We start from the raw sequence: 57671 nt of genomic DNA on the forward strand, positions 1-57671 counted from the left end.
AAGGCAATGGACGGGTTAAAACCTGCTACACTAAACCACTGCCATACTTCCTGGTGGTAAAAGGCAGGCTTTTCAGATAAGAACTGCAAGCCCAGCAGTATGGTAATGAGTGCCGAGATACCTACACTGCCTACTCCAAGTATAGCCACAAGCCTGCGCGATAAGCGGGTGTCGAAATGAATGAGCAGGAGCGATCCCAGAAAAGGCAGGGCAGGTATGAGCCAGATGAAGTTTTCCATAGTCTTATCCTTTCATAAAGTTGGCAGCATCGCTGTCGAGGGTTTTAAGTTGATGATAGATCTGCAGGATCAGCGCCAGCCCCACCGATACTTCTGCAGCAGCCATGGTCAGTATAAAAATGAACATCACCTGCCCGTCGGGCTGCACCCATTTAGAGCCAGCCACGATAAAAGCAAGCCCTGCGGCGTTGAGCATGATCTCCACCGAAATCAGCATAAAGATGACATTGCGGCGAATGAGGACGCTGATCAGGCCCAACATAAAAAGAACACCTGCCAGCAACAGGGCAGCTTCCATGATTGATGTGTTCATGCGGCTGCGCTCCTTTCCTGTAAAAACCGGTGAATAACTTTTTTCTTCTGCCTGCCCAGGTGGTAAGCACCTACAATGCCTGCGGTAAGTAAAATGCCGCAGAGCTGCACGCCCAGTATATAGGGACCGAACAAGGACAAGCCCACCAGCCTGGCATCCACGTCGGCCACTGCCTGAGTTTGCGGAGGTGTACCGGCCGCTACAATGTAGATCAGCTCTGCCAACAGTACTGCCGATAGTATGGCCGGGCCAACCCAGATTGAAGGCTTGAGCCATTCTTTCTCGCGCTGCACATCTTCCTGCGTCAGGTTAAGCATCATGATCACGAAGATGATGAGCACCACAATGGCCCCGGCGTAAATAATCACTTCCAACGCCGCCATAAAGGGAGCACCCAAGGTGAAAAACACCACCGCCACCGCTAGGAAAGACACCACCAGGTAGAGCAAAGCGTGGATTATGTTGTAGCGAGTGATCACCATAATAGTGGAGAGTACGGCGACGGCTGCTGCTATATAAAATGTCAGTTCCATAGGCCTTAAGGGATTAAGCTTTTGATGTCTACAGGAGGCAACTCGTTTTCTGATTCGCCCTTGTCTTTTCCGCCGATGGCCATGCCCGCTACTTTGTAGTAGTTGTAGCCATGGTACTTGCCCTGGCCGTTGATGAGCAGGTCCTTTTTCTCATACACCAGGTTTTGCCGGTTATACTCGCCCATCTCAAAGTCTGGGATGAGCTGAATGGCGTAGGTCGGACAGGCTTCCTCGCAGTAGCCGCAGAAGATGCAGCGCGAAAAATTGATGCGGAAAAAATCGGGATAGCGGCGGCCGGCTTCGTCTTCGGAAGGCTGCAGAGCAATGCAGTCTACCGGGCAGGCGGCGGCACAGAGGTTGCAGGCTACGCAGCGCTCGCCGCCGTCCGGGTCGCGCGTGAGTACAATGCGGCCCCGCCAACGGGTCGGAAGTATAGGTTTCTGCTCCGGGTAAAGTATGGTCTCCCGCTTATGAAAAGCATGCAGAAACGTGAGCCACATACTGCGCAACAAACTAAACATAGCTGCTCCTTTCGTTTTATAGTTTACAGACACTCACAGGTCTGAAAGACACTGTGAGGTCGGGTATTTTATTTTGTGCTGGTGCGAGCTACAAGCTCGCACCAGCACTTCTTGCTTTAGTTTTGCACTTACTCATTCAGCCACAGCACCACACCAGCTGTTACCATCAGGTTCAGCAGCGTGAGAGGCAGCAGTACCTTCCAGCCATACTCCATTAGCTGATCGTACCTTGGCCTTGGCATGGAGGCGCGGAGGAGGATGAAGATCATCAGGAAGAAGAGTGTCTTTAGGATAAACCATACAATGGGCGGCAGGAAATCAGGGCCAAGCCAGCCGCCAAAGTATAGTGTCACGATCATGCAAGAGATAAGCGTGATGCCCATATACTCGCCGATAAAGAACATGCCGAACTTCATACCAGAATACTCCGAGTGAAAGCCGGCAATCAACTCACTTTCTGCCTCCGGAATATCAAAAGGGAGGCGGTGCGTTTCGGCGATGCCAGCGATGAAGAAGATCACAAAGCCGACGATCTGTGGGATGAAAAACCACAGTCCCCGCTGCGCCTCCACAATCTCCACCAGGCTGAAAGAGCCTGTCAGCAGTACCACGCCCATGAGCGAAAGTCCCATGAACACCTCGTAAGAAATCATCTGCGCCGCTCCGCGCATGGCACCCAGCAAGCTATACTTGTTATTCGATGCCCAGCCACCCAGTATAATACTATAGGCTCCCATAGACGACATAGCCAGGAAGAACAATAAGCCGATGTTCAGGTCAGCCACAATTACTCCCGGTGCGAACGGTATTACCACAAAGCTCATCAACACCGTGACTACTACAATGGCTGGGGCCAGCACAAACACAGGCTTATCAGCAAACGGCGGAATCCAGTCCTGTTTGAAGAACAGCTTTATCGAGTCTGCGGCTACGATCAGAAGGCCGAAGGGGCCGGCACGGTTAGGGCCGTACCGGTCCTGGAACAGGGCCAGCAGGCGTCGCTCCACCCAGATAAGTGCAGCCGCCACGTTCAGCATGACGAACAGCACGCCGCCGATGATCAGAAAGTAGTTTGGGGTTGCTGTTTCCATTTGATGTCTCGGTTAAGTATGGCCCAGGCAGGTAATTCGGCAAAAGGTACCCCAGGTAAGCCGTTCGGCATTCCGGCTGTGCCGCTCGGTATGGTTTGGCTTAATCTCACTGGTAACTGGTATATCTGCCCTTCGATAGAGAAGCTCAGCAATTGCCCCTCGTCTAATTTCAGGCGTATGGCATCTGCTGCGTTTATGGCAACATAGGGCTCCGGAATCCGCTGCATAATGGAAGGCGAATGGTTGCTCATCTCTTCGGATCCGAAAGTATGGTGCAGTGGCAGCATGTACAGGTGTCCCTCTAACGGGAAAAACTTTTGTGGCACGGCCGTAGAAAACAGCAGGTTACCAGTGGGCTCTATCAAGCGCACGCCCGGGTCTCCACCCTTTAGTTGCCCACCTACTTCTTCTTGATACTTATTAGTTGCCTGGTTCGAGTTCCAACCCGGTGCCCAGAAAAATGGAATCATAGAAGAAGGCGGTTGGCCGCGATAGCCCTCCATGGTGTAGGAGAGGGGTGAGTCAGGATCTTCGGCTGGTTTAGGCTCATGTACGGTTACCCTGGCCAGCATAGAGGTGCGACCGCTGAAGCGGTGCGGAGCACGTGGTATGCGTTGGCCGGCAATACGGAAATCGGTGGGTGGAGCAGTTCTCTGGATTCCCTCCAACTCAGGATACTCTTTAGCTATTGCTTTGATAATGTCATCATAGCCGTGCCAGCTGCTAATCTCTTCATCACCCATAACAGTGCCGACCTCAGCTAGCCAGTGCCAGCTTTCCTGTATTTCCTCTGGCACCGGGTGCACCTGGAAAAAGCGCTGTGCCCTCCCTTCGTTGTTTATGAGTATGCCGTCTGCCTCTGAAAAAGGAGCGGCGGGTAGTACAATGTTTGCCTTTTCGGTTGTAAGGTTGTGCAGGTAGTCCAGCGCAATCACCTGTTTGCAGTTTTTCAGAAACTGATCTATCGTGGCGGTGCTGGCTCTTCGGTAAAGGTCGTTCTCTAGTATAATCACCGTATCTGCATAGCCGTTCAAAACAGCCTCAAAAGCCGACTCTAACTTATGGCCGCCAAGCATGGCTAAGCCCATACTGTTGCATTCCGGCACTACCAGGCTTATACCCACTGGCTTCTCCTTTGCTTTCAAGGCATGTGCGATGTTGGCGGCGGCTTTCAATACGCGCTCACTTCCGGAGGAGGTGCCGGATATGATGAGTGGGTTTTGAGCTCTCATCAAAGCCTCGGCAATCTGTTGTGCCAGTGCCTGATCATCCTCGCTTATGCCTCGTACCTCCGGAGATTCCTCATTTATCACATTAGCCACAGCAAAGCCGAGGCGGGCAATGGCATCTGGTGAGTCGAAGAAAGTATAGGTAGCCAGTTCGTCTAGTTTGGTAGGCGTGTAGTGGGCCACAACGAGCGGACCTTTATCTGTTTGCACCAGTCCGCGTACGGCCGCATCCTGCCACAAAGGTATGTTGGCTTTGGATACGTGCTCGAGCATTGGCTGCTGCCTTACCGACTGTCTTACCGCCAGCGCCAGCATAGGGGCCGTGTTAGTCAGGTCTTCACCCAGTATAAACACAGCGTCTGCCTTTTCTACTTCTCTTAAAGAAGGAGTTCTTACCGAGCCGTCCCGGAGTATATGCAGGGCCAGGTCCACCAGGTCATGGTCCACATCTGAAACCCCATGGTAGAAATTATCCTCGCCCACCAGTTTCTTCAGTACATAGTTTGATTCCAGGGAGGCACGAGGAGACCCGATGCCGATGACGCGTCCGGTTCTGATGGCTGATGTAGCTGCCTCCAGGGCTGGATATTTTTCTGTAGCCTCAGGTAATTTACTTCGCACCAAAGGCTTTCTGATGCGGCCGGCACTGTTAACAAATTCATAGCCAAAGCGACCACGGTCGCAGAGGAAGTAGCCATTTATCTCGCCGTTATAGCGGTTGGTAATGTTGCGCAAGGTGCCGTAGCGTTCGCCAGCGATGGTGTTACAGCCGATGCTGCAGTGGTGGCAAACGGAGGGGGCAGAGGTTAGGTCCCATTTACGGGTATAGTGTTGTTTCAGCGTTTTATCAGTGAACACGCCTGTTGGACATACTTCTGCCAGGTTGCCGCTGAACTCACTTTCCAGCACGCCGTCTTCGGCACGGCCAAAGTATAAATGGTTGTGGGCGGCAAACACATCCAGGTCTTTGCCACCGGCATAATCTTTATAGTAGCGCACACAGCGGTAGCACTGTATGCAGCGGTTCATTTCGTGGTTGAGGAAAGGACCAAGGTATTGGTTGCGGTAAGTTCTCTTTTGAAAGCTGTATTGCCTGTAGTTGTGGCCCGTCATCACGGTCATGTCCTGCAGGTGGCAGGCGCCGCCCTCGTCGCACACAGCGCAATCGTGAGGGTGGTTGGTCATGAGCCAGCCAATGATGTGCGCCCGGAACTCCTTGGCCTCCATGTCCGCAATAGAGATGCGCATACCGTCCCGGACTTGCTCCATACACGACATAAAGAGCTTGCCCTTCGTATCATTCTCATCTTTGTACACTTTCACGGCGCACTGACGGCAGGCACCAATGGAGCCCATAGCCGGGTGCCAGCAAAAGTAGGGCAGGTCCTTGCCAAGGGTGAGGCAGGTTTCGAGCAGGTTATTGCCTGCCTGCACGTCGTAGGGTTTGTTATCTATATAGATGGTTGCCATGCTTTGCTTTTGCTCCAGGGACAGTGGTGTTCGTGAATGTGCCGTTCAAAATCTTCTCTGAAGTATTTCAGAGCGCTCTGTAGGGGTTCCATGGCACCGGGTGCCAGTGCGCAAAACGTGTTGCCGGGGCCAAGGTATTTGGTATGAAAGTCGAGTGTGAGCAGGTGTTCGGGTTTGCCTTCGCCTTTGTCTATGGCCATTAGTATTTTCTCAACCCAAGGCAGCCCTTCACGGCAGGGCGTGCAGAAACCGCAGGACTCCTGTGCAAAGAAGTGCTGCAGGTTCAGCGTGAAGCCGACAGGGCAGGTCTGGTCGTCCATGATGATCATAGTGCCGGTACCCAAACGACTGCCAGCCGCCTGTATCGAGCCATAGTCCATGGGCAGGTCGAGGTGCTCTTCCACCAGGAAATCTGTGGAGGCCCCACCGGGCAAAAGCCCACGGAACAGGTAACCATCCTGCATACCACCGGCATATTCTTCCAGTAGCTCTCGTATGGTTATACCCATCGGGAGTTCCCAACAGCCCGGTGTTTTCACGCGTCCGCTCACGCCGTAGAGTTTGGTACCGGCATCCTCTGTTAAGCCAAGCTTCTTGAACCACTCCGCGCCGTTGTTCACTATATGGGGCAGGTTACAAAGCGTCTCGACATTATTCACAATGGTAGGCTTGCCAAACAGTCCGCTAACCTGTGGGAAAGGTGGTTTGGCTCTGGGGTTGGCGCGTTTGCCTTCCAAAGCATTGAGTAAGGCTGTCTCTTCGCCGCACATGTAGCGGCCCACGCCTGTGTGCAGGTGCATCTCCAGGTTAAAACCGGAGCCAAGTATATTATTGCCAAGGTAGCCTGCCTCGTAAGCCTCATGTATAGCTTGAGTGATTTCTTTAGCTGCCAGCTTGTAAGCCCAGCGCAGAAAAACGTAGCTTATACTTGCCTGTATGGCATAGGAGGCCACAATCATTCCCTCGATGAGCTGGTGCGGATTTCCTTCCAGAAGCACTCTGTCTTTGAAGGTACCCGGCTCCATTTCATCGGCGTTGGCCACCAGGTACTTTGGCGAAGGCGCATCAGGCCCCATCGGCACAAAGCTCCACTTCATACCTGTCGGGAAGCCGGCGCCGCCACGCCCGCGCAGATTAGCGTCTTTCACCAGTGCCTGCACCTCCTGAGGCGACATCTCTTTCAGAATTTTTCGCACAGACTGGTAGCCACCCACTTTCTCATACTCTTTTAGGTTGAGTGGTTTGCGGCCTGGTACAATGTGTTGAGTCAGGGGCTTCTCCATAGGCGCCCGCTTTGGTTTTAGGTATACTTGCTCAGGATCTCATCTAGTTGTTCCACCGTTAAGTTACGGTACAGGTCGTGGTCTATCATAAGGGCAGGGGCACAATCGCAGGTGCCTAGGCAGCAGTTGGGAAGTATGGTAAAGCGGCCATCTGCTGTGGTCTGGCCATACTGTATGTTCAGTTTTTCAAAAAGCTGATTGCGGATGACTTCGTAGCCCATCACATAACAGCTGATGCTGTCGCAAACAAGTATCACATGCCGACCCACAGGCCTGCGGAAGATCAGGTTGTAAAACGTAGCCACACTATCCAGCTCCGCAGTAGACATGCCTACATACTCCGCCACGTCCTTCAGGCTCTCGTCCGATACCCAGCCATGGCTTTGCTGCACGATCTTCAGGGCCTCAATGCAGGCATTCTTAGGCGAAGGCACCAAGCTTATTTCGTGGTCAATCTGATGTTTTTCTTCTGTAGTCAGCATTTGTTAGATACAAGTATCAGGACGTTAGACATACAATTTTATATTTTGTGCTCCTGCTGGTTTGAGCCTGAGGCGCCCAAACCAGTGGAAATGTTTTCAATTCCTTTTGCCTCGCTCAGCGATCAATATCTGCCAGCACATAATCCATTGCGCCAAGTATGGACAGCAGGTCCGCTACCGTGTAGCCTTTGGTAATGTAAGGCAGCATCTGCATGTGCGGGAACGACGGAGTGCGAATGCGCAGGCGGTAGGGTGAGGTGTTGCCGTCGCTGGTAACGTAATAGCCGTTGGCACCTTTCGTGGCCTCGATACAACTCATGGCTTCCCCCACAGGCATCACGGGTCCCCAGCTCACACCTAAGAAGTGCGTGATGAGGGTTTCTATGTCGTGCATCGTGTGCTTTTTAATCGGCGGCGTAGTGAGCGGGTGATCAGACTTGTAAGGTCCTTCCGGCATGTTTTTCACGCACTGCTCAATAATGTGCAGACTTTGGCGCATCTCGGCCACTCGTACCACTGCTCGGTCGTAGCAATCGCCGTTTGCTGCGGTAGGCACATCAAAGTTAAACATTTCGTAGCCGGAGTAAGGCTGCTTCTTACGGAAATCCCATTCAAAGCCGCAGGCGCGCAGATTAGGCCCTGTCACGCCCCATTCTATGGCCTCGTCTAAGGTAAATATGCCGATGCCTTTGGTGCGCGCCTTGAACAGGCTATTCCTCATCACCATGGCATCGTACTCTTTCAGGCGTTTCGGGAAATAGTTGAGGAAGTTCTGTACCAGCGTTTCCCATCCTTTAGGCAGGTCCTGTGCTACACCGCCTATACGGAACCAGTTCGGGTGCATGCGACCACCGGTAACAGCTTCTACTATATCAAATATCTTTTCGCGGTCGGTGAACATGTAGAAAACTGGTGAGAGCTGCCCCACGTCCTGGGCGAAGGTACCGTACCACACTAGGTGGCTGGCAATGCGGAAAAGTTCGCATAACATGATGCGGATCACCTTTACGCGGTCCGGCACCTGGATGCCTGCCAGTTTTTCCACGGCCATCAGGTAAGCCAGGTTGTTCATGGTGCCGCCCAGATAGTCTACTCGGTCTGTATAGGGAAGGTAGGTATGCCACGACTGACGCTCGGCCATTTTCTCCTGGCCACGGTGGTGGAAACCAATATCAGGTATGGCGTCTACAATATCCTCGCCGTCCAGTTGCAATACGATGCGCAGAACGCCGTGTGTACCGGGGTGCTGCGGACCGATGTTGAGGAACATGAAGTCGCTGTCGTCGCTTTGGCGCTGTAGCCCCCATTCTTCTGGTTTAAATTGCAGTGCCGCCTGCTCCAGGTCTACCTTATCGTCATAAAGCTGGAAAGGCCCCATCTCAGTGGCACGGGCCGGGTGTTCTTTGCGCAGCGGGTGGCCTACCCAAGTGCGTGGCATTAGGATGCGGTACAGGTGCGGGTGCCCCGTAAAGCGGATGCCGAACATATCATACACTTCGCGCTCGTACCAGTTTGCATTGGCCCAGAGGCTACTTATACTTGGTACGGTCGGGAATTCATCACGGTAGCCCACCTTAAGTCGGACAAAGCTGTTACGCTCGAAGGAGAGGAGGTGGTAAATGATAGTGAAGGCGTAGGGTATGTGGCCATTATTCGGTTTACGGGTACGTTCATCAATAGCAGTTAGGTCGTAGAGCATGCGAAAAGGCTGTGGAATATCCTTTTTCAGGAAGGTTAGTACCTCCACAATCTTATCATGCGGCATCCAGAGGGTGAGAATCTCATCCTTCGTTGCCTGCGGGGTAAACGTGTCTGCCCCAAACCGCGCCTGCAGTTGCTCTAATGTGCTGTTCCCGTTTTCCATGGGTGAATCTGAAAAATTGCCCGTGATGCTACGCTACTTCATGCTATACTTTCTGTAGTTGATTAACTATGATAAATAATTTTTTTTTACTGTTAGTTGATAAAAGGTATCGCCATTTTATTTTTCACCCCGAAAGGTTCTGTTTGCTAGGGTCATAAGCTAACTTTATTTCCACCAGGTTTCTCCCAGAATGACCCTAGATATTAATTTCTATACCCCTCTTCGAACTCTCTAACTTCCTATACCTCATCAGGTGAGCGGAACTCCGTCATTTTTGATCGAGTCTCCTGCCGTCTTTCCTTCACATCAATCTTATCCGGCTTGATTATGCCCTGTTCACCAATTGTCCAGCTGAGTGGTCGCCTTTCTTTGCCAACTGACTCTGCCAATAGCATCAGGCCTTCCATAAAAGCATCGGGTCGGGGAGGGCAACCGGGTACGTATACATCCACTGGCAAGAATTTATCAACTCCCTGCACCACACTATAGATATCAAACATGCCGCCTGAGTTGGCGCAGCTACCCATTGAGATCACCCAACGTGGCTCCATCATTTGCTCATGCAGGCGTTTGATAATAGGGGCCATTTTGATGAAAACCGTACCGGCGATGATCATCACGTCGGCCTCGCGCGGCGTACCACGGATTACCTCGGCTCCGAAGCGGGCAACGTCATATTTGGGTGTCATACTAGTGGCCATCTCTACAAAACAGCAGCTCAGCCCGAAATGGAAGGGCCACATAGAATTTTTCCGGCCCCAGGCGATAAGGTCCTGCAATGTGGTGAGCATAACGCTTTGCTGCACCGTTTCCTCGTAAGAACTGGTGCCTCTCGTCGCCTTTACTGGATCATCCGGTTTGCTTAGCCACCATTTCATAGGCGGTTTGGTTATAGGTTATAAATGCTTATTCCCCGTACAGGGAGTCTTCTCTGTCAGTAATTCAGGCAGCAGGTTTCTGCATTTTTTTGTAGGCCGCTAAGATTTTGTTGCCATCCGGGCCAAAATCCAAAGCGCCGTTGCGCCACTCGTATATCAGTACCACCACCAGCATCAGCACAAACACAGCCACCCCGGCGTAGCCGTACCAGCCCAACTCTCTAAAAGCTATAGCCCACGCAAGTATAAACACAACCTCCACATCGAAGATGACGAACAACATGGCCACCAGGTAAAACTGTGAAGAGAAACGAATACGGGCCCCGCCTGCACTTACAATGCCGCCTTCATAGGGCTCACCAGTGGCACGCTCCTTATGCCGCTGGCCCAGCACGTAGGAGAGGCCTAATATAAGCCCCACTAAACTTAGCACAATGGCGCCGTAGACCACTAAGGGCCAAAGCAATGTTGTACTTTCACTTGAAGCATCCACGGCTATTCGCCTCCTCGCGAATGTTGTTTTATGTTGATCAAGAACAGTTTAAATCATATGTCACAAGTGCTGCGGTGTCTGTTAATGTCCTGTTATGTAATGTTCAAGATTATCAATGATGAACTTTTGCTCTTCTATTATATATTTCACAATGTCACCGATAGAAACTAGACCAACAATTTTACCATCCTGCACTACAGGCAGGTGCCTAATGTACTTATGTGTCATAAGTTTCATGCAATCTTCTACCGTGTCGTCTGGTGTTACGGTGACAGGATGCTCGCTCATGATCTCACGCACTAAGGTCTCTTTTGAGGCTTTCCCCTTTAGTATAACTTTTCGAGCGTAATCTCGCTCAGTGAAAATTCCAGCAAAACGTTCATTTTCATCAAGCACTAAAAGAGCTCCGACGTTTTTCTCCACCATTAGCTCCAGGGCGTAATAAACCGTGGTTGTGGGAGTGATGGAAAGAACTGCATGTCCTTTCTTTTGCAGGATGTGTCGGACTGTTCCCATAAATGCCTCCTTTCAAGGTTTTAGACGTGGATAGCCAAAAAGATTAACTCTATATACGATTATTTCAAATTTAGGTAGGATAAATAATAAAAATTTGCTCTTTTTATTTAAGGTTAAAGCATAGATTTTATGCGAAAGAGACGTTTACCCTGTATTATCTGTTAATCGCCCACGTATATCTTATGTTTACACAACAACATGTTGTTATAATTACGTATATTGAAGTATGGAAACATTGATAATAGGTTTGGTACTGGCATCATACGGAGTAGCTTACTTCGTCTACCACTGCTATGGCAAAGAGAAGCCAAAGCGTAAGCGCTCTGATCATTATTGATAGGTTGTGGGGGTATTTTTACTTTAGGTAAGTACTGTTAGAAGGTATTTTCTTACAGTTAGCTACTTTTGTGCCTGATTGATAAATAGGTGGTTAGATTTTTTGATGTCTTTACAGAAGCTGTTATTAGACAATATTTTATCGAAGCTACTGTTTACAGTTCCGCAGTAGTCCTATCAGTAGCTAGTGTTTCTAAGCCAGTATGTGATCTATCTTGGTAAAGATTAAGAAAAGGGAAGGGATGAGATGTTTAACAAGGTGCAGCAGGCTTTTTTAATAGACATTATCACGATTTCTCAGACCTTGCCAGAATGTAAGAAAGATTATTTTAAGGTCAAGAAGAATTGACCAATTTTCCAGATACCACAGGTCTGCCTGAATTCGGTTGAGCATAGAAACAGTTTCTTTCGTCTCTCCCCTGAAACCATTCACTTGTGCCCAACCCGTAATACCAGGTGTCAGAAAATGTCGAACCATATAATTATTAATTACTTGGGAATAATCTTGAGTATGTTTGAGCATATGTGGTCGAGGACCAACCACTGACATATCTCCTAAAAAGACATTAATAAACTGCGGTAGTTCATCAATGCTTGTTTTTCTTATATATCTGCCAACTCGAGTTATTCTTGCATCATACCTGCTTGCCTGTAAAGTGTCGCTATCAGTGTTTACTGTCATGCTCCTAAATTTAAGACAGTAGAAAGGTTTGTTGTTTTTTCCTGACCGGAGCTGCTTGAAAAAAACAGGTCCTTCGGAGTCAAGTTTTATAATTACCGCAAGCACCGGAATAAGCCAACTTAAGAGGAGCATGATAACCAATAATGAAAAAAAGATATCGAATACTCTTTTCAGTATTTCATTTGCCTTATTCTCTAGCGGCTCCTGTCGTGGCTTTAGAACGGGTACAGCTCCAAACAGCTCCACCATAAAATTATGGTGGATTGTACCCCTAACGTCTGGTACCAACCTAAAGCGTATCATGTGCCTGTCAGCCTCCTGCATCAGAATCTCTATTTTCTCGCTTTCTCCGCTAGGCAAGGCACAATAAATCTCACTAATGTTGTTTGCACATGCATAGTTTATACATTCTTCAACTTTGCCAAGGTATCTGATGTGTGAAGGAATTTTAGAATTGCTTTCTTCAAAGACTCCCGCTACTATAATGTTTAGCTGTGGGTTTGAAATTATGTAATTGTAGAGATCTTTTCCTACAGTTCCTGCTCCTACTATGATAATCTTATTGGTATCAAGCCAAAAAATTCTTCTATGCCTCCTTAGTAGAAGGAAAGAAAATCTCCAAGTTAGTACAAGGGCTGGGAAAGCTGCAAAGTAATAAATAAAGGGAGTTGGTGGAACATAAATATGAGGTAATATAAATTTTATAACAATGGATAAACTAATGAACAAGCATAGAGAAGCAACATTTGCAGACATGATGGGAACAGCTTCTCGTCGTAATAAGTTATTATAAATTTGAAAAACATTAGCGCTATAAAACCAGCAGAAGTTTAACAATACGATTGTTAGTCTATAGTCGTACACATCTACCCAGGCAAAGTTTACATTTGCAAGTAAAAAGGATACATAGAGGGTACTATTTAAGAGAGTGTAGTCAACAACGACATTTATCCACTTAAATATTGTAGAATACTTATGTGTCATGGTTTGAATATTCTTGTTATAAGTATAATTTAACTTATATTATGTCGTTTAAGAATGGCTAATCCTACTTATAAATTTATATCTTTGAAATAGTTTGAGGGTGATGATGTAGGGGTGTCGTTATAGACAAATATACGGAAGAGTATTTAGTATAATTCGTATTTATTTTTATATTTAGTGAATATTTGTAAAATAAGTGTGGGTGGATTAATAAGCTGTTCCAACGCCATTAAAATCTTACACAGTGATAAGATTAGGTTATAATTGATTACGAGTTGATTTTTTACAGCCTAATCTTACCAATGCAAATCTTGAATTTTTAGATTTATATCTTATTGTTAAGGAAATCAAGAAGCTACTTACACAACTAAACCTCCTTTTTTGCATGTAATTGTAAAGCTGGTATGATAAGCATTATAGGTACAGGAGAGAGGGTCATTGACATTATTCGATAAGCTACTACTCTGAAGGTTTCAAAGTGTAGTTCTTTACCTACCTCATTTATGAGTAATGAGGCAATAAACATAGATATATAGAGGCCTAATGTTAATTTCGTAATACTTATGTTCATGAAGTACATATGTATAACAAGTAAACTTGTTCCACAATATGCTATGCCATAACTTAATGTAATAAGCCTACTCCCAACTTTTGTAAGATTAGCATATGCATGTTCAGTTGAACTATATAGAACAGCAGGTAAGTCGAACAATTTAATAACAAAATAGATAGATGACGCTATGGCTTGTTTTATGGCGTGCTCTTTCAATCCAACCAAAAGCCAGAAAGCAACTAACACTGTAAGAAGAAACCATTTGATAATTTTACTCTCCTTATTGTTTAGCTGAGGAAGTGTTGCTGACATAATTATCTATTGAAGAAAACCATTTTACCCAAATCATCCACATAATAAAGATAAAGGAGTAGACAACAATAGTATAAGTATATCTATGATTAAACTCCAGAGTATGTGAACTATAGAGAGAATTAAGAGCCAAGGTTGTAACACGGATAATATTCAGTAAATTAACAAATAATATACCAAATATAATGTATACGAGCTTTTTTGATGGTGGACCTGGAAATGCGACAATAAATCCTGCAAATAGAGCCATCAAGACCATGCCATTGCATGAATCACCAATATAAACCAGTTCTGTGCCGTCAATCAATACTACTGAATTCTTTGTTTCAGCTGCATAGCCAATCAAGCCCAAAAGCAAAGCACTTCCATCAGCAACTTTCAAAGACAGCCAATTATCGAATTGGCTCAGCCAAATGTCGTACAGACAAAACCAACCTAGCCATAGGCCCACTGCAGACAAAAGAAACCTGACAACTTTTTTATTTTCTTTCATATGGTATGTTTTATTAGAACAGCTTAGAGTTATTAATCTAATCCGTAAAACTTTAATCCATAGGTTCAGACATATTCTTCCTCTTACGGTAAACTATTAATTTCTTAAGGCCATAAGCAGCACCAGAAGCAAGTAAAACACTGGCTCCACCATCGATGGGTACAGAAGTTTTAGGCTTGGGGCCCAGGCCATTTTTTCCATCATCATTAAAAGGTGGGTTACCATTGGGATTTTTTGTTGGGCCTTTTCCAGCTAATGTGGTAAAGATGTTGAGCAGCAATATAGCTCCAACTATAAATATTGATTTGTTAAGTGAATTTTTCATGGTTGATCGAATTAAAATTTGAAGTGAAACAGATTACAATAGTAGCTTCTGGCTCTTTTAATAAATTAGCTTGAAGTCAGAGTAGAAGCTTGTTGTTTTTTAATTCTGAGCTTCAACTGTTTTCCGCCAGGAGTGTAAATATGTATTAACAACAAAAACAGAAACACCAAAACAGTTTATTTATATTCTACGTTTAAATATAAATAAAGTATTCATTGTTTAAATAAATATAAATAAAGTAAAATTCGTAGTGTATGTATTTTGCCGTTGTTGTAACAATTATTTATGTCTGTTCAATTATTTGTTTAAATCTATTTTGGTAGGTATTGTTAATTATTGAATCTTTTCAAATTTTTTCAAGGCTATATTATAAACAACTAATATCATTAAAGCAGTTTATATAAGATAATCTTGAGTTTTTATTTTCTTTAAAATTACATATTTCTAAATCAAATGTTGAAGAGGAGGGCACTTGTAAAATCTGCTACACCAATGATTCGTACTAATTAATAATTGGAAAATTTAAATATTATTTCATCCCCTATTCTTTAAAGTATGATATTAAGAACAGTTGCTATTTTTTCTTTGATAATGTTGGGAGCTTGTTCTCAAAGAAACTTGGTATATCTGAGTGATTTAAAGGAACAAAATAATTCTCTTGATAGCCTAATTGATAGAAAAGATCCAGTTATTCAAGTGGATGATCGTTTAGGTATAACAGTTAACAGTTTGAGTCCTGAACATAACGCGGTTTTTAGTAATGGTTTAGTACAGACAGGAGGACAAACTATCAATGCTACTGCATCTACTATGAGTGAGGGGTATGTAGTTGATAAAAACGGGGCTGTAAACTTTCTTGTATTAGGAAAAATTCAACTTGCAGGATTAACTAAAGAAGAAGCTACAAATAAATTAACAGGTATTCTGAAAGACTATATAAAAGAACCTGTTGTTAGCATCAGGTATCTAAATTTCAAAGTAACAGTATTAGGGGAAGTCAATAACCCTTCAACATTTGCTGTTCCTACAGAAAAAGTGAATATCATGGAAGCATTAGGGTATGCGGGTGACATGACAATTTTTGGGAAAAGAGAGAACGTGTTAGTAATTAGGGAGGTAGATGGCGTTAGGAGTGTGGGTAGAATGAATCTCAACAGTAAAGATATTTTTGACTCTCCTTACTATTATCTACAGCAAAATGATATTGTTTATGTGGAGCCAGTCAAAGCAAAAGCTGCACAGTCAAACATGACCAGAACAAATGTCTCATTTATACTTTCTGTAGTTTCTGTTTTGGCTCTTGTAGGTTCAAGAATACTATAACACAAAAATGCATTATGGATAAAGAACTGTTTCCATTAAGTTCTGAAAGGGCTGGTGAAAAAGATATAAGAAGAATTCTGCTTAATTATCTTCGATACTGGTATTTATTCCTGATTGGAGCTGCGCTAGGCTTGTGTGGTGCTTTTTTGTATTTAAGGTACTATACAATACCAAAATATTCTGTGTATAGTACTGTGCTTATCAAAGATGATAAAAGTGACTCTCATCTATCAAATGAAAGTGCTTTTAGTGATTTAGAGATTTTTCAAGCTACCAAAAACATAAATAATGAGATTGAGGTGCTCCAATCTGAAAGTTTGATGAAAAGAGTGGCAAGTGAGTTGTCTCTATTTATCGGTTATTATATAGAGGGACGGGTAAATGATATAGAAATTTATGGTTCAGAAGTTCCCATTAAAGTTTTGGTAAATGATTTAGCCCCCCCAGCTTATCGTAAATCTTTTGTTATACATATTAAATCTGATAGTACATACAATTTAGATGATAATGAGGGCAAAATGTATACTTATAAGTTTGGGCAGCAGATCCAAAAGCCGTACGGTGTCTTTACTGTGGTGCCAGATTCTGGTCTGACAGCTTCTAGTAAATCGATAGGAAGTAAACTAACAGTTAAGTTTAAAAATGTTCAGCAACTAGCAGAACATTATAGCCAGGCAATACAAATTGGTCCAGTAAACAAAAGTGCTAGTGTTCTATGGGTAGGATTAACTGATCCTATTCCGGAAAAAGCAAAGGATATTGTAAACAAATTGATTGAGGTCTATAATAAGGAAGCGATAGAAGATAAAAATTTAATAGCTTCTTATACAATAGACTTCATAGATGAGAGATTAAGATATCTTACTTCTGAATTATCTGGTGTAGAGAAAGATGTGGAACAGTATAAACGCCAGCATGAATTAACAGATGTTAATATACAAGCCTCTAACTACTTAAACATTGCAAGTGGATATAATAAGCAGTTATCAGACTGGGCTATACAGATTGAAATTTTAGAATCAATTGAAAGCTACCTGAATAAAGATGAAAACCAGTACAAAATGGTTCCAAGTACTCTTAGTATCCAAGATGTAACTTTGATGGGCTTGATTGCGAGGTTTAATGAATTACAACTGGACAGGGAACGTATGCTACGTACCGCACAGCCTAAAAGTCCCATCATTAAAAACTTAAATGAACAACTTGCTAATATCAGAAGTAGTATTCTGGAAAATTTACGAAACATCAAGAAGGGCTTACTCATAACAAGTAATAATTTGAGGGCGAACTCTGATGAGTTTGAGTCTAAAATCAAAAAGGTTCCTTCTATGGAGCGAGAGTTGCTGGAAATAAGCCGACAACAGGCTATCAAACAGAACCTTTATCTTTACCTTTTGCAAAAGCGGGAGGAAACAGCTTTATCATTAGCTGCTACGGTGTCTAGCCTACGTGTTATAGATCCTGCTAAGGGTGGTAATGTGCCTGTTTCTCCTAATAAATCTACTATTTATTTAATGTCTCTGCTGTTAGGGATTTGTTTGCCTTTTGCAGGTATCTTCATCAAAGATTTGTTGGATGACAAAGTACAAACTCAACAGGATGTACAGCATTTAACCATTGCGCCTGTTCTAGGAGAGTTGCCTCATAATAATTATGATACAGTTGTTGTAACAAAAGGTAACCGTACGCCAATTGTAGAAATGTTTCGGCATATTAGGGCAAAGCTCCACTTCGCTGCTGTAGACAAAGAAAATAAAGTTATCCTAATTACTTCGAGTATGAGTGGGGAAGGTAAAACCTTTTTTGCAATAAATTTAGCGGCAAGTTTGGTGCTAACAGGTAAAAAGGTCTTGCTCATAGATTTAGATCTCAGAAAGTCAACCTTATCAGATGAATTAGGTTTATCAGAAGAAGGGATAGGTGTTAGTGATTATCTTGTCTCAAACAATGTTCCTATACATGAAATAATCAGGTCTTCAGCAAAAGTTACTGATTTGTTCGTTATAAGTTCTGGCCCTACACCACCTGACCCTACGGAGCTCATGATGTCAACAAAGCTTGCTGATCTGATATTAGAGTTAAAGTCAAGCTTTGATTTCATTATCATAGATACGGCACCTGTTGGTCAGGTCGCTGATGCACTAAGTATAAGTTCTGTAATTGATTCTACTATTTATATAGTACGATATAACTATACAAAGAAAAGGCAGATAGAAATAGTAGATGAGATTTATAGAAATAAGACTTTATGTCATCCAATGATTGTGCTAAATGACTCTAAACATGTAAGCTCTTATGGTTACGGGTATGGATACTGTTATTCTAAAGAGGAAAAAAAAGATCTTTCTAAAAAACTTATATGACTTTAGTTATATAAGTTTTGGTATTCCATTTCCTTAAATCTTTAGTAGCTATGAAACAGCTACTTTGAAAGGTATATATTAAAATCCGCATTCTATGGTAGAGGCTAATTTTACTCTCATCAAGTACGAAATTTTTCTGAAGTAATTACTATCAATCATAAATACTGAAGTGACGCTATAATGGTATGTTTTAATGTAATAAGGATCCGCTGAATTACATGTTTAGGCACACCAGTCATGAAACACTTCCAACGTTAGTGTTAAAGTTTGTACTTTACTTCATTATGATTAAAATACAATTGTTATATGTAGTTGCATAGCTTTAATTGAACAAAAATGAGCTTAAGAAATAACATTAGCAAAATAAAAATGCCCTTGTCTTATACACAAATAAGGCACGTGAGTCGCAGTATTCAACAATGGATTTCTAAAATTCAAGTAGGAGTTGTAGGCGGCTATCATGGGGGGAATTTAGGCGATATGGCTTTGGGAGAAGCTGTTAAAAGTGTTCTTTCTTCACAGGGCATCGATTCTGGGCTTCAGACTATTTATAACCTTCAAAAGTGGCCCAAAGCACCTTTTGCTATTGTTGGTGGCGGAGCAGTAGGCTACGCAGATTCTTTAAGTCATGTAGCAGAACGGTATAAGGGCAAATATAATAAAGTAGGTTTACTTGGTGTTGATTTTAATGAGGAAAGCTACCCATCCAGTTGTGTTAATTTGGTTCGTAACGCGGCTTTTGTTAGCTGTAGAAGTAAAGAGCAAGCAGAAAGGCTTATAAAATTAACTGGAAGAAAACAAGTTCTTCATCACCCAGATATAGCATTTTCTTTATTAAGAGAGTTTTGTTTAGAACAACGTGAAAATATTGGAAGAACCAAAAGCAAAAAGCTGTTACTAATCAACGTGCTGCCACTGTATGGCCAAATTATAAATGGTCAAATTTTCCCCTCTGGAAAATTCAAAAATGAACGACCTGAACTACATGTAGGATTTCAAACAATGCAAAATTCCTATAAAGTTATAATTAGTTCCATAGTAAATAAAGCTCTTAAAGAGGGTTATGCTGTGGAAACAATTCCATTTACGCCACAAGACAAAGAGTTTGGGGAAATATTGTTAGAGGATCTGCCAGTAAAACATAATGAATACCATCCAGATCCTCTTAAAATGTTAAATAAAATAGCAACTGCTGATTGGGTTATAGCTACAAGGCTTCATGCTACCATTTTTGCCTTGAAGGCAGGGGTCCAGTTAACCCCCATAGCATATGCAACTAAAAATGAACTAATGCTTCAGGAGCTTGGGATAAAAAGGCAAATGTTTCTGTCAACTACTGATCTTGCAAACGGTTGTACACAAGTTCCAGAACCAATTAGAGTTGATTCAGAAGTTATTAGCGCTTGTGAAAGGAGTAGTCATACAGCTATAAATGAATGCATAGCGTCTCTCATGTTAAGTGGTGTAGAGGTGTCTCAAGTCAAGTAAACTTAAAGACTCCTCTGAGATTAAGCTATATATTTCTTTATCAAAAAATATGATTTTCATATTTTCATTTATATGATTTTCATATTTTCATTTTTTAAGCTTTTAAATGAGAGAATTAGCCAAAGCATTTTCTACCAATCCTAAATATGGAAAAGTACTCGAGTGGGGGAGACTTTTAACTGTTACAGGATCTGCACAGACAATCGTTCAGGTTACGGGTTTTATAAGTGGGTTACTTGTTATAAGACTCTTACCTACTTATGAATATGCTATGTATACCTTGGCTAATACTATGTTAGGGACTATGACCATATTAGCTGATGGTGGTATATCAACAGGAGTAATGGCGCAGGGTGGAAAAGTTTGGCAAGATCGTGAAAAGCTAGGTGTTGTGCTGTCCACTGGTTTATATCTTAGAAAAAAATTTGCTATCTGTAGTTTGCTGATTGCTATTCCTATCCTCTTTTTTCTGCTTCATCGGCACAATGCAAGTTTGCTAATGTCAGTATTACTCATTGTGTCTCTTATCCCTGCTTTTTTTTCAGCACTTTCTGGTACTTTGCTTCAAATAGTGCCTAAGCTGCAACAGGATGTTGTTTCATTACAAAAGAATCAGATTGGCGCCAACATTGGACGATTAGCTATGCTCCTGCTTACTTTATTCGCTTTTCCCTGGGCCTTTGTTGCTGTACTCTCATCTGGTCTTCCTCAGATATGGGCTAACATACGGTTGCGGGAAATATCTGCAAGATACGCCGATAGGAGCCAAAAGCCTGATGCTGATGTACAGAAAGAGATTCTTTCTAAAGTTAAGTTGATTCTTCCAGGAGCTATATATTATTGTGTTTCAGGCCAAATCACTATATGGCTTATTTCGATTTTTGGATCTACTGAAGCCATAGCACAAGTTGGTGCTCTGGGACGACTTACTATAGTTTTGAATATTGTAGGGACAGTGTTAGGGACTTTGCTCGTGCCTCGCTTTGCCCGTCTCTCGGAAAACTTAAGACTAATTTATACGCGGTTTTTCCAGATAATTTTGTTTCTCTTTATCATGAGCTTTTTCATACTAAGCATTGTTTGGCTGTTTCCTGAGCAAATTCTTTCTGTTTTAGGAAGTAACTATACTAATCTAACAGACGAGATTTTACTTATAGTAACAGGGAGTTGTTTAGCACTTATCAGCGGTACTATTCATAATTTAAATGCAGCAAGAGGAATAATTCCTTCTCCGTATATTTTTATTCCTACTATTATAGTGATACAAATTCTAGTACTCAATTCGATAGACTTAAGCCTTGTCACGCATGTATTATGGTTTTCAATTATAACTTTTTCATTTACATGTCTTTTTAGAACTGTTTATTTTGTTTTTTGGATTCGAAATAAGACTTTATAAAGAACATAAGATTATGAACAAAAGTGAAAGAAAGACATCTGTGATAATTCTTTTTCGTTTGCGTGATTGGATACATCGTATCAGATTATTTACCCGGATAGTATACTATCAGTCTTTAGGTGCGAAAATTGGGAAAGAAGTAAAACTTGGGCATGTGTTCATGCCAGTACCGGAACAGGTAATAATTGGGGACGGATGTGAAATTGAAGATCATGTTCGCTTAAGGGCAGGAGGAAACTGGAAGTCAGCTTCTATTGTAATTGATAAGGATTCTTTTATTGGACACTCTACTCAGATAAATGTAAGAGGTCCTTTCAAAATCGGCAGCAAGTGTTTAATTGCTCCTATGTGTGTCTTTAGCGATGCTCATCATACTTTTATAGATATAAATATTCCAATAAAAAATCAAAAATGTCTCTCCTCATCTATAGAAGTAGAAGATGATGTTTGGATTGGAACAGGATGTACAGTCTTAAGAGGAGTAACCATACATACTGGTGCAGTAATAGCAGCAGGAGCAGTTGTAACAGAAAGTGTTCCTCCTTATGAGATATGGGGGGGTATACCAGCAAGAAAACTTAAGTCACGCAAGTAATAAACCTTTTATACATGAAAATTCTTACAACTCTTGCTGAGAATGATTACTTCATGGGTGTTGCCGCGCTGGTAAACTCAGTAGTAAAGCATGGAACATATGTTGATCGTGTTATTATCGGCTACCGAGGACAATTACCAAATTGGCTTCCCAAACTCGTCAACTCGAAGCATGGAAAGTCCTGTACTCTTAAAAGCGGTTTAGAGTTAGAGTTAGTACTTCTTGACTCAGACCTTCATATGGTTCATGAAAAACCAAAGTGGTTTAAGCACTTGGCTCGGGTGATAGAGCCAGATGCAAATGAATATTTCTTTTTTGATTCTGATATCGTTGTCATTAATAGAATGTCTTTTTTTGGAGATTGGGTTAAAGAAGGAGTAGCCTTATGTGAGGATGTAAACTTTGATATGAGCTCAAATCACCCAGTAAGACAACAATGGATAAAACTTGCTGAAGAGGATGGTATCGAAATCAAGAGAATAATAGAACGCTATTATAACAGTGGGTTTCTTGGTTGGAGCAATAAAACAATAGATTTTATAGATGATTGGGAGCGTTGTTTTAGAACACTCTCAAGAAAAAGTGGTGACATGAAAAAGTTCAGAGTACATGATCGGACAAACACGGTGTTAAGTGCTAATCAGGATTCACTCAATTTAGCTGCAATGACAACGAGTGCTCCACTTTCGACAATAGGCCCTGATGCAATGGGGTTCAAAAATGGGATTCATTTAATGTCTCATCCTATAGGACCTAAACCTTGGAGGAGAAAGTTCTTTAAAGAATATGTTAGAGGTTCTCCTCCAAGAAATTCAGATGTATTATTTTGGGAATATGTTAATGGGACAGAATTTCAACCTATATCTAGTTCTATCACAAAACGAAAACAACTTTTGTGTAAAGTGCTTCGGGGCGGAGCAAGATTTTATAAAAGCAATTCACTTTCTTAAATGTAATCAAGAAATATAGTTATTAAGTAAGCTCGTTTTTTCTTAATATCTAGTAGAATTAATTCTTTATATATGATTGTTTATTCTCTGAAATATTATAAGTGATTTTGGTATTGACTTTAAACTGGTTTATTTTATCTGATACAGCGGTTGTTAAAAACTTTATTATTCAACCACATCAATTTTTTTATCACTCACTAAAATAATGATGTAACAAATATAAATTAATTGTTAATAATAGGATTTGTATTTATTTTAGTCAAATTAATTCTTTGTTTATAAATAAAAATATTATAGTCAGTTTTTCTGAGCTAATTGTTTTCTGTATTAAATGCTCTACTAACATGAAGTTCTTTTTTGTCAATAGTGATATGTCCCTTCTTGCTGATAAGAGTTCAACTATTCTCCAAAGAGTTAGAGAAGAGCTTTTAAATATTGAAACAGTTCAAGAGGTATCATCCCCTGATTTAGCTGATGCCATAGTTATACAAGAGAAAAGCTCCTATAAAGATTTTAGGTATATTTTTGAACTGCTGAAGGATCCTCTGATTTCGAAATATAGGAATAAAATATTTACCATCAACCGTGACGACTGTGCTACTGGATTGTTACGTGGTTTATACACAAGTATACCAAAATCAAGATTTAATGCTAGCTTTCATGTAGCTGTTCCGTTTATGGTCTTCCCCAATAATTCGGTTTTCTTAGAAAAGCATGAAAATATATTTCCAACATATCTTGCTAGTTGGAGAGGTAATATAAGATCTAATAAAATTAGAAGGCAAATTATTGATTTATTTCAGTATAAACAGGATTTCTGTATAGAAACAACAGAAAGCTGGATGAATCATAAGCAAGATGAAAAAGAGTATTACATACATTTGATTCTGAATGCTAAGTTTTCTCTCTGTCCAGCAGGTTGGGCCCCCGTAAGCTTTAGGATTTATGAAAGCATGGCTCTAAGTAGATGCCCTGTTATTTTGGCTGATGGTTTTATGCCACCTTCTGGGCCAAATTGGAATGAATTCGCTTTATTTTTTCCCCAAAAACAGGTAACTGAACTTCATTCTTATCTTCTTCGACACGAGCAATTACATGATCAACTAGGAAAACAAGCTTTTATAGCCTGGAAGAGCTTTTTTTGTCCTGAGGTCATCGGAAAATATTACGCCGAATCACTTATGACACTTATTAGAGACACACCAGCTACTTCTAATGAGAATGAAGTAAAAAGATGGAGGTCCTTTAGCCTTTATTGGAGCAATAATTGGACTATCCCTCAAAGGTTCTTACATAAAGCAAGAAAGCTAACAAAGTTTAGCTAATTCAGCTTTTTACTTTAGTCTTTATTTTGATAAAACAAGATTAAGTTACCATGAGATGACTTAGTAAAGCTCTTTCTTGGATCTAAATGAATAGTTAAATCTATTATTTCAATGAAATGAGAATTGTTTTTTTATGTGGTTCATTAGAAATAGGCAAAGATGGGGTAAGTGATTACATTAGATGCCTTTCAACAGAACTTATCAAGCAGGGAAACGCAGTTAGTGCTGTAGCATTGAATGATAGGTTTATAACAGAGAAAATTGTTGAAACTCAAAATAATGATTATATAAGTTTTTCTGTACTTCGAATTCCATCAAAAACATCTGCCAGCAGAAAATCATTATGGGCAAAAAAGTGGGTTGAGGAATTCGCTCCAAATTGGGTGAGTCTTCAGTTTGTGCCCTATGCTTATAATATTAAAGGGTTACCTTTTGGATTAGCTAAGTTATTAAGTTCGTTGAGTGGCCCATTTAAGTGGCACATAATGTTCCATGAGTTGTGGATTGAGGAAAGAAGACCGCTGTCAACAATGATAGTTTCACATTTGCAGCAGCTTATCATTCGTCATTGTGTGCATAAATTAAAGCCTTCCTTAGTTCATGTTTCAATACCTTTCAATAAACAGCGCTTAAGCAGAATTGGTGTACAGGCTGCTGTGCTTAGACTTTTTGGAAACATATTAAAGCGTTCGCCGAATGCTCTTCCAGTACCCTTCAATAACTTACCACCTACTACAAAGAAAATACTGTACTTTGGAACAGCACCCCGGGGAGAATTTTTAGAGCAAGTAGTTAGTGAACTTGTTAACTTTTGTATTAAAGTCCCGTCACCTATAAGTATAGTCCTCGTTTGTGGCTATACTCCTATGAAAGATGCTTTCGTCCAGAAGTTAACAGAGACCCTTTCTGGCTATGGAATTCTAATAGTGGATTGTGGCTTTGTTGAATCAGATGTTCTAAGTTCATTACTGACTGAATGTACTGTTGGAATAGCTAGATCTGAAATTCGCTATTTGGGTAAAAGTGGTTCTGCCATTGCAATGCTTGAGCACGGATTACCTATATGGGTTCCAAAATGGAAAAGTGAACATGCATTAGACTATGATTTTAGGGATAGGCTGATATTTAGAGATTTAATTTCAGCAATTAAATGTACTGAAAGACCTGAGTATTTTTCACTTCTTCCTGAGGTAGCGCAACAGTTTATAAACCATATTAACCATAATTTTAATGACACAGCACGTTTTTACCCTACTCTGTCAACGAGATCTTCCGATGGCTTTCATTACTCTTCCCAGAATACTACGATTTCTTCAACCTGAGCAACATTTGTATGTCATTGATGATGGTTCATTTACTGAAAAGAATGTAAAACAAATTCTTCAGCTTTCACCTTCTGTGAGGGTGATATCCCGAAAGGAAAGAGAGGATTTTGTTTTAGAAAAGATAGGTAATCGGCCAAACTGCAAGAAGTATAGAGAAGATTTTCCTTTATCCTTCAAACTCTTGGATATTCCTTTAATTGCATCTAAAGAGAGTCCCCGGTATACCTTTACAGATTCAGACATAATTTATTTAAAGAACTGCCAAAGATATTTTAATCAACAGGAAAACACCTATCTGAAAACAGATTCTATAAAATTATCAGTTAAGCTGCGCAATGGTTTATTGAAATATAAATGGGCAATACCTGTTAGATTTAATTCAGGTTATTTCTCATATGATACCAGAAATTTCGATTTAGATTTTATCGAGTATTATTTAGGTCTTTCGGATGTACGAAATTCTCCTTGGTTAAGTGAACAGACATGTTGGGCGCTTTTATTTGGCAAATCTGGACCTTCTTATTGCCCTTCAGAAGTTCAATTTATATGCCAAGAAAATTGTAGTGGGCCAAAGGCTAGTACGCTGGCTGTACACTTGATTGGTGGCCTTAAAGGAAAAGTTCATGAATGGTCGATTCAGGAGGAGCAAATATCATTAACTAGTATAAACCCAATATTTGAGTCCTCGAGGAATGTAACTCTGGTAGATTGGGCACAGAAATCAGCTAAGAGAATTTTACGCGCGGTTTCATGAAGATATTGTTCATCACTCACCGCTTCTACCCAGACATTGGGGGAATTGAGGTAAATTCTGAAATCTTAGCCTCTGCTTTTGTAGAGGCAGGACATGATTTGCGTTTGTTGACTTGGTCAACAGATACTACAGGTAAATTTTTCCCCTATAAAATTATTAGAAACCCGAATAAGTTGAGGCTTTTGCAGGAGCATGCATGGGCAGATGTAGTTTTTGAAAATAATCCGTGCTTACGTATGGCGTGGCCTGCTATTTTTTTCAAGAAGCCTTCTGTTGTTGCTTTACGAACTTGGGTAAGTAGGACAAATGGTGAACTAGGTTGGCAGGATAGACTTAAGCTTTTGTGGCTGCGGCGGGCAACAGCCACTATTGCTGTGAGCGAAGCTGTGCGTAGGAAGAGCAGGTGTAACGCAGTGGTAATAGGTAATCCTTATCGAACAAACCTTTTTAGAATAATTCCCGCTGTTCCTCGCAATAATAGTTTAGTTTATTTAGGCCGTTTAGTGTCTGACAAGGGTATTGATTTAGCAATAAAGGCGTTATATAAGCTTTCACCTGTCTATGAAAATTTATCTTTGACCATAATTGGTAGTGGCCCGGAGAGAGAAAGCCTAGAGAAGATGGTTTTACAATTCGGTTTAGAAGACAGAGTGAAATTTATGGGTGCACTTCGGGGGCAGTTATTGGTAAACTGTTTGAACAGTCATAAGATATTACTTGTGCCTTCTATTTGGGAGGAGCCATTTGGAAACATTGTCCTGGAGGGTATGGCATGTGGTTGTATTCCTATTGTTTCAGATGGTGGTGGTTTACCTGATGCTGTTGGGGATGCGGGGCTTAAGTTTCAGCGTGGGGATGTAGATGCTCTTTCTGATCGTATTACAGAAATTTTAGAAAATGGTAAACTAGAGATGGAACTAAAAAGTGCTGCTTATAATCATTTAGCAATCCATCATCCAGATTTAGTATCAAGAAGATATCTAAATGTGATCGAGGAGGCTTTAAGTAAAACAAAATAATTTTTTATGAAAGTGCTTATATCTCATCCAACTGGGAATCAAAATGTACGAGCCGCCGCTACTGGCTTTGCTGAAGCAGATCTTATAGACGTCTTTCATACTTCCATTGCTACTTTCTCTGGGGATTTGTTGGACCATATCAGTGCTTTCGGACCTCTTTCTGAACTAAGCCGAAGGCGATTTGACTTGAAATTGAAAAATTTGACTAAAGTGTGGCCATGGCGTGAAGTGGGCCGATTGATTGCAACCAAAGCAGGCATGAGAAAGCTTATTAAACACGAGGTGGGTCCATTTTGTATCGATGCTGTTTATCAGAGCCTTGACAGACGAGTAGCGTCTAATTTACCTGGCGCTGCCAAAAGAGGGGCAAGGGCAGTTTATGCTTATGAAGATGGAGCCAGTTTCTCTTTTCATGTAGCTAAGAACCTTGGGCTTCAATGTCTTTATGATCTTCCAATAGGATATTGGCGTGCTGCGCAGAGACTCATGGAGATAGAGCTGGAGAAGTGGCCAGATTGGGCCTCAACATTAACAAGTTTCCACAATTCAGAAAAAAAGCTCTGCCGTAAAGATGAAGAGCTACGTCTGGCAGATAGAATATTTGTAGCTAGCACATTTACTGCCAAAACCTTGCAGGAATTTCCAGGAGTTTTAGCACCTATAGAAGTTATACCTTATGGCTTTCCCCCAATCTGCACCAATCGTAGTTATTCTGCAAATTATGGAAGTAAAGCATTGAAAATTCTTTTCGTAGGCGGTTTGTCCCAAAGAAAGGGTATAGCAAATCTTTTTGCGGCTGTTGAAACTCTTGGACATCACGTAGAGCTCACAATTATTGGACAAAGAGCAGCAACGGAATGTGCTGTTTTAGATGCAGCGTTATTAAGGCATAAATGGTATCCGAGCTTACCTCATAATGATGTATTAAAGCTAATGCAGCTGCATGATGTTTTGGTTTTTCCTTCTCTCTTTGAGGGGTTTGGCCTTGTAATCACAGAAGCAATGTCTCAAGGGACTCCTGTCATCACTACTGAACGTACAGCTGGTCCTGATTTAATTTTTAATGGACAAAATGGATGGCTGATAGAGGCTGGATCAACCCAAGCATTGAAGGCAGCAATAGAAGAGTTACTTTCTAAGCCAGCAGTAATTCCCGAAGTGGGTATGGCGGCTATGGATACTGCTCGCCAAAGATCTTGGGAAACATATGGAAGGGAGCTTGCGCTAGCCGTTGGTGGTCTTTGATTAATTTGTCCTGAGGGTTTTTATTTCTATATAATTCAAATATGGTTTCTATGATATGTAGATGGTTTTAACAGAAATTTATTGTTGTACAAGTGTGGTATTCTAATCATTTGTGTAGTGAAAAAGATAAAAATAAAATAGGCTAGAATCATCCGATATTATTTGTTAAATATAATGTAGAATAAATTAAAGTCGTTGTGATAGCAATGTCATTGACTACACAACAAATTCATAAAACGTTTCATGGCTCCTTTTTTACATGATACTACAAGCGTAGAACATTCTTCTACAAGAGGCTTTCGAGGTTATTGGCGCCAGCCTAATCTGATAGCTGTAGATGAGTCTGAGAAACTCCTTAAACGTGGTGTATGGCTTTATTTTTTTCTGTTGATTTTTGAAGGAGCTCTGCGAAAATGGTTTTTCCCAGGTCTAGCAACTCCATTATTGGTTGTTCGCGATCCACTTGCATTATGGTTAATAGTAGCGACATGGCAAAAAGGTTTGCTTCCCACAACTATGTACATAATGGGTGTTTTCTTTATTGGAACAACAGGGCTTTTTACCTCTACCTTATTAGGGCATGGAAATATTCTTGTAGCCCTTTACGGTGCACGTATATTGCTTATTCACTTTCCTCTAATATTTGTGATAGGTCGGATTTTTAACCGTGAAGATGTTCTTAAGATAGGAAAGGCAACCCTATACTTGGCTATCCCAATGGCCGTACTTATAGCATTGCAGTTTTACAGTCCCCAATCTGCTTGGGTCAATCGTGGTGTTGGTGGTAGCTTAGAAGGTGCTGGATTTAGTGGTGCTCTGGGATATTTTCGTCCGCCTGGTACATTCTCTTTTACCAATGGGAATACTCTTTTTTTTGGATTAGTCTCAGTTTTCATCTTTTACTTTTGGATAAACGTTCATGATATTAATAGATTTCTGCTAATTGGAGCTACGATAGCTCTTTTGATTGCCATTCCTCTTTCTATCAGCCGCTCTTTGTTCTTCCAAGTAGGGTTATCCCTTTTGTTCTCTTGTTTTGCCATTTCCCGAAAACCAAAGTATTTAGGTAAAGTGTTAGTGTTTTGTATAGGAATAGGTTTAGCTTTCTTTTTTTTAAGTCAGACTAGCCTTTTCAGTACAGCAGTAGAAGCATTTACTGCCCGCTTCGTTAGTGCAAATGAATCAGAAGGTGGCTTATCAGGAGTTTTGGTTGATCGCTATTTAGGAGGATTGGTAGGCTCTCTTTCAGCTTCTTCTGAATTACCATTCTTTGGTCATGGCCTTGGTATGGGTACAAATGTTGGTAGTATGTTACTCACAGGAGATCTAACATACTTGATTTCTGAAGGAGAGTGGGGCAGGTTGATTGGGGAATTAGGCGCTTTGATGGGACTGGCTGTGATTTTTTTACGCTTAGCGTTGTGTGTTAACATAGTATGGGCGTCCTATCACAAGCTGATGCTGGGAGATTTGCTGCCCTGGATGCTTTTGAGTTTTGGTCTGTTAGTAGTCCCGCAAGGGCAATGGGCTCAGCCAACTTCTTTGGGCTTTAGTACATTGATAGGTGGATTGATGCTGGCGTCACTACGGGTGCCGAAAAGCAGCGTCTAAAGTACCTGTCATGGTCGGACTAAAAGATTATCTGTATGCTTGCTCCCATATTTTGATACTCTCTAAACCTGTATAAATGAATATAGTTTTTTTTTCTCATCCGACTTTCCTTGGTTCTCAGAGCATGCCCCGATTTACAAGGATGTTGGCTGAAGGGATGAAAGTTTATGGGCACAGGGTAGAACTATGGATGCCGCGGGCTCTGTTCTACCAACTTTCAGTGGTAAGATCAATGCGGAAATGGTTGGGTTACATTGACCAATATGTATTGTTCCCTTATGAGGTGCGTAGTCGCTTAAAACGCTGTCCCCCAGATACTCTTTTTGTGTTTACTGATCAGGCGTTGGGTCCATGGGTGCCAATGGTTGCACATCGGCCCCACGTTATTCACTGCCATGACTTTCTTGCTCAACGCGCAGCCTTAGGTGAAATTCCCGAAAATAAAACCGGTTGGTCTGGTTGTCAATATCAAAAGTTTATTCGAAGTGGATATGCACAAGGAAAACATTTTATTTCTGTTTCTAATAAAACTAAGAGAGAACTTCATGCACTCATTCCTGAAAATCCATCGCTTTCAGAGGTAGTTTATAATGGTCTGAATCAAGAGTTTTTACCTCTTGAATCTGTTAGTGCAAGAGTTGTATTAGGTAATAAAATAGGGGTTGATCTTACTAAAGGATATTTATTGCATGTTGGAGGAAACCAGTGGTACAAAAACCGGAATGGAGTAATTGAAATTTACAACGCATGGCGCAAAACAGCTGCTTCTAAACTACCGCTTTTGATGGTTGGGAAGGAACCAGATACAAATCTATGTGAGGCTTACGCACTGTCGTCTCCATATAATATTGATATCCATTTTATTAGAGGATTGTCTGATGAATATGTAAGAACTGCGTACGCCGGTGCGTCTGTTTTTCTCTTTCCATCTCTTGCTGAGGGCTTTGGATGGCCTATTGCAGAAGCCATGGCTTCTGGTTGTCTTGTTATTACCACTAACGAAGCTCCAATGACTGAGGTGGGTGCTAATGCAGCTTTTTATATTCCCCGCCGGCCAACAAATATTTCTGATGTCACTGCTTGGGCTACTGATGCTGCTAAAGTTGTTGAAAAAGTTATTAGCCTTTCTTCCTGTGAGCGTAATGCTGTTGTAAAAGCAGGCCTTGAAAATGCTAAAAGATTTGACCAAAGAATGGCATTAGAGAGAATTGAGGCTATTTATCTGAGGATCCTTAAAACTTATAACAACTTATGAGGATACTTCGAGTGATTGCTAGTATGAATCCTATCAGTGGCGGCCCATGCCAAGGGATTAGAAACTCTGTTCCTGAACTCGAAAGACAGCAGGTATACAACGAAGTAGTGTGTCTTGACGATCCCGGTGCAGCTTTTTTGCTTTATGATGCCTTTCCCATACATGCTTTAGGTCCAGCCAAAGGCCCATGGAACTATAGCGGTAAACTTGTCCCTTGGCTTATGGATAACTTTTGTCGGTTTGATATAATCATCGTTCATGGGCTCTGGCTTTATCATAGTTATGCTGTAAGTAAAACCCTGAATATTTATAAAAGTCAGCTAAATAAACATAATGAAGAAGGCGCTAAAGTTCCTAAACTTTTTGTTATGCCCCATGGAATGCTTGACCCTTACTTTCAAAAAGCAGCAGGAAGAAAACTTAAGGCGGTGCGAAATTGGGTTTATTGGAAACTCATTGAAAGAAAGGTAGTGAATGAGGCGGATGGAATTCTATTTACATGCGAAGAAGAGTTACAGTTAGCTCGTTTACCATTTCACCCCTACCATCCGAAACGAGAGATTAATGTCGGATATGGTATCACTGCGCCGCCTTTATTTAACCCTGCTATGCGCAATGCATTTTTAAAGAAATGCCCGGAATTAGAAAACCGGCCTTATTTCCTTTTCCTTAGCAGAATTCATGAGAAAAAAGGGGTAGACTTTCTAATCAAGGCTTATTCTGAAGTTGTTTCTACAAAGCTAAAGCCAAAAGGTGAGTGTTCTATAGCTTCTATTTTAGTAGATAATGCTAAAATAAGTGAATTTCAAGATAATGAATGGCCAGTGCTAGTTATAGCAGGACCTGGTTTAGAAACCTCCTATGGAGTAACTATACAGCAATTAGCTGCCGATTCTATAAATATGAATAATTCTGTCCTTTTTCCTGGCATGCTTACAGGCGATGCCAAATGGGGCGCTTTTTATGGGTGTGAGGCATTTGTACTTCCAAGTCATCAGGAAAATTTCGGTATAGCTGTGGCTGAGGCCCTTGCCTGCTTTAAACCTGTACTTATATCAAATAAAGTAAACATATGGCAAGAAGTAGAAGAAAAAGGTGGGGGGATAGTAACTGATGATAGCTTAGAGGGAACAAAAGACCTGCTGAATTCCTGGCAGGCACTGTCAAAAAAAGAGAAACAAGAAATGAGTAGAAAAGCCAGGAAAGCTTATGAGGAACTCTTTGCTATAGAACCGCATGCAGCACGCCTTTTGAATTCTACCAAGTTTTAGTTCATCATCAGTTAAGTTTTTAATTTCTCATCCTCAGGTAAAGCAATAAATGTAGTTGTATGATAGTCTGATCCAATTGGTAATTCTTTGATTGATACAATTTGCGTTAAACTATATTGCTTAAGCTTTTACCGTACTTAAAATATATTATAAACTCTTCTTAAAAAAACAATATTTATAGACCCTTTTTAATGTTTAAATATTGTATTATAAAAAATATTATATACAATATTTATTTAATAATAAAATAATCTAAAATATTTTGATTATACCATTTTTTAGAGTTATATTTATAAAAAATTGCCTCTGCAACTTGCCTTTGTTGTGCGTTAGTATGTTCCGGGCCAACTAAAAAATTTACATATGAATTTTTTGTCTACGATGTCAGTTTTGAAACAATCCTTTGCCCAAGCTATTCTTTTAGTGGCTTTGTTTCTTCCTTCAACTTCATTCGGACAACTTCCAACTCAGTTCAATAAAGTTGAATTGTTAACCGGACTCAAAAACTCTGTTAACTTTGAATTTGCGCCTGATGGTAGAATATTTATAATTGACAGGTACGGGGAAATTTTGATATATAAACCTGCTATGCAAACCACTGTATCGGCTGGTACTGTGAGTGTCTTCCATGATATGGAAGACGGCTTGTTGGGGATTGCTTTCGATCCCCAATTTTTAAGTAACCAGTTTGTGTACTTACATTATTCACACGAAACACTTGCAAAAAACAGGGTATCCAGGTTTGTGATGATTGGAGATCAACTGGACTTGTCTTCTGAAGTGGTAATGTTGGAGTGGACAAGTGATCGTAATGGTTATTACCATGCTGCCGGAGACATGGATTTTGATTCCAAAGGTAATCTGTACATTGCTATAGGTGATAATACCAATCATACAGCATATGCTCCTCTTAATGAAGTTGATCCTAATCAAAGTGCTGAGAGAACATCCTCAAACACGAATGACCTCAGGGGGAAAATACTTAGAATAAAACCGGAGCCGGATGGAACATATAGCATCCCAGAAGGTAATTTGTTTCCGAATGGTGTGGGAGGGCGAGCTGAAATTTATGTGATGGGAGCCAGAAACCCATATAAAATTTTCGTAGATAAAACCAACACAGATTGGCTTTTTTGGGGAGAGGTTGGGCCTGATGCAAATACCGCAAGCGACAAGGGGCCTGAAGGTATGGATGAAATAAACATAACAAAAAGTGCAGGAAACTATGGATGGCCCTATTTCTCCGGGAATAATGAACCCTATTTGAATACTTATGCACAACCTAATTTCTACTACGATCATACCAATCCGCTAAACCTATCAAAGTGGAACACAGGCCCCCAAAGCCTTCCGCCTGCTCAACCCTCATGGTTGAATTTTTTTCATGAATGTTATCTTGTTGGACCTAGATATTATTTTGATTCATCTTTAGACAATCCTAAAAAGCTCCCATCCGATTTCAACCAGGCCTTTTTCTATTATGACTTTAATACAAGTAAGATTTGGGTATCCAAAATGGACTTGAATGGTAACTTAACGTTAAATGAACAGTTTGCGGCAGACATAATAACAGGTGCAGGCTTTATTGATTTAAAAATCGGTCCTGATGGCCAGTTATATATTTTAGAGTATGGAGTAGGGTGTTGTCCTAATAATGTTGGCAGTGGCAAACTAGTTCGTGTTGATTATATTGGAATTGACACGAATAAGCCTCCGCAAGTGACTCTTACAACAGACGTTGTGTCTGGTGCATTGCCATTAAATGTGAATTTTTCTAGTGATGGTACCATTGACCCTGAAGGTAATACGTTAACTTTTGCCTGGGATTTTGAATCAGATGGAATAGTAGATTCTAACGAAAAAAATCCGTCCTATACTTATTCTGAAAAGGGAAATTATGATGCTCAGTTGCGCGTAACTGATTCGAATGGAGCCTCAAGCTCAAAATCCATCAAGATTTATGCCGGTAATCATGCTGCCACTTTCCAATTTGTCTCTCCACTTGATGGTGGTTTAATAAGTTGGGAAGATAATCTTGATTATAACATTGTAGTTAATGATGCAGAAGATGGATCCACTAAAGATGGTACTATCGATTGTAGTGCTTTAAATCTTATACCTTCTTTTGGTCATAATACACACTCCCATGATGGCTTTACAATAAATCAATGTGCAGGTTCATTCTACCTTGATCCTACAAGCCATGATGCACAGGGTCAAGATGATATATTTTATGTCTTCAAAGTAAACTATACCGATTCTGAGGGTTTAACTTCTTTCGATCAGGTTACGGTACACCCTAAACTAATGGAGGCTGAATTTTATGATCTGCAGCTTAACACCCGACTGTACGAAAATACGGATAAATTAGGAGGAGGACTATACTCTGTTAGAGCATTAAGCCATGATTCGTATGTCATGTTAGAAGGGCGGAATCTACATAATATAAATTCAGTTTCATACCGTGTTGCATCCACAGTAGGTGGAGTTATTGAAATTCATGCCGATTCACCAGAGGGTACACTTATTAGTACTGTAAAAGTGCCTGTTACCGGAAGTCTGGATAGCTGGACGAACGCTTCAGGATCGATAAATAATCCTGGAGGTAAGCATGATTTATATTTCGTGTTTAAAAATATAGGAGCTATAAATTTGTTTGATTTAAATTATATTGAATTTATAGGTTCTGGAGTATCATCAGATATTACGCCTCCGAATGTTTATTCTGTAACAGCTTTATCAAAAAATCAAATAGGTATTAAGTTTAACGAACCTCTTGATGAAGCTTCAGCAGAACAGGTTGGCGCGTATTCACTAGATAATAATATCAGCATATATTCTGCTTCCCTGCTAGAAGATAAAAAAACTGTTATGTTGAGTACTTCTACTATGGCTTTGCAGGTAGAAAATCAACTAACGATAAATAGCAGTTTAAAAAATGAAAGCGGAATAGCTTTAAGTCAAAATGTTGTTGAATACTTCACTTTAAATGAAGTATTAGTCAGAATAAATGCAGGGGGACCGGAAGTAACTCTTGATGGTGTGCAATGGCAACAACATAAGTACAACAGTGGTGGAAGTATCAGTTCACAAGCCTCAACTCAAGAGATAAGTAACACAATTTCCGATGCCATTTATCAAACGGAAGTGAATGGTATTTTTAGTTATAGTATTCCTGTGCCTCAAGCGGGAAAGTATGATGTAAAGTTGCATTTCGCTGAAACATATTACAAGAAAATAGGAGAGAGGGTATTCAATGTTGATGTCGAAAATGGTCAGAAAGCTTTAGCTAATTATGATATCATAGCGAAGGCTGGTTTTGCAACAGCTGTCATAGAAGTTTTGAATGATGTTAGTGTTGAAGATGGGTACCTAACTTTAACCTTTAGAGGAGTGGTGAATAAGGCTAAACTTTCTGCAATTGAAGTACTTTATGCAAAAGATTCAGGTCAGGAACCTTCTATTATTCTGACTAGTCCATTGAATAATACCTCTGTTGCCCAACCCTTTGATGTGAACTTCAAAGTAAATTATTGGGCTGTTGGAAGTAGGGATTCCCACATTCATAAAATAGTAGACGGTATAGATAGAGGTGATATCACTACTATTAGCCCTACTACCTTTAGTGATTTGGCAATTGGCACTCATACTATAAAACTTGTGTTAGCTAATGCTGATCACTCCTTGACTGATTACAGTGATGAGATTCAGGTAAAAGTTGTTGAGGAATTGATTTGTGCTGATAACCCTTTTCCTCTGAAGCTTACTGAACACATAATTGGTAGTGATCTACCATATCGCTCACCCTACATATTTGAAGCTGATTTAAATGGCGATGGGTATGAAGATATTGTAACTGGTGGTTGGTGGTACAGAAATCCCGGAGCCTTGGGTGGAGAGTGGAAACAAAACGTGATTGGTGCTCCCATGAATAATATGGTACTTCTTCATGATTTTGATAAGGATGGTGATATTGACATATTTGGAACACAGGGAAAGTATACCAGTTCGCTATTAGCCTGGGCTCAAAACGATGGGAAGGGTAATTTTATAACTCACACTAACATACCAGCTGGGGCTGATGACAGTTTTATAGCCGGAGCAACCATCGGCAATTTTGATGGTGTTGAGAACACGCAACTTGTGATAACCTGGAATGGAGCTGAAGTTGATAAAACGCCTGTTCAAATGCTGACTATTCCAGCCGATCCAGTGAATGAGCCATGGACAATAAAGAACATTAGTCCTAATGCTGTTGGAGAATCAATAACAGCGGGTGATATTGATAATGATGGCGACTTAGATCTCTTTCAGTCAAAAAATTGGTTGAGAAATGATAATGGATCATGGGCTGTTTTTTCAACAGGGATAGTACTGCCTACTAATCCGGAACGCAATGCATTAGTTGATTTGAACAAGGATGGTATATTAGATGCTATTGTTACTCAGTCAGGAGCTGATCAGGAAATATATTGGTTTCAGCCTTCAGCTGATCCAACAAAAGCTTGGACGAAACATACTGTAGGCACAGACGTTGATGGTGGTTTAAGCCTTGATGTCATAGATTTTGATTTTGATGGTGATTTAGATGTGATCACTGGAGAGTGGAGAAATGAGCATCGGCTTATAGCTTTTGAAAATGATTTATGCATTACTGGGACATGGATCAAGCATATTTTACATCCAGGTGGTACAGCAGCTCCAGATCATCATGATGGAACACAAACAGTGGATATAGATAATGATGGAGATTTAGACATTATATCTGTTGGATGGGATAAACGTACTCCTCGTATTTATTATAATGACGGAAGTACAATGGGAAATACTTCTCCTGTTGTTTCCAACCCCATCCCGGACCAGAGCGCCACCGTGGGCACGGCCTTCAGCTTCACCTTCCCCGAGACGACCTTCTCGGACGCGGACGGAGACGCGCTGGCTTACGCAGCCGCCCTTTCTGACGGCAGCGCCCTGCCCGCGTGGCTGAGCTTTGATGCCGCGACCCGCACCTTCAGCGGCAGCCCAGGTGCTGCAGATGCAGGGGTGGTTGAAGTAAAAGTAACAGCCAGTGACGGCACCGAGAGCGTTAGCGACTTATTTAGCCTCACGATTGTGGATGCCAACACTGCAGGCACTGATGTCTGGCTGGAGGCAGAGTGCGCATCCAGTCTAGGAAGCAACTGGATAGAAGGAAGCAGTACTGAGGCCTCTAACGGCTCCTACATTACCATCAAGACTGGGTTGAACAGCACCAGCACAGCTCCCACCGCTAGCCAGGACATCGCCTTGTTCAGCCTCAGTGTCGCACAGGCCGGCAACTACAGTTTATACACCCGTATGAAAGCCCCTAGTGCTAGTGATGACTCCTTCTGGATACGCATCAACGGCGGCAGCTGGATCTCCTGGGGTGCTACTACAGCTACGAGGGGAAGTAGCTTTAACTGGAACAGCTTCCCAAGTGGCACAGTAGCGCTCCCTGACGGGGTGAACACCATTGAGATTGCTTACCGTGAGGACGGGCTCCAAATAGACAAGCTCTACCTGAGCCTGGGCAGCACTGCCCCTACGGGCACCGGAGCGGAAGCCAGCAACTGCGGTGAAGGCACAAGCAACCAGGCTCCTGTTGTTTCCAACCCCATCCCGGACCAGAGCGCCACCGTGGGCACGGCCTTCAGCTTCACCTTCCCCGAGACGACCTTCTCGGACGCGGACGGAGACGCGCTGGCTTACGCAGCCGCCCTTTCTGACGGCAGCGCCCTGCCCGCGTGGCTGAGCTTTGATGCCGCGACCCGCACCTTCAGCGGCAGCCCAGGTGCTGCAGATGCAGGGGTGGTTGAAGTAAAAGTAACAGCCAGTGACGGCACCGAGAGCGTTAGCGACTTATTTAGCCTCACGATTGTGGATGCCAACACTGCAGGCACTGATGTCTGGCTGGAGGCAGAGTGCGCATCCAGTCTAGGAAGCAACTGGATAGAAGGAAGCAGTACTGAGGCCTCTAACGGCTCCTACATTACCATCAAGACTGGGTTGAACAGCACCAGCACAGCTCCCACCGCTAGCCAGGACATCGCCTTGTTCAGCCTCAGTGTCGCACAGGCCGGCAACTACAGTTTATACACCCGTATGAAAGCCCCTAGTGCTAGTGATGACTCCTTCTGGATACGCATCAACGGCGGCAGCTGGATCTCCTGGGGTGCTACTACAGCTACGAGGGGAAGTAGCTTTAACTGGAACAGCTTCCCAAGTGGCACAGTAGCGCTCCCTGACGGGGTGAACACCATTGAGATTGCTTACCGTGAGGACGGGCTCCAAATAGACAAGCTCTACCTGAGCCTGGGCAGCACTGCCCCTACGGGCACCGGAGCGGAAGCCAGCAACTGCGGTGAAGGCTTAATTTCTTCTACTACGCAAACAACATCTCTCGCAGCGGGAAGTGCAGAATTGGAGGAAGAGGTTAAAGCTAATATTTATCCGAATCCGTTTGAAGAAGACATAAAATTACAGCTAAGTAATGTCAAGGAATCACAAGATTATGTGATAAAGGTATATGATGCTATAGGTAACCCCATATATGAACAGGTCTTCACCTCACAAAAGGCAGGAACGAACGAGATTAATATATATCTTCCAAGTTTCAAAATTATGCCAGGATTGTATTTTATGCACCTAGAAAGTACGGACAAAAGTTATAGGAAAATCTTTAAATTGGTTAAACGGTTGTAGCATCTTGATTAACAAAATGATGACTGTTGCTGTGGATGTTATTAAAATATAAGAATATAAAGAAGTAGAGGTCTTGTATTATGCACAACTATGATACAGTTACTGGCCCCTCATTTTCATTAAAGAATCGTCTTGGTAGGGTTTTATGGAGTTTGGTGTCAGCATTATTATTCCGTTACTCTCCAAACCCAATGCATCGTTGGCGGTCTTTTCTACTTCGTTCATTTGGTGCTAAGGTTGGTAGAGGTGTTCATATTTATCCCAAAGCAAAGATTTGGGCTCCTTGGAATCTTGAACTTGCAGATCAGAGTAGTGCGGCTGATGGAGCTATATTATATTCACAGGGGAAGATTTACATAGGTCGTCGGGCCGTCGTTTCACAGGGAGTACACCTTTGTGCCGGCACACATGACTATTCTCAATCCGGGTTTCCACTAATAACGAAACCCATTTACATAGGAGATCATGCTTGGGTTGCTGCTGAAGCATTTGTGCATGGAGGAGTATCAGTGGGTGAAGGGTGTGTGATAGGAGCACGTTCTGTAGTAACGAAAGATATGCCACCGTGGATGGTTTGTTCAGGGCATCCTTGTAAACCAATTAAAAAGAGAATTGAAGAGCATCAGAAGCAGAAATTTTTACAATTGCAGATTACATAATTTCAAAGCACCACTATTTACTAGGTTGTTAGCCATTTACTCATATACATGCAAAATATGCCTTTACTTGACTTGACTATTGCCATTCCGGTTCGAAACGAAGAGAAGAATTTGCCTGGATGCTTACGGTCAATTGGAAAGGACCTCGCACAGAAGGTTGTGGTAATTGATTCCGGAAGTACAGATAAAACAAAGGAGATTGCCAAGCATTTTGGAGCAGAGGTATTAGAGTTTTGTTGGAATGGAAAATTTCCAAAGAAGCGAAATTGGTTTTTAAGAAATCATAGGCCCAAAACTAAATGGGTATTATTCTTAGATGCAGATGAGTACCTGACTCAAAAGTTCAAAGAGGAACTTCGTCAAGCACTGGCTCGTGATGATAAAGTAGGTTATTGGCTAAGTTATACTGTTTATTTCTTAGGAAAACAATTGAAGGGAGGATACCCGCTATTTAAATTAGCCTTATTTAGGGTAGGAGCTGGTGAATATGAGCAGGTTGACGAGGAGCAATGGAGCCAATTAGATATGGAAGTGCATGAACATCCTATATTGCAAGGAGAAATCGGCACGATCAGAAGTAAGATAGACCATCAAGATTTTAGGGGAGTATCACATTACATGCTTAAGCATATTGATTATGCAGGCTGGGAGGCTGCTCGTTTTTTAAGATCATCAGGTAAAGCTAGTCTAGCGGCTAATGTAAACTTAACCTGGAGACAACGTTTGAAGTACCGACTTATGCGAAGCGTATTTATTGGGCCAGCTTATTTTTGTGGTAGTTTTTTCTTGCTAGGTGGTTTTAAGGACGGAGCAAGAGGATTTGCTTTCGCAGTTCTTAAAATGTCTTATTTTGTACAAGTGTACTGTAAAATAAGGGAAAGTAAGAACGTTTAAATATGTCTCCTTTAGCAAAAAATGCTCTTTAGTTACTGTAAATAGCTCCATTGAAAAGTGCCTTTTTCGAATGCCACTCCCTTCCCAGTTTTTGATTACCTACACTGTTATTTTCTTTTTAATTGTATAGCATTTTAATCTTTACTTTCCCAAGCAATTAATAGAATGAAGAAACCACGGTTTTTACTTATTGGCTATAACTTTTATCCAGAGCCCACAGGTATAGGAAAATATAGTGGTGAAATGGTATTATGGCTTTCTAAAAGAGGATATGACTGCACTGTTATTACTACCTTCCCATATTACCCGTATTGGAAAGTACAAGAACCTTACAATAAAAATAAGTTTTGGTACAAAACCGAAAAACAAGCGTTTGAATCTGGAGGTAAGCTAACGGTTCATCGGTGTCCTATATATGTGCCTTCCAAGCCATCAGGCTTGAAAAGAATCCTGTTAGATATGTCTTTTTTGTTAACAGCATTCCTGAAACTATTCCAAATTTTATTTGCAAATAAGTTTGATGTCGTGTTTACAGTGGCTCCATCTTTCCAATTAGGATTGTTAGGAGCTTTATATAAAAAAATTTGCAAGTCTAAGTTGTATTATCATATTCAAGATATGCAGATTGAGGCAGCAAGAGATTTAAAGATGATCAAATCCGAAAGGATTATAAAAACTTTGCTTAGGGTAGAAAAGTACATCTTTTACCAAACAGATGTTATAAGCAGTATTTCGGAGGGAATGGTTACAAAAATTAAAGAAAAGGCAAAGAAAGATGTTTTTCTGTTTCCAAATTGGACAGATACGGCTCTATTCTTCCCAATTGCAGATCGTGCTGAATTGAAAATGAATTTTGGTTTTGAGGCCTCTGACATGATAATTTTATATTCTGGAGCTATTGGAGAGAAACAAGGATTAGAAGCCATTCTATATTCAGCAAAACATTTTGAGAATATGGAAAGATGGAAATTCATGATATGTGGTTCTGGTCCGTACACAGGAAAATTGAAAGCTCTAGCTGAAGACTTAAAACTTCAGAATATTTTTTTCTTTCCGTTACAACCCATTGAAAAGTTCAACCAATTTTTAAATTTAGCTGATGTACACTTAGTAGTTCAAAGAGCCAGCGCTAGTGATTTGGTTATGCCTTCTAAGTTAACTACTATCTTAGCAGTCGGGGGTTTAGCATTAGTGACAGCTAATAAGGGAACTGGGTTACATGCGTTAGTTAACAGATACAATATTGGAGTTCTAGTTGATGCAGAAAGTCAAGATGAATTAAATAAAGGAATTAGTAAAGCACTACTTAGTGAAGAAAGAATTAATATCAGAGCCAATGCTCGTGCTTATGCTGAAAAATTTTTATCAATTGACTCTATCATGAACACGTTCGAGATGTCAGTTTATCATAACTCATACAATACCTTATCACAAAAAACCATTTAATGATTTTGTTGTACTTCAAAGATAGATAATAACACGAATTTTGAACTGCTTTGATTTTTCTTAAACATAAATTGTTCTAAGAGAGCCGAAAGTCGTAGTACATGTGCTACTGCAGGGTTTATCTGGCTCTAATGGTTAGAACATAAATTTTATACATAATCCAAATCACATATGTCTAATGTAATTGTAAGACCAAAGGAGTCTAACATAAACAAGTTCAGCTATTGGTTTAAAATTATGTTGATAATCATATTGGAACATTGCAAACTATTTAGGTTAACAAAAAGCTGAGTTGATGCTTTCATACTTACTGAAGCTATTGAGTTTCATTTTTTCATAGTGGCTTGATTAGTAGCTGCCGTTCGTATATTGGTTAGAGGTATTCAAAGTATTAATATCATTTAAGTTTCGACTGCTGCAGTGTTACTTTTTCTGGCCACGCACATAAGAGTTAAAGCACTAGCGTCAGCATTAGGATTTCTTCCCGAAAGTATGCTGCCTAACCTGTACTTCAATTCTGCTTTACCTTTTTGCCCCTGTAAGACTTCAGCGCCCAATTCATGATTATGAGGAAATATGTTCACCTCGAATCCTTGCGGCTTCAGGATGTTGATGAATAGTTCTTTTGTTACGCCATGACCAGGTTTATGATGGATTTCACAAGCTAAACCCCATTGTTGTTGACTGTCTGTCTTGTGAAAGCCATATCCTTTAATTTTATAGATAATAAGGCGGCTGTTCCACAGAAGTTTAGCCAAACCTTTATAATTCCAAGCGCTAAGCTGCGGATCATGGTCTGTAACCAAAAGCCCGCCTGGTTTTACTAGCCGAGCTGCCTCCCTTAAAATAGCGCCCATATCATCACAATGGTGGAGGGCTGCATTCATTACGACAATGTCAGCAAAGCCTGAAGTAAAAGGTAGTTTCTCCGCATTAGCAAGTAATGGTAAATAACCCTCTTTTTTTGCTAGTTCCAAGGACTTAGGAGCCACATCAATCCCTATCAATAGTTTTGGCTTACCTTTAAGTGTGGCAAATATGTTGCCAGGCCCACACCCAATATCAACTACGATTTTATCTGTCCAATCACCGAGGGCTGCAGACCACCTCCTTTTAAAAGCTTCACTCCTGTGGCAATAGGTTAAATATTCTTCTGCCCACTCAGCATGGTTGAAGTAATAAGCGTTAGCCATCAACCCTTCAGAAGGGTTATTGATGGGAACCTCTAAGTAGCTTTCTAATTCTCTTACATCAGCTTCTGGAGATAGAAAAGGAAGTAGTTCAGTTTTCATAAAATAACTAGAAGTAAAGTTAAAAAATAAGGAAGGGAAAGATGTTGACGCAACTTTGAATTATAATTTTCCTAGGAACGATTTATATTTTTAAAGATATAATTTCTAATTATTTATTTTTATAAAGGTTCAATAAAATAAGCGAATAGTACATATTTGAGGGTGAATAATGTTAAGTAGATGAGGTTATAGGCAGGTCGTGATCAATCATGAATTTTTTCAACAAGTTTGTGGAAGTACCCCACAAAAGAATGTAGTTGCTAAAGATGCTGGTTTGATCAATGCTCTACAGATTGATAAGTATTACTGCTCTTTCCTTAAAAGCTCTATCTTTGGGTACTACAGGCACAGAAACAAAAAGCTTCTTTTAAAAACTTAAAGCCATTCTTATCTATGTTTAAATTAATTGTATTTAAAAGCAAATGTTTTATGTTAACTTTAGAACAATGGTATTGAACATAAAAATGCTATTTCTACTCCTATTAATGATAATCTTTGCAGACCAGGCACAAAGCCAAATCCCAAAACGCGTCAGAGAGTACGGTGTCAGGATTGGAGTACTTTCGACAGGAAAGTATAATGCCATCACAGATGTTGCAGGAGTAACTGTAGGGCATACTACTCTTATTAAAGGCGACCAGGTTCGTACTGGTGTTACTGCTATATTGCCACATACTACTAATATATTTCAGCAGAAAGTGCCTGCTGCCGTGTATGTTGGCAATGGCTTTGGCAAGCTGGCTGGCACTACGCAGGTGCAGGAGCTCGGAAATCTTGAAACTCCCATTGTACTTACTAATACCTTGAATGTAGCCACTGCTATGAATGCCGTGGTTGGCTATACTTTGCAGCAGCCCGGCAACGAAGAGGTACAGTCTGTTAATGCGGTGGTGGGAGAGACCAACGATGGTTACCTGAACGATATCCGCGGGAGGCATGTGACGGAGACGCATGTGCTGCAAGCTATACAAGAGGCAAAAGGCGGAGCGGTGCAGGAAGGAAATGTAGGCGCAGGTACCGGAACAGTGTGCTTTGGCTTCAAAGGAGGCATAGGTACCTCTTCTCGGGTATTACCGCAAAACGTGGGTGGCTATACTGTTGGTGTACTGGTGCAGACTAACTTTGGCGGTGTATTGCAGGTAGACGGGGTGCCAGTAGGGGAGGAGCTGAATCAGTATTACATGAATCAAAGAATCAAAGACAGCGCCGATGGCTCCTGCATGATTGTAGTGGCTACCGACGCACCCGTTGATGCACGGAACCTGGAGCGGATGGCGAAACGTGCCATGATGGGACTGGCAAAAACAGGTGGCATCGCCTCAAATGGCAGCGGCGACTATGTAATTGCTTTTTCATCTAATCCTGATCTGCGCATACCATACAGCACAAAAGATAAAACTCAGGCAGCACCTATACTTCGGAATGATGAAATGTCGCCGTTGTTTATGGCTGTAATCGAAGCTACGGAAGAGGCGATCATCAATTCGCTTTTTATGGCAGAAACGATGCAGGGAAAGGAGAACAGAACCGTAGAGGCACTTCCTGTTAATAAAGTAACTAAATTGCTGAAAAAACATCATGCACTCAAACCCTAACTATGCCTACGTCCGCGGCCAGGTGGTGCCGTTAGATCAAGCTTTTCTGCACATTAGTGACCTTGCCATACAAAGAGGTTACGGCGTTTTTGACTACTTCAGAGTGCATAATGGTCGCCCTGTTTTTCTGGATGATTACCTAATGCGCCTTCAGGAGTCGGCAAAGGCTTTGCATATGGAGGTACCGCTATCTGATGAGGAGTTGAAGGAGGTGATACTGGACATCATCAGCAAGAACGATATTCCGGTTTCAGGTATCAAGATGATTCTGACAGGGGGCTACTCTGCTAATGGCTATGATCCGGCTGAGCCTAGCTTAGTCATACTTCAGCAACCGATGGCACTTCCAAGCTCTGAATTAGTTGAAAAGGGAATAAAGATCATCACCCATGATTATGTGCGGGAGGTGCCAAGAGCCAAAACCATCAACTATACTATGGGCATCCGTCTGATAGATGAGATCAGGCAGCAAGGGGCACATGATGTGCTTTACGAGCGAAATGGGGTGGTAACCGAGTTTCCGCGCTGCAACCTGTTTATAGTGAAGCATGATGACACGGTAATCACTCCGGCAGAGAATGTGCTGCTTGGCGTAACGCGAAAGAACGTGCTGGCCCTTGCCGATCAGAAGTATAAAGCTGTTGAAGGAGAGGTGACAGTTGAGGACATCTACCAGGCTAAAGAGGTGTTCCTGACTAGTACCACCAAAAGAATTTTACCGATAGTTCAGGTGAACGATCAGGTTATCGGAAGCGGTAAGCCAGGAGCTGTAACCTTAGACCTTTTGCAGGCCCTTATAAAGCTTGAAGAGGCATATTTCTCTTTAGCTGTTTAAATGTTACTGTTTTACAGAGGTATAGCTTTTCAGAAGATTGCGCATAAAAAAATAAAATTTTTCTTGCTTCTTTAGTTTCAGCCGCTACATTTGCAAGTACAACACTGATATTTCTTTTGAATGAATAAGCAAACGGTACTCTGCCACTTTATTATTAGCCTCGTGGTCATTTCACGTGGAGTGGAGATGGTTTGCTGATTTTGAACGCGAAAAATAAGCCTAAATACTGCAGCCATCTCCTTTGAGAGATGGCTGTTTTATTATAACTGGAATTAAAAAATTAAGATGTTTCTACCGCTTATAGTGGTCATTATTATTGTGATTATTAGTCCTCTACCCACGGGTTGAAGGAACGGCCTTTTATTGTCTAAAAAGCCTTTCTGACCACCCGGTTAGAAAGGCTTTTTTTATACCTGAATATCGAACCTAACACCTTAAAACACATAAAAAAGATGTACTTTGACAGTAACACGCTAGCCTATCTCGACGGAGCCTATGTAAAAGCTAATGAAGCTTCCTGCTCCGTTTATGCACAAACTCTACATTACGGCTACTCTGTTTTCGAGGGAATCCGTTCTTACAAAACACCAAACGGGCCGCAGATCTTCAAAGCCAAAGAGCACTATGAGCGCCTGCACTACTCTTGCCAGACTGTGGGGCTCCCGCTGGAGTACTCAGTAGAGGAGTTAACAGAAATTACTTATAAGCTACTGGAGCTAAATAACCTGCAGGATGCCTACATCCGTCCGTTGGTATTTGCTGGTACACCCAACATGAGCCTGACGACTGCACAGAAAAGCAATCTGCTGATAGCAGTTTGGGAATGGGGCAAGTACCTCGGCGACAAAACGCTGCGCCTGATGATATCTCCCTATGAGCGACCTAACCCCAAATCGGTTCCTATTGAGGCCAAGGTGGCCGGGCACTATGTAAACTCGACCATAGCTTGTTCCGATGCCAAAGCCAAAGGCTATGACGAGGCTCTTTTGCTTGACATGAATGGTTTTGTAGCAGAAGGCCCTGGTGCCAACTTCTTCTATGAGAAAGATGGAGAGCTGTTTACCGCGCCTCCAGGCAGTATTCTTCGTGGTATCACCCGCAACACCATTATTGACCTGGCGCGAGAGGCTGGCATTACAGTGCACGAGAAGTTCTTTACGCCAGATGTGCTTTTTAATGAGGCGGAGGCTGCTTTCATGACGGGTACTGCTGCAGAGGTAGTAGGGGTGCAGTCAATCAACGAGCATGTATTCTCCAAACCTTACAAGGAAAGTATAGGAGCCCTTCTGGCTGATAAGTATGCAGCCTTGGTTACTGGTTGCCTGACTCCTACACTAGAGATTTAGAACTAGATATTTAGACCTGAAACCATACTTTCTGCTGGGTTAGAGATAGTATTTTGATAAAGGTTAAGTGGTTGTAAAACAATAGTTTATGTTTTTGATGCTGGCTTTTAGAAATAATGACAAGCAGAAAGTATGGTTTCAGAACCAATAACTGTTACCTGATCTTGTGCACCAGAAGCTAAAATAGTTACTGCCTCTAGCGGGGTAGCATCTTACTGAAGACCTGTAACAAGCGCCTCTCTGGAGGGGTGCATTTGTTTACCTCTAACCACCTTAAAACAATGGCATTAAATAAATACAGCCGCATCTATACCCAGGACGACAGCCTTCCGGCATCGCAGGCCATGCTCATAGGCTCAGGTCTGTCGGAAGCTGATCTTCGCAAGCCCTTTGTAGGCATCTGCTCTACAGGCTTTGATGGTAATACCTGCAATATGCATCTCAATGCTTTGGCCGATGATGTAAAGCAGGGTGTAAACCAGCATGGGATGGTGGGGCTGCGCTTTAACACCATTGGCGTAAGCGATGGCATAACCAACGGTACACCGGGTATGCGTTACTCTTTGGTATCGCGCGAAATCATAGCTGATTCTATAGAAACTATCACCGGTGCCCATAATTATGATGCCTTGACTTGTGTGGTAGGCTGTGACAAAAACATGCCGGGCTCTCTGATGGCAATGGCTCGCCTGAACCGTCCATCGCTTATGGTATATGGCGGTACCATCAAAGGTGGAGACTTCAAAGGAGAAAAGCTCAATATCGTGTCTTGCTTCGAGGCTTACGGCAAGAAGTTGAACGGTACCATCTCTGATGAAGATTATCGTGGCATTATCCGCAACGCCTGCCCTGGCCCGGGTGCCTGTGGTGGCATGTATACGGCTAACACCATGGCTTCTGCTGCAGAGGCACTGGGTATGTCTATTCCTTTTTCCTCATCTGCTCCGGCAGTTAGTGCCGAGAAACAGGCTGAATGCCTAAGCACAGGCCAATACTTGCTGCGCCTGCTCGAGCGCGACATCAAGCCAAGAGATATACTTGTTCGCGAGGCTTTTGAGAATGCGCTGGTACTGATAACCGTGCTGGGCGGCTCTACCAATGCAGTATTGCATCTGATTGCCATTGCGCATGCAGCTGGTGTGAAGCTTACGCTGGAGGACTTTCAGCAGGTAAGCAATCGGGTGCCTGTTTTGGCTGATCTTAAACCGAGTGGTAAGTACCTGATGGAGGACCTTTCTGCCTTCGGTGGCGTTCCGGCCGTGATGCGCACCCTGTTGGATGAAAAGCTTCTGACTGGTGACTTGCTAACTGTAACGGGCCAGACGCTGGCTGAAAACCTGGCGGATGTGAAGCCACTGGGGCAGGAGCAGGATTTGTTGCGCCCTCTTTCAAACCCTATCAAAGTAGATGGCCATATCCAGACGCTGTATGGTAATCTGGCTCCGAAGGGTGCTGTGGCCAAGATCTCTGGCAAAGAGGGGCATAGGTTCGAAGGACCGGCCATTGTTTTCAATTCGGAAGAAGAGCTGAATGAAGGTATAACGCTGGGTAAAATACAGCCTGGCCACGTCGTCGTCATCCGCTATGTAGGTCCGAAAGGTGGACCAGGTATGCCTGAAATGCTGAAGCCAACTTCTGCCATTATGGGGGCTGGCTTAGGAGATAAGGTAGCCCTGATTACGGATGGTCGCTTCTCTGGCGGTACACATGGCTTTGTGATCGGACATGTTTGTCCTGAAGCTTACGATGGCGGTACGATCGCTCTGGTGGAGAATGATGACCTCATTACACTGGATGCTACCATCAACAGTATTCACCTGCACGTGGATGAGGCGTTGCTCCAACTACGCCGCGATAGCTGGCAGCAACCAAAAGCTAATGTACAGCAGGGAGTGTTGCTGAAGTATGTCAGAACCGTGAGCGACGCAAGTAACGGATGTATAACCGATTTAGAGGAAGCCCATGTTAACGAAAGAGAAACAAGTAGCAGCATCGCCAGAGCAAACTAAAACCATCTCAGGTGCCGAGGCACTTATACTTGCCTTACTGGAAGAGAAGGTGGATACCATATTCGGGTATCCTGGCGGTGCCATAATGCCTGTGTATGATGCTTTGTTCGACTACACAGATAAGCTGAATCATGTACTGGTGCGTCACGAGCAGGGCGCTATACATGCAGGTCAGGGCTATGCGCGATCTTCGGGTAAGGTGGGCGTAGTGTTTGCCACCAGCGGACCGGGTGCTACCAACCTTGTAACCGGACTGGCAGATGCCCAGATCGATAGTACGCCATTAGTTTGTATTACTGGTCAGGTGTTCGCCCATTTATTGGGTACAGACGCTTTTCAGGAAACGGATATATTGAACATCACCACACCGGTTACCAAGTGGAACTACCAGGTAACCGATGCCAATGAAATACCGGAGGTGATGGCGAAGGCATTTTACATTGCCAAGAGCGGTCGTCCGGGGCCAGTACTGATTGATATCTCTAAAAATGCCCAGCTGCAGAAGTTTGACTTTGCTGGCTACACTCCTTGCAAGCACATCCGCAGCTATCGACCCAAGCCTATCGTAAGGCACGAGTACATTGCGCAGGCTGCTGAGGTGATCAACCAGGCAAAGAAGCCATTCGTGCTGTGGGGCCAGGGAGTTATGCTGGGTTCGGCTGAGAAAGAGTTTAGGACTTTCATCGAAAAGAGTGGTATACCTGCTGCCTGGACTATTTTAGGGGCAGGAGCACTTCCTTCGGACCATCCGCAAAATGTAGGTATGCTGGGCATGCATGGCAACTACGGGCCTAACGTGCTCACCAACGAGTGCGACGTACTTATTGCCATCGGAATGCGCTTCGATGACCGCGTTACCGGGAGGCTGGACAAGTATGCCAGACAGGCTAAAATCATCCACCTGGATATTGATCCTACCGAAATTGGCAAAAACGTGCCGGTAGCAGTACCAGTGTGGGGTGATTGCAAAGAAACACTGCCCTTACTAACCGAACTAGTAGAGGCAAAAGAACATACCGATTGGCTGCAGCTATTCCGGGAGTATAACGACCGCGAAATAGAAGCTGTGATACAAGAAGAGCTATTCCCAACCTCAGAAGAGCTGACAATGGGAGAGGTGATGCAACAGCTGAACGAGCAAACAGCCGGTGATGCCATTGTGGTTTCAGATGTGGGGCAGCACCAGATGGTGGCTTGCCGCTATGCCAGACTCAACCACACCCGCAGCAACATTACCAGCGGCGGGCTGGGCACCATGGGCTTTGCGCTGCCAGCTGCCATCGGAGCCAAATTCGGCACTCCGGACAGAACAGTGGTGGCTGTTATAGGCGACGGTGGCTTCCAGATGACATTGCAGGAACTGGGTACTATTATGCAGAGTGGAGTAGATGTGAAACTACTGATCCTCAACAACCAGTTTCTGGGCATGGTGCGACAGTGGCAGGAGTTGTTCCACGATCGTCGCTACTCTTTTGTAGACATCGCCAGTCCTGACTATGTGAAGGTAGCCAGCGGCTATGGCATCAGCGGAAAAAGCATCAGCAAACGGGAAGAGCTAAAGGACGCCCTGCAGGAAATGCTATCGCATAAAGGCTCTTTCTTGTTAGAGGTGATGGTAACCAAAGAAAACAATGTGTTTCCAATGGTGCCACAAGGGTGTAGTGTAAGCGAAATCAGGCTGAAATAGCATCAGCATAAAGAAGTGAAAGTATGAGTAATCAAAACCATACCGATAAGCAGGAATTCAACATCACGGTGTACACCGAAAACCATATTGGTTTGTTGAACCGCATCGCCATCATTTTCTCCAGGAGAAAAATCAACATCGAAAGCCTGAATACCTCACCTTCAGAAGTTGAGGGCATCCACCGCTTCAGCATCCTGATAAAGGAATCAGAAGAGGTAGTACGGAAAATTGCCGGCCAGATTGAGAAGCAGGTAGAGGTGCTGAAAGTATACTACAACACCAATGAGGAGGTAATTTGGCAGGAGATGGCGCTTTATAAAGTGCCGACTGATGTAATTGCCGAGCGGGCGGTAGTAGAGCGCTTGCTGCGTGAAAACGGTGCCCGTGCCGTCGTGATCCGGAAGGACTATACTGTATTTGAAACTACTGGCCACCGGGAGGAAACAGACAACCTGATAAAAGTGCTGGAACCTTACGGCCTGATCGAGTTCGTACGCAGTGCCCGCATCGCCATTATCAAAGACAGCGAGGGCTTCCATAAAAAGCTGCAGGAGTTTGAGCAGAGCGAGCCGGGGCATGAGGTAGTTGAGAACGAATACCTGAGCAGCCGTGAGAAAGTCTTTACCATGTAATTAATTAGTCATAAGACAAAGTATCAGGAAACAAGCTTTATCTAATCATAAGGCAAGTATGAAATCTAGCCGGATCTTCGAAAGTTTTACATCCTGAATTCCTTAAAGAGAAACAAAATCATCTAACCTTAAATCGAACTAAAAATGGCAACTATCAATTTTGGAGGAGTAGACGAAACCGTAATCACACGCGATGAATTTCCACTAGCTAAGGCACAGGAAGTGCTGAAAGATGAGGTAATAGCCGTGATCGGATACGGTGTGCAGGGCCCTGGCCAGGCGCTGAACCTGAGAGACAACGGGTTTAACGTTATTGTGGGGCAGCGTAAAGATTCCGCCTCCTGGGAGAAAGCAAAGAGCGATGGCTGGGTGGAAGGCGAGACGCTTTTCACAATTGAGGAAGCGGCAGAGCGCGGAACAATCATTGCTAACCTCTTGTCGGATGCCGGACAAATTGCGGTGTGGCCAACACTACAAGAAAGGCTGAAGCCAGGCAAGACCTTATATTTCTCTCACGGATTCGGCATCACCTTCAAAGAGCACACCAGCATTGTGCCATCTGCCGATGTTGATGTAATCCTGGTAGCGCCAAAAGGTAGCGGCACTAGCCTGCGCAGACTATACCTGGCTGGCGGCGGCCTGAACTCTTCTTTTGCCGTGTATCAGAATGCTACTGGTAAAGCTTATGAGAAAGCGGTAGCAATGGGTATAGGTGTTGGCTCTGGCTATCTTTTCGAGACTGATTTTAAGAAAGAAGTATACAGCGACCTTACAGGTGAGCGTGGTGTGCTGATGGGTGCCCTGGCAGGAATCATCGAAGCTCAGTACCAGGTGCTGCGTCAGCGTGGTCACTCTCCGTCCGAGGCGTTCAACGAAACTGTAGAAGAGCTTACTCAAAGCCTTGTGCCATTGGTTGGTGAAAACGGTATGGACTGGATGTTCTCTAACTGCTCAGTTACCGCACAACGTGGTGCCTTGGATTGGAAAGGCAAATTCAGAGAAGCAACGCTTCCTGTGTTAAATGAATTATATGACAGCGTAGCTTCTGGTAAAGAGGCTGAGCGCACCATCCAGCGTGGTTCTACACCAGGTTACCGTAAGGAACTGGAGGCAGAGCTGACGGAGCTGCGTGAATCAGAATTATGGCAAACAGGAGCAACGGTACGTAAACTCCGCTCCAAGTAAACAAAGTATGATGGATAAAGATGTAGCTGTTGTTGATACCTTTGTGGCCCTGGAGAATGTGCAGAAGGCGGCCATGAACCTGAGGGGGGTGATCTACAAAACACCTCTGTTGCAGAACCATTGGCTCTCGCAGACATATGGTGCTAATATTTACCTGAAGCGTGAGGATTTGCAGGTTGTGCGATCTTATAAAATCAGGGGGGCATACAACAAAATCTCGACGCTGCCTGCTGAGCAAGCGGAGCGGGAGATTGTATGCTCGAGTGCCGGTAACCATGCCCAGGGAGTGGCTTATGCCTGCCAACTACTCGGTATTAAAGGCTACATCTTTATGCCTGCCAACACACCTGCCCAAAAGGTGGGAAAGGTACGGCTTTTCGGGAAAGACAAAGTAGAGGTTGTATTAATAGGCAACACTTACGATGATACCTACGCTGCAGCGAAAGATTTCTGCGACAGCCGTGGCTGTACCTTCATTCACCCCTTCGACGATATGGCTATTGTGGAGGGACAGGCAACCGTGGGACTAGAGGTACTGCAGGATGCTCATTTCTCCATCGACTATTGCTTTATGCCGATAGGTGGCGGTGGTTTGGCATCTGGAGTAGCCAGCGTGTTTAAGCAGCTGAGTCCGAACACGAAACTCGTAGGAGTACAGCCGCTAGGAGCACCTTCCATGTACAAATCTATCAAGGAGGATAAGCGGCAAGCGCTGGAAAGTATAGAGAGCTTTGTAGATGGTGCCGCCGTTAAATGCCCTGGCGAGCTAACTTTTTCGCTTTGCCGTGAGCTTTTAGATGATGTGGTGCTGGTGCCGGAAGGGCAGGTTTGTGAAGACCTCCTGAAGATGTATAACGAGGAGGGCATTGTGCTGGAGCCAGCTGGTACGCTTACCGTGTCGGTACTGAAAACCTACGCCGATAAAATTGCCGGTAAGAATGTAGTCTGCGTGATAAGCGGCAGCAACAATGATATTACCCGCATGGAGGACATCAAGGAGCGAGCCATGCAGCACCAGGGGCTGAAGCACTACTTTATGGTTACGTTTAACCAGAAGCCTGGAGCACTCCGTACTTTCGTAAATCAGGTGCTGCACCCCGGAGATGACATCATCCACTTCCAGTACATCAAAAAGAACAACAAAGAAAAAGGACCTGTATTTGTCGGTATAGAGGTAAAGCAGCCACACGATGTAGAAAATATTAAGCACCGTATGGCAGAAGAAGGTTTTGCTTATGAGTACCTGAACGGCAAGCAAGACTTCCTGAATTTGTTGGTGTAAGTCAAGGACTCATTCTAAGTATAAATCTCCATCGGATGTATGTCAGGTGGAGATTTATATTTTAACACAGCAGCAAGAGGAGCTAAGCTTTAAGCACTTACAACGAAGGTACACTATCAGGCTCTACTTTACTGAAACTATAGTCTCTCCCAGTTTATCTGAAAAACCACTCCAATTGGTAGTGCCGAATGGGAAAATGTGTTCTCGCGGACGTGGAGCTATCAGGCACTAGCTATGGAAACAGTTGTCAGTGAGGCCGTGGATGAAACACCACCACGCTAGCGCAAGAATTAACCCCAATAACCTATGCCCAGTTCTCAACCTATACTTACCCTTGATAACATCACCGTTCGTAACCTGAACAAAACCCTGTTTACTAACCTTAGCTTTACAGTAAACAAAGGCGAACATTGGGCGCTAATTGGAGAAAGTAGTTCTGGAGCAACAGACTTGTTGCAAACTCTAACCGGTAAGTATAATGTAACAAGAGGCAGCATAAGCCATACTTATTATGAAGAGTATCTGCAGCGGAACCCGCAACAGACGCTACCTTTTACCCATCATGACTTGCTGGCAGAGGTGATGCAGAAGCATAACTTCAAAAACCTGTCCTCCAACTCTACGGAGTTTTATTATCAGCAACGCTACCATGCTTCAGACTCAGAAGATGCCCCTACAGTAGCAGCTTATCTTTCTGATAGCAAACCCGCCACTACTATACCTTCATTTTGGACACAGGAACAGGTTGTGCTTACTTTCAGCCTGGAAAAGCTACTGGATAAGCAGCTGATCAAGTTATCGAATGGTGAAACCAAGAGATTGTTGCTGGCAGCTGCATTGCTGAAGAACCCCAAAGTATTGCTTCTAGACTATCCACTGACGGGGCTTGATGTAGAAACGCGCTCTATATTCAGTAAGATTATCCAACAAATTACCAAGTCTGGTATAACTGTTATCATGAGCGCTTCCGCTACTGAAGTTCCGGCAGGAATAACACATGTAGCTATCATGGAGGATCACAAGATAGGGCAGGCCATACCTCTGGCTTTTTACACGCCTGCGCAGGTAACAACTACTCTGATTGATACTATAAAAGTACAGGAACTGCAGGAGCTACTTTATACTGATTCGGCAGCACAGTTCGACACTATTGTGCAGATGGAGGATGTATCAATCAAGTATGGCGAAAAGCTAGTGCTGGACAGTATAAACTGGCACATTCAGCAGGGCGATCAATGGGCACTTTTGGGGCATAACGGCGCAGGTAAGTCTACTTTACTTAGCCTGATCACAGGAGATAACCCGCAGTCTTACGCTCAAAAGATCGTCCTCTTTGATCGCAGAAGGGGCAGCGGTGAAACTATCTGGGATATCAAGAAGAGAATCGGTTTTGTGTCTCCAGAGCTGTACCAGTACTTCCCACACCAAAACACTTGCCTGGAGGTGGTGGAATCCGGCTTTCATGACACATTAGGCCTTACGCGTGGTAGTGATGCAGTTAATGCGGAGAAAGCCTTTCGTTGGATGAGGATTTTTGGGATGGAGCAAGAAGCACACAAGTTGTTAAGGGACGTATCGACTGACGTACAACGGCTATGCTTGCTTGCCAGAGCGATAGTGAAAAATCCGCCCTTGCTTATTTTAGATGAGCCTTGCCAGGGTATGAATCAGCACCAGAAGCTACAGTTTAAAAAACTACTGGATACTATCTGTACTCACAGTAATACCACACTTGTCTACGTAACGCACTACCCAGAAGAGATTCCTGATTCGGTAACTAAAGTGCTGCAGTTGAAGGAAGGAAAAGTTGTAAGCAGGGAAATCACAGAACTGGTTGAGTAGAGACAAGAAAGTAGAGTTAACTCATTTCGGGATACAGCGACAAGCCTATCAGGCGATAGTACAGGAAAACTTTAGAAAGGCCTCTTGGGCAGTTCTAGTTGGGAGTTCATCTTTTTCTCAATGCCTGAAGTACAATGCTGATAAAACAGAGGCGGCTCCTGTATCAGGAGCCGCCCCTGTTTTATGCATGCTTTACGAGCTACAAGACAACATCGAGCATCCAGCTTTCTGAGTTGCCCATCCCGGTCTGGTTTCGAAGAATTCATCAAACTTATCAGAATATGGCTCTTTAACTGCCTCCTGCAGTTTTTCGAACAAGGCCGTTGCCCCTTTCTCCAGCTCCTCAATTGCCTGGTGCAACAGGTAATTCCGAAGTATAAAGCGAGGGTTTGTTTGGCGCATTAGCTGCTGTGAGTCCTGCCGTTTAATCGAGTTCCTGTTCAGACGATCCAGGTATGCTGTTATCAAAGTATAAAGCTGCTCGCTTTCCTCTTCCTTCAGATCATCATAAAGACACTCTTTAAAATAATCTGCCACTTCCTGAGCACTGCCCATATACAGCGGCAGGTCGATGAGCAGCTGGAAGAAAATGGTCATATCCGGCTGAATGGAGGCGAGCGCTTTCTCAAACTGCGTAATCAGGTCTACATCGCCACTGCTCAGTTTATCCAGGCCTAGCTTGTTGGCCATCATGGCATAGTACTTACGCCAGTATACTTCCTTAAAAGTCTCCAAAGCAGGCAGCAGTTGGTCTTTTTCTACCAAAGGCAGGAGCGCCGCTGCAAGGCAACCCAAATTCCAGTAGGCTATACTTGGCTGCTTGCCAAAAGCATAGCGTCTGCCCGGAAGATCGGTAGTATTAGGCGTAAAGTCAGGATCGTAGTTGTCCAAGAATGAGTAGGGGCCATAGTCAATGGTAAGACCAAGTATAGACATGTTGTCGGTGTTCATTACACCGTGTACAAAGCCTACGCGCTGCCACTCCACCATCAGGCTGGCTGTACGCTCCACTATTTCCTTAAACCAGGTAATTACTTTATCCTCGCCCTGGATATGCGGGTAATAGCGCTCTATAGTCCAGTCTACCAACTGGCGCAGGTTTTCCTTCTCCTTACGTGCGTTCAGCATCTCGAAATTGCCGAAGCGCAGGAAGCTTGGTGCTACTCGCATCACAATGGCTCCTGGCTCATAGGCAGCATTACCGTTGTAGAACATATCGCGCAGCACAGGTTCACCGGTTGCCACCAGGCTCAGAGCCCGTGTGGTAGGCACGCCCAGGTAATGCATGGCTTCACTCATCAGATACTCACGCACCGAAGAACGTAGTACGGCACGCCCATCAGCACGGCGGGAGTAGGGGGTAAGACCAGCTCCTTTTAACTGCAGTTCAAAAGTTTTGCCATTAGCAGCTTCCCACTCGCCTAAGGTGATAGCCCGGCCGTCGCCAAGTTGGCCGGCCCAACCTCCGAACTGGTGCCCGGCATAGCAGGCAGCGTAAGGATACATAGTATCGGTAACGTTATTACCCCCAAGTATATCAATATCCTGCTGTGTCTCAGGTTTTTGTATACCTAGTTCCTCAGCTAATTCTGCTGACCAAGCCAGTAAGGTGACTTTCTCAACAGGCGTGGGTACGGCTTTACTGTAAAGCACTCCTGGCGTCTGTCGTGGCGTCAGAATGCCACTGTGGTCTCCGGGAAAGGTGCTTACAAATTCTTTCTTAT

Annotated in this window: 45 protein-coding genes (2 of these 45 cut by a window edge); 27 read left to right on the forward strand and 18 right to left on the reverse strand. The window is 42.8% G+C overall.

What is annotated here, in order from left to right:
- From nuoL to PKOR_RS13785, 16 genes are all read right to left on the reverse strand, one after another.
- A protein-coding gene (nuoL, locus tag PKOR_RS13710) for an NADH-quinone oxidoreductase subunit L (RefSeq protein WP_046311464.1) crosses the window boundary here: on the reverse strand, window positions 1–239 show its 5' end (the start). 1648 nt of this gene lie to the left of the window's left edge; only the first 239 of its 1887 coding nucleotides appear in the window; the start codon lies at window positions 237–239; its stop codon lies off the left edge, out of view.
- 4 nt (window positions 240–243) lie between these two features.
- A complete protein-coding gene (nuoK, locus tag PKOR_RS13715) occupies window positions 244–552 on the reverse strand; it encodes an NADH-quinone oxidoreductase subunit NuoK (protein WP_046311466.1) in 309 nt (102 codons plus the stop codon).
- Window positions 549–1085 (reverse strand): NADH-quinone oxidoreductase subunit J, encoded by a 537-nt coding sequence (gene nuoJ, locus PKOR_RS13720; protein WP_046311468.1) that lies wholly within the window; start codon window positions 1083–1085, stop codon window positions 549–551. Before nuoJ ends, nuoK begins: the two co-directional genes overlap by 4 nt.
- A gap of 5 nt (window positions 1086–1090) precedes the next feature.
- The gene (gene nuoI, locus PKOR_RS13725) at window positions 1091–1606 is read right to left on the reverse strand and encodes an NADH-quinone oxidoreductase subunit NuoI (protein WP_046311470.1); all 516 of its coding nucleotides are present in this window, start codon (window positions 1604–1606) and stop codon (window positions 1091–1093) included.
- Window positions 1607–1734: 128 nt separating this feature from the next.
- The gene (gene nuoH / locus PKOR_RS13730; RefSeq protein WP_046311472.1) at window positions 1735–2697 is read right to left on the reverse strand and encodes an NADH-quinone oxidoreductase subunit NuoH; all 963 of its coding nucleotides are present in this window, start codon (window positions 2695–2697) and stop codon (window positions 1735–1737) included.
- Window positions 2667–5396 carry an NADH-quinone oxidoreductase subunit NuoG gene (gene nuoG, locus PKOR_RS13735; protein WP_046311473.1) on the reverse strand — a complete coding sequence of 910 codons (2730 nt, stop codon included), beginning with the start codon at window positions 5394–5396 and terminating at the stop codon, window positions 2667–2669. The genes nuoH and nuoG overlap by 31 nt, the downstream gene beginning before the upstream one ends.
- Entirely contained in the window at window positions 5378–6679 is a 1302-nt protein-coding gene (gene nuoF, locus PKOR_RS13740; protein ID WP_046311475.1) for an NADH-quinone oxidoreductase subunit NuoF, read from the reverse strand. The genes nuoG and nuoF overlap by 19 nt, the downstream gene beginning before the upstream one ends.
- Window positions 6680–6696: 17 nt before the next feature.
- Window positions 6697–7161 (reverse strand): NADH-quinone oxidoreductase subunit NuoE, encoded by a 465-nt coding sequence (gene nuoE / locus PKOR_RS13745; protein ID WP_046311477.1) that lies wholly within the window; start codon window positions 7159–7161, stop codon window positions 6697–6699.
- 115 nt (window positions 7162–7276) lie between these two features.
- Window positions 7277–9025, reverse strand: coding sequence for an NADH-quinone oxidoreductase subunit C/D (nuoC, locus tag PKOR_RS13750; protein WP_046311479.1), 1749 nt, complete (start codon window positions 9023–9025; stop codon window positions 7277–7279).
- Between the two features lie 239 nt (window positions 9026–9264).
- A complete protein-coding gene (locus PKOR_RS13755; RefSeq protein ID WP_046311480.1) occupies window positions 9265–9903 on the reverse strand; it encodes an NADH-quinone oxidoreductase subunit B in 639 nt (212 codons plus the stop codon).
- A gap of 64 nt (window positions 9904–9967) precedes the next feature.
- Entirely contained in the window at window positions 9968–10396 is a 429-nt protein-coding gene (locus tag PKOR_RS13760; protein WP_148561692.1) for an NADH-quinone oxidoreductase subunit A, read from the reverse strand.
- Window positions 10397–10477: 81 nt separating this feature from the next.
- A complete protein-coding gene (locus PKOR_RS13765; RefSeq protein WP_046311482.1) occupies window positions 10478–10912 on the reverse strand; it encodes a CBS domain-containing protein in 435 nt (144 codons plus the stop codon).
- Between the two features lie 610 nt (window positions 10913–11522).
- Complete coding sequence (locus PKOR_RS13770; RefSeq protein WP_046311483.1) at window positions 11523–12914, reverse strand: undecaprenyl-phosphate glucose phosphotransferase; 1392 nt, start codon at window positions 12912–12914, stop codon at window positions 11523–11525.
- A gap of 367 nt (window positions 12915–13281) precedes the next feature.
- Window positions 13282–13779 (reverse strand): XrtX-associated membrane protein, encoded by a 498-nt coding sequence (locus PKOR_RS13775; protein WP_046311485.1) that lies wholly within the window; start codon window positions 13777–13779, stop codon window positions 13282–13284.
- On the reverse strand, window positions 13748–14272 hold the full coding sequence (xrtX, locus tag PKOR_RS13780) for an exosortase X (RefSeq protein WP_046311486.1): 525 nt from the start codon (window positions 14270–14272) through the stop codon (window positions 13748–13750). The genes PKOR_RS13775 and xrtX overlap by 32 nt, the downstream gene beginning before the upstream one ends.
- Window positions 14273–14324: 52 nt before the next feature.
- Entirely contained in the window at window positions 14325–14597 is a 273-nt protein-coding gene (locus PKOR_RS13785) for a PID-CTERM protein-sorting domain-containing protein (RefSeq protein ID WP_046311487.1), read from the reverse strand.
- 555 nt (window positions 14598–15152) lie between these two features.
- Here PKOR_RS13785 and PKOR_RS13790 point away from each other — a divergent pair.
- From PKOR_RS13790 to PKOR_RS13875, 18 genes are all read left to right on the forward strand, one after another.
- Window positions 15153–15920, forward strand: a complete 768-nt coding sequence (locus tag PKOR_RS13790) for a polysaccharide biosynthesis/export family protein (protein WP_046311488.1) — start codon at window positions 15153–15155, stop codon at window positions 15918–15920.
- 14 nt (window positions 15921–15934) lie between these two features.
- Window positions 15935–18283: a GumC family protein gene (locus PKOR_RS13795; RefSeq protein ID WP_046311489.1), complete on the forward strand. Its 2349-nt coding sequence runs from the start codon at window positions 15935–15937 to the stop codon at window positions 18281–18283.
- Between the two features lie 336 nt (window positions 18284–18619).
- Entirely contained in the window at window positions 18620–19771 is a 1152-nt protein-coding gene (locus PKOR_RS13800) for a polysaccharide pyruvyl transferase family protein (RefSeq protein WP_046311490.1), read from the forward strand.
- Between the two features lie 106 nt (window positions 19772–19877).
- Window positions 19878–21170 (forward strand): MATE family efflux transporter, encoded by a 1293-nt coding sequence (locus PKOR_RS13805; protein WP_046311491.1) that lies wholly within the window; start codon window positions 19878–19880, stop codon window positions 21168–21170.
- 13 nt (window positions 21171–21183) lie between these two features.
- A complete protein-coding gene (locus PKOR_RS25935) occupies window positions 21184–21765 on the forward strand; it encodes an acyltransferase (RefSeq protein WP_275451604.1) in 582 nt (193 codons plus the stop codon).
- A gap of 14 nt (window positions 21766–21779) precedes the next feature.
- The gene (locus PKOR_RS13815; RefSeq protein ID WP_046311492.1) at window positions 21780–22715 is read left to right on the forward strand and encodes a hypothetical protein; all 936 of its coding nucleotides are present in this window, start codon (window positions 21780–21782) and stop codon (window positions 22713–22715) included.
- Between the two features lie 344 nt (window positions 22716–23059).
- Entirely contained in the window at window positions 23060–24040 is a 981-nt protein-coding gene (locus PKOR_RS13820) for an exostosin domain-containing protein (RefSeq protein ID WP_046311493.1), read from the forward strand.
- 116 nt (window positions 24041–24156) lie between these two features.
- On the forward strand, window positions 24157–25362 hold the full coding sequence (locus PKOR_RS13825; protein ID WP_046311494.1) for a glycosyltransferase: 1206 nt from the start codon (window positions 24157–24159) through the stop codon (window positions 25360–25362).
- Window positions 25363–25369: 7 nt separating this feature from the next.
- Window positions 25370–26119, forward strand: coding sequence for a hypothetical protein (locus tag PKOR_RS13830; protein ID WP_158453777.1), 750 nt, complete (start codon window positions 25370–25372; stop codon window positions 26117–26119).
- Window positions 26116–27138: a glycosyltransferase family 4 protein gene (locus tag PKOR_RS13835; RefSeq protein WP_046311496.1), complete on the forward strand. Its 1023-nt coding sequence runs from the start codon at window positions 26116–26118 to the stop codon at window positions 27136–27138. Before PKOR_RS13830 ends, PKOR_RS13835 begins: the two co-directional genes overlap by 4 nt.
- 6 nt (window positions 27139–27144) lie before the next feature.
- Window positions 27145–28383 (forward strand): glycosyltransferase family 4 protein, encoded by a 1239-nt coding sequence (locus PKOR_RS13840; RefSeq protein WP_046311497.1) that lies wholly within the window; start codon window positions 27145–27147, stop codon window positions 28381–28383.
- Between the two features lie 243 nt (window positions 28384–28626).
- Entirely contained in the window at window positions 28627–29994 is a 1368-nt protein-coding gene (locus tag PKOR_RS13845; protein ID WP_052738863.1) for a hypothetical protein, read from the forward strand.
- Between the two features lie 76 nt (window positions 29995–30070).
- Window positions 30071–31249, forward strand: a complete 1179-nt coding sequence (locus PKOR_RS13850; protein WP_046311498.1) for a glycosyltransferase — start codon at window positions 30071–30073, stop codon at window positions 31247–31249.
- Entirely contained in the window at window positions 31246–32520 is a 1275-nt protein-coding gene (locus tag PKOR_RS13855; protein WP_046311499.1) for a glycosyltransferase, read from the forward strand. Before PKOR_RS13850 ends, PKOR_RS13855 begins: the two co-directional genes overlap by 4 nt.
- Window positions 32521–32883: 363 nt before the next feature.
- Window positions 32884–39243 (forward strand): putative Ig domain-containing protein, encoded by a 6360-nt coding sequence (locus PKOR_RS13860; protein WP_046311500.1) that lies wholly within the window; start codon window positions 32884–32886, stop codon window positions 39241–39243.
- 80 nt (window positions 39244–39323) lie between these two features.
- A complete protein-coding gene (locus tag PKOR_RS13865; RefSeq protein ID WP_046311501.1) occupies window positions 39324–39902 on the forward strand; it encodes a WcaF family extracellular polysaccharide biosynthesis acetyltransferase in 579 nt (192 codons plus the stop codon).
- A gap of 57 nt (window positions 39903–39959) precedes the next feature.
- Entirely contained in the window at window positions 39960–40796 is an 837-nt protein-coding gene (locus PKOR_RS13870) for a glycosyltransferase family 2 protein (protein WP_046314501.1), read from the forward strand.
- 165 nt (window positions 40797–40961) lie between these two features.
- Window positions 40962–42242: a WcaI family glycosyltransferase gene (locus tag PKOR_RS13875; protein WP_046311502.1), complete on the forward strand. Its 1281-nt coding sequence runs from the start codon at window positions 40962–40964 to the stop codon at window positions 42240–42242.
- A gap of 401 nt (window positions 42243–42643) precedes the next feature.
- On the opposite strand, the gene PKOR_RS13880 is transcribed toward PKOR_RS13875, so the two are convergent.
- A complete protein-coding gene (locus PKOR_RS13880; protein ID WP_046311505.1) occupies window positions 42644–43534 on the reverse strand; it encodes a class I SAM-dependent methyltransferase in 891 nt (296 codons plus the stop codon).
- Between the two features lie 485 nt (window positions 43535–44019).
- Here PKOR_RS13880 and PKOR_RS13885 point away from each other — a divergent pair, with 485 nt between their 5' ends.
- The 9 genes from PKOR_RS13885 (at window position 44020) to PKOR_RS13925 (ending at window position 55947) form a co-directional block, all read left to right on the forward strand.
- Complete coding sequence (locus tag PKOR_RS13885; RefSeq protein WP_235336380.1) at window positions 44020–45129, forward strand: DmpA family aminopeptidase; 1110 nt, start codon at window positions 44020–44022, stop codon at window positions 45127–45129.
- Complete coding sequence (locus PKOR_RS13890; protein ID WP_046311507.1) at window positions 45113–45964, forward strand: aminotransferase class IV; 852 nt, start codon at window positions 45113–45115, stop codon at window positions 45962–45964. The genes PKOR_RS13885 and PKOR_RS13890 overlap by 17 nt, the downstream gene beginning before the upstream one ends.
- 452 nt (window positions 45965–46416) lie before the next feature.
- Window positions 46417–47310: a branched-chain amino acid transaminase gene (locus tag PKOR_RS13895; RefSeq protein WP_046311508.1), complete on the forward strand. Its 894-nt coding sequence runs from the start codon at window positions 46417–46419 to the stop codon at window positions 47308–47310.
- A gap of 281 nt (window positions 47311–47591) precedes the next feature.
- Window positions 47592–49319 (forward strand): dihydroxy-acid dehydratase, encoded by a 1728-nt coding sequence (ilvD, locus tag PKOR_RS13900; RefSeq protein ID WP_046311510.1) that lies wholly within the window; start codon window positions 47592–47594, stop codon window positions 49317–49319.
- The gene (gene ilvB / locus PKOR_RS13905) at window positions 49273–51006 is read left to right on the forward strand and encodes a biosynthetic-type acetolactate synthase large subunit (protein WP_046311512.1); all 1734 of its coding nucleotides are present in this window, start codon (window positions 49273–49275) and stop codon (window positions 51004–51006) included. The genes ilvD and ilvB overlap by 47 nt, the downstream gene beginning before the upstream one ends.
- A 23-nt stretch (window positions 51007–51029) precedes the next feature.
- A complete protein-coding gene (gene ilvN / locus PKOR_RS13910) occupies window positions 51030–51638 on the forward strand; it encodes an acetolactate synthase small subunit (protein WP_046311513.1) in 609 nt (202 codons plus the stop codon).
- 144 nt (window positions 51639–51782) lie between these two features.
- A complete protein-coding gene (ilvC, locus tag PKOR_RS13915) occupies window positions 51783–52823 on the forward strand; it encodes a ketol-acid reductoisomerase (RefSeq protein WP_046311515.1) in 1041 nt (346 codons plus the stop codon).
- Between the two features lie 7 nt (window positions 52824–52830).
- A complete protein-coding gene (gene ilvA / locus PKOR_RS13920; protein ID WP_148561693.1) occupies window positions 52831–54105 on the forward strand; it encodes a threonine ammonia-lyase IlvA in 1275 nt (424 codons plus the stop codon).
- A gap of 306 nt (window positions 54106–54411) precedes the next feature.
- A complete protein-coding gene (locus tag PKOR_RS13925) occupies window positions 54412–55947 on the forward strand; it encodes an ATP-binding cassette domain-containing protein (protein ID WP_046311517.1) in 1536 nt (511 codons plus the stop codon).
- A gap of 192 nt (window positions 55948–56139) precedes the next feature.
- Here PKOR_RS13925 and PKOR_RS13930 read toward each other — a convergent pair whose 3' ends face one another.
- A protein-coding gene (locus tag PKOR_RS13930; RefSeq protein ID WP_046311518.1) for a protein adenylyltransferase SelO crosses the window boundary here: on the reverse strand, window positions 56140–57671 show its 3' portion. 25 nt of this gene lie beyond the right edge of the window; 1532 of the gene's 1557 nt are visible here — the last part of the coding sequence; its start codon lies beyond the right edge, outside the window — the gene reads right to left on this strand; its stop codon occupies window positions 56140–56142.

The organism is Pontibacter korlensis (genome assembly GCF_000973725.1).
Classification (GTDB): domain Bacteria; phylum Bacteroidota; class Bacteroidia; order Cytophagales; family Hymenobacteraceae; genus Pontibacter; species Pontibacter korlensis.

Bases quoted from the DNA above. Each gene is read 5' to 3' on its own strand.
- PKOR_RS13795 (WP_046311489.1), top strand. From the start codon at position 15,935: ATGGATAAAGAACTGTTTCCATTAAGTTCTGAAAGGGCTGGTGAAAAA.
- PKOR_RS13885 (WP_235336380.1), top strand. From the start codon at position 44,020: ATGATAATCTTTGCAGACCAGGCACAAAGCCAAATCCCAAAACGCGTC.
- PKOR_RS13875 (WP_046311502.1), top strand. From the start codon at position 40,962: ATGAAGAAACCACGGTTTTTACTTATTGGCTATAACTTTTATCCAGAG.
- PKOR_RS13825 (WP_046311494.1), top strand. From the start codon at position 24,157: ATGAGAATTGTTTTTTTATGTGGTTCATTAGAAATAGGCAAAGATGGG.
- nuoK (WP_046311466.1), bottom strand. From the start codon at position 552: ATGAACACATCAATCATGGAAGCTGCCCTGTTGCTGGCAGGTGTTCTT.
- PKOR_RS13800 (WP_046311490.1), top strand. From the start codon at position 18,620: ATGAGCTTAAGAAATAACATTAGCAAAATAAAAATGCCCTTGTCTTAT.
- ilvB (WP_046311512.1), top strand. From the start codon at position 49,273: ATGTTAACGAAAGAGAAACAAGTAGCAGCATCGCCAGAGCAAACTAAA.
- ilvA (WP_148561693.1), top strand. From the start codon at position 52,831: ATGATGGATAAAGATGTAGCTGTTGTTGATACCTTTGTGGCCCTGGAG.
- ilvD (WP_046311510.1), top strand. From the start codon at position 47,592: ATGGCATTAAATAAATACAGCCGCATCTATACCCAGGACGACAGCCTT.
- PKOR_RS13865 (WP_046311501.1), top strand. From the start codon at position 39,324: ATGCACAACTATGATACAGTTACTGGCCCCTCATTTTCATTAAAGAAT.
- nuoI (WP_046311470.1), bottom strand. From the start codon at position 1,606: ATGTTTAGTTTGTTGCGCAGTATGTGGCTCACGTTTCTGCATGCTTTT.
- PKOR_RS13785 (WP_046311487.1), bottom strand. From the start codon at position 14,597: ATGAAAAATTCACTTAACAAATCAATATTTATAGTTGGAGCTATATTG.
- PKOR_RS25935 (WP_275451604.1), top strand. From the start codon at position 21,184: ATGAACAAAAGTGAAAGAAAGACATCTGTGATAATTCTTTTTCGTTTG.
- nuoC (WP_046311479.1), bottom strand. From the start codon at position 9,025: ATGGAAAACGGGAACAGCACATTAGAGCAACTGCAGGCGCGGTTTGGG.
- nuoG (WP_046311473.1), bottom strand. From the start codon at position 5,396: ATGGCAACCATCTATATAGATAACAAACCCTACGACGTGCAGGCAGGC.
- PKOR_RS13870 (WP_046314501.1), top strand. From the start codon at position 39,960: ATGCCTTTACTTGACTTGACTATTGCCATTCCGGTTCGAAACGAAGAG.
- PKOR_RS13820 (WP_046311493.1), top strand. From the start codon at position 23,060: ATGAAGTTCTTTTTTGTCAATAGTGATATGTCCCTTCTTGCTGATAAG.
- PKOR_RS13790 (WP_046311488.1), top strand. From the start codon at position 15,153: ATGATATTAAGAACAGTTGCTATTTTTTCTTTGATAATGTTGGGAGCT.
- xrtX (WP_046311486.1), bottom strand. From the start codon at position 14,272: ATGAAAGAAAATAAAAAAGTTGTCAGGTTTCTTTTGTCTGCAGTGGGC.
- nuoH (WP_046311472.1), bottom strand. From the start codon at position 2,697: ATGGAAACAGCAACCCCAAACTACTTTCTGATCATCGGCGGCGTGCTG.
- PKOR_RS13835 (WP_046311496.1), top strand. From the start codon at position 26,116: ATGAAGATATTGTTCATCACTCACCGCTTCTACCCAGACATTGGGGGA.
- PKOR_RS13925 (WP_046311517.1), top strand. From the start codon at position 54,412: ATGCCCAGTTCTCAACCTATACTTACCCTTGATAACATCACCGTTCGT.
- PKOR_RS13855 (WP_046311499.1), top strand. From the start codon at position 31,246: ATGAGGATACTTCGAGTGATTGCTAGTATGAATCCTATCAGTGGCGGC.
- PKOR_RS13845 (WP_052738863.1), top strand. From the start codon at position 28,627: ATGGCTCCTTTTTTACATGATACTACAAGCGTAGAACATTCTTCTACA.
- PKOR_RS13895 (WP_046311508.1), top strand. From the start codon at position 46,417: ATGTACTTTGACAGTAACACGCTAGCCTATCTCGACGGAGCCTATGTA.
- PKOR_RS13880 (WP_046311505.1), bottom strand. From the start codon at position 43,534: ATGAAAACTGAACTACTTCCTTTTCTATCTCCAGAAGCTGATGTAAGA.
- PKOR_RS13765 (WP_046311482.1), bottom strand. From the start codon at position 10,912: ATGGGAACAGTCCGACACATCCTGCAAAAGAAAGGACATGCAGTTCTT.
- ilvN (WP_046311513.1), top strand. From the start codon at position 51,030: ATGAGTAATCAAAACCATACCGATAAGCAGGAATTCAACATCACGGTG.
- ilvC (WP_046311515.1), top strand. From the start codon at position 51,783: ATGGCAACTATCAATTTTGGAGGAGTAGACGAAACCGTAATCACACGC.
- PKOR_RS13890 (WP_046311507.1), top strand. From the start codon at position 45,113: ATGCACTCAAACCCTAACTATGCCTACGTCCGCGGCCAGGTGGTGCCG.
- PKOR_RS13755 (WP_046311480.1), bottom strand. From the start codon at position 9,903: ATGAAATGGTGGCTAAGCAAACCGGATGATCCAGTAAAGGCGACGAGA.
- PKOR_RS13840 (WP_046311497.1), top strand. From the start codon at position 27,145: ATGAAAGTGCTTATATCTCATCCAACTGGGAATCAAAATGTACGAGCC.
- nuoE (WP_046311477.1), bottom strand. From the start codon at position 7,161: ATGCTGACTACAGAAGAAAAACATCAGATTGACCACGAAATAAGCTTG.
- PKOR_RS13770 (WP_046311483.1), bottom strand. From the start codon at position 12,914: ATGACACATAAGTATTCTACAATATTTAAGTGGATAAATGTCGTTGTT.
- PKOR_RS13860 (WP_046311500.1), top strand. From the start codon at position 32,884: ATGAATTTTTTGTCTACGATGTCAGTTTTGAAACAATCCTTTGCCCAA.
- PKOR_RS13850 (WP_046311498.1), top strand. From the start codon at position 30,071: ATGAATATAGTTTTTTTTTCTCATCCGACTTTCCTTGGTTCTCAGAGC.
- PKOR_RS13775 (WP_046311485.1), bottom strand. From the start codon at position 13,779: ATGTCAGCAACACTTCCTCAGCTAAACAATAAGGAGAGTAAAATTATC.
- nuoJ (WP_046311468.1), bottom strand. From the start codon at position 1,085: ATGGAACTGACATTTTATATAGCAGCAGCCGTCGCCGTACTCTCCACT.
- PKOR_RS13815 (WP_046311492.1), top strand. From the start codon at position 21,780: ATGAAAATTCTTACAACTCTTGCTGAGAATGATTACTTCATGGGTGTT.
- PKOR_RS13805 (WP_046311491.1), top strand. From the start codon at position 19,878: ATGAGAGAATTAGCCAAAGCATTTTCTACCAATCCTAAATATGGAAAA.
- nuoF (WP_046311475.1), bottom strand. From the start codon at position 6,679: ATGGAGAAGCCCCTGACTCAACACATTGTACCAGGCCGCAAACCACTC.